Source organism: Photobacterium sp. AWH4_225, from assembly GCF_056158405.1.
Genome location: NZ_JBSWTF010000001.1, coordinates 117,329 through 174,243, shown reverse-complemented (window position 1 = coordinate 174,243; position 56,915 = coordinate 117,329). Strand labels below are relative to the sequence as shown.

Here is a 56,915-nt window from a genome sequence, read left to right as displayed (position 1 = left end):
AAGGCCATTGCCGACCAGCCTCGTGAAGCCTTGGGTGCCTATGTAATTTCAATGGCTCGTACCGCTTCGGATGTGCTGGCCGTTCACTTGCTGCTACAAGAAGCCGGCTGCAAATTCCGTATGGATGTGTGCCCGCTATTCGAAACCCTGGAAGACCTCAACAATGCTGAGAGCGTGATCAAGCAGTTGATGAACATCGACTGGTACCGTGGTTATATCCAGAATCACCAGATGGTAATGATCGGCTACTCTGACTCCGCCAAAGATGCCGGTGTTATGGCAGCTGGCTGGGCCCAGTACCATGCCATGGAATCACTGGTTGAAGTGTGTGAAGAAGCAGGCGTCGAGCTGACCCTGTTCCACGGCCGTGGCGGCTCGATTGGCCGAGGCGGTGCCCCTGCACACGCAGCCCTATTGTCTCAGCCACCTCGTAGCCTGAAAGGCGGCCTGCGTGTAACAGAGCAAGGCGAGATGATCCGCTTTAAGCTGGGCCTACCAGAGGTGGCGGTAAACAGCCTGAGCCTGTACGCCAGCGCCATTTTGGAAGCTAACCTGATGCCACCACCGCAGCCAAAGCAAGAGTGGCGCGAGCTGATGGATGTGCTGTCAGAAGTGTCCTGCGATGCTTACCGTGATGTAGTACGCGGCAATGAGGAATTTGTTCCTTATTTCCGTGCGGCAACCCCAGAGCTTGAACTGGGCAAACTGCCGCTGGGCTCTCGTCCGGCCAAGCGTAACCCGAAAGGTGGCGTAGAGAGTTTGCGCGCGATCCCTTGGATTTTCGCCTGGAGCCAGAACCGCTTGATCCTGCCTGCTTGGTTGGGTGCCGGTGAAGCCATCCAGTTCTCGATTGACAAGGGCCATGCCGCCCAGCTTGAAGAAATGTGCCGCGAGTGGCCGTTCTTCTCAACCCGCCTGGGTATGCTGGAGATGGTCTTCACCAAGACCAATATTGGCATTGCGGAATACTACGACCAGCGTCTGACTGATAAATCGCTGTGGCCAATGGGCCAGAAACTGCGTGATCAGCTGCAAAAAGATATCAAAGCAGTACTTAACGTGGAAAACAGCGCTCACCTAATGGAGCAGAACCCATGGGGTGCCGAGTCAATCCGCCTGCGTAACATCTATGTCGAGCCGTTGAACATGCTTCAGGCCGAATTGCTTTACCGTACCCGCCGTCAGGAAACCCCATCTCCGATGATGGAAGAAGCCTTGATGGTCACCATTGCCGGTATTGCCACCGGTATGCGTAACACCGGCTAATAAATACGTAAAATAACCACAAAGGGCTAGCGTCTATCTGCTAGCCCTTTCTTTTTTCCGCAAATTTTCCGCTTGCCTCATTTTTGAGACAGCCTCGCCAGTACTCGGTTAGCTAAACTAAACCGCATGCAGTGAAATCATTTGATGAAAAACATTTTGCATCAAAGAATGAATAGGAAATAACAGGCAATATATAGACCAGCATCACAAGACGGGCAATTGGTTGCACCAGTTTTCGTCGATATCGCGCTCTGATGTCGAAAATTAGCCCATTGATGTGTATGCTACGTGATCTCGATCAGGCACTGCAACAGCACGATTATAAAAACGCCAATGAGCGATGGGTACGTTGCGGCCGTCTCTGGCCATGCCGATTGAGTTATTTTTTTGTAGTATTTTAACGGATAGAAGAGATGTCACTACCACACGTTATTTTAACTGTGTTGAGTAACCGCGATGCCACCGGTTACGATATCACCAAAGAGTTCTCCCACAGCATCGGTTATTTCTGGAAAGCCAGCCACCAGCAAGTGTATCGCGAGCTGAACAAGATGGCCGGCAACAACCAGGTAACCTGTAAACTTGAACCGCAAGAGGGTAAACCAGATCGTAAAGTATACTCTATTACCGATCTTGGCCGTCAGGCGCTGTTTGAGTGGTTCCAAGAGCCTGCACGCAACCCAACCATCCGCGATGAGTTTTCTGCCAAGCTGGTAGTTTGCGGTGTGCACAACTCCGAGCCAATGCAGCAGCAACTAGAAGGCCTGATTGAAGAGTCACATACGCTGATCAACCACTATAACGAAATGGAAAAAATCCATTTTGCTGATCATAAAAACCTAGATCGCCAATCCCGTCTTGACCGTCTAACCCTTCGCCGCGCGATCCATAACCGCCAGGCATGGATTGACTGGGCAGAGGAAGTTTTGGCCGAGCTGAAGGACATGGACTCAGCAGGCAGCCCGGTTGCCCTGTAAGCCATATCCAAAGAACATAAAAAAAGCCGCTTAATGCGGCTTTTCTTTTATCTGTGGCCCGTACTTGTAACCGTGCTTACCCTTTAGCACGAACCCCTAGCGTGTGGCAGATAGCATAGGTCAGCTCGGCACGGTTAAGGGTATAGAAATGGAAGTCTTTCACCCCTTCACGGCTCAGTACACGTACCATGTCGATGGCGTTGCTCGCCCCCACCATCTGGCGACTCAGCAGATCATCATCCAACCCTTCATACTGCTTTTCCAGCCAGCCTGGAATTTTAACATTGTTGGCATCAGCAAATCGCTTGGCCTGCTTCATATTGGAGACCGGCAGGATTCCCGGTACGATTTCCACATCAATACCCGCCGCAACACAGCGGTCACGGAAACGCAGGTAGCTTTCCACATCGAAGAAGAACTGGGTTATGGCACGGCTGGCACCGGCATCGACCTTGCGCTTGAGGTTGATCAGATCCGCCTGGGCACTCTTGGCTTCCGGGTGAACTTCAGGGTAAGCCGCTACCGAGATATCGAAGTCGGCTTCAGAGCGCAGCAACTCAACCAAATCGGCTGCGTACATATCCGGCTTCACGCCTTGTTCAGGGAGATCGCCACGCAGGGCAACGATATCGCGGATCCCGTTGTTCCAGTAGTCGCGGGCAATGGTACGCAGCTCATCACGGGTCGCATCGATACAGGTCAGGTGCGGCGCGGCAACGAGACCTGTTTGATCTTTGATGTCCTTGATGATCGAGTGGGTACGGTCACGCTCACCCGAGTTGGCACCATAAGTCACCGAGACAAATTTTGGCTGCAGCGTCTTCAGGCGGTGAATGGAGTTCCACAGCGTCTGCTCCATCTGCTCGCTGCTTGGCGGAAAGAACTCAAAAGACACATTGATGTTGCCGTCAATGTCTGCAATATTCTGGTTCAGTGAATCCAAGTGGCTTGCGTATGAATACCCCATAATCCATTCCTTACTCTTGTTGGCTCTCGGCCGCTCCCTAAAACTGACGTCATCCAAATAACCGTTTAGACGTCTATATGTCTACAGAATGTCTTGTAACCAATTTAATGTCAACATGATGATCATGAATATTTTTCAACTTCAAATTGCAAGAACTTCAACATTGGCAGATAACAAAAAAGCCCGCTAATAGCGAGCTTTTAGGGTATAGAGCATTCTCACAGAGACTAAAACTGGCGATTTAATTACCACCCAGTTTAAGTCACCACTCATCACAAGAAAGGCAATAATTTACACTACATAAAGTCCGTAAGATCTCACTCCGAACATGCGACTTATAGCATTGCCGCCAAGCGGTTGATATCAGATAACAGCGCCCCTGCCGTCACATCGCGGCCAGCACCCGGCCCACGGATCACCAACGGGTTATCACGGTACCAACGACTCTCGATAGCAAAGATGTTGTCGCACGGCAGCAAATTGGCCAAAGCATGCTCACGAGATAGCGCTTCAATGCCAACCACTGCCTTGCCGTGGCGATCAAGCCTTGCGACATAGCGCAATACCTTCTCTTCTTTCTGCGCTTTGCGCAGGCGCTCGTGGAGCAGCTCATCCAGCTCGACAGATTGCTCGAAGAAGTCATCCACCCCTAGCGATGCCAATGAGTCAGGCACCAAGGTTTCCACCTTGACCTGCTCTGGCTCAAGCGACAAGCCTGACTCTCGGGCGAGGATCACCAGTTTGCGCATCACATCACTGCCATCCAGATCATGGCGCGGATCCGGCTCGGTCAGCCCCTGCTGCCAGGCCAGCTCAACCAGCTGGGAGAATGGTACCGAACCATCATATTGCTGGAACAGCCATGATAGCGTGCCGGAGAAAATACCCGACAAGGCAATGATCTCATCACCGCTTTCGCGCAAGTCACGCACCGTATGGTTAACCGGCAAGCCCGCTCCCACCGTTGCATTGTAGAGCCAGAAACGGCTGCTCTTGGCAAACGCATCAAGCACCTGATGATAGCTTTCACCCGAAGCCGAGCCTGCTACCTTGTTGGCCGAGATCAGGTGCAAACCCGACTCTGCAACCTGCGGGTAACGCGCAGCCAGCTCACTGCTGGCGGTAACATCCAGCACAATAACATCGTCGTAGGTATTGTGGGCCAGCACCGACAACCACTCATCTCCGCTGTATTCAATCGACTCATCATCAAAACTATGCTGGGCACGGCTGGCATCAATTCCGTCAAAATCAATCCAGTGACGGCGGCTATCAACCACACCAATCAGGGTAAAGCTCATACCATGACGCTTTTCCAAAGTGGCTTTTTCGGTCTCGAACAATTCCAGCCAACGGCTGCCGATATTCCCCTTGCCACAAAGCACCAAACCAATTCGCTTCTGGGCCTGGAACAAGCTTTGGTGAATACCTTGGATCAAACTATCGGTATCGGCCTTACGCAGTACCGCCACCAAACTCAACCCTGATTCAGACTCAGCAATAAACTCCAACGCCTGCCCTTTAAGCTGCTGATAGAACCCATAGCAATGCACCGCGTTGTTCACCACGCCGGCCCCTACCGCTGCAACCAGCGAGAAACCTTCGCGCAAGCGCAACTCGGCGGCAATACCACTATCCTGAAGTTGGGCTAGAACACTGTTAACGACCTCGGCGGTATAAGCCAGCTGTACCCGGCCCTTATCCGGCTCGAAACTGCTGGCAAGCGGCTGCAATTGAGTTCGCTGCAAAAAGCGTTCGATATCGGTAGCAATCGGCGCAAAATCATGGGCGCGGGTCACCGACAGCTCGATCAGGCATACCTCATCAAGCGAAGTGATGATCTTGGCACCGCGTCCCGACGCCAGAACCCGCTCCACCCGTGTCGAACCCTGCTCTGGCTGATGGCTGCAACGCAACGTCAGATCAATCGCACTTTGCGCGACCGGCTGCAAGGTACGGCTATGCAAAACTGGCGCCGCCAAACGGGCCAGCTCGCTGGCTTCATCTAGGCGAAGTAATGGCAGCAAACAGGCATCGGCGACCTTACGCGGGTCGGCACTGTAAACACCGGCCACATCACTCCAAATCGTTACCCTGTCGACATCAGCCAAAGCCCCGATAACAGTTGCAGAATAGTCTGAGCCGTTGCGGCCAAGCAGCACCGTCTCACCCACGCTGTTTTGCGCCATGAAACCGGTGATCACAACACGTTGCTGGCTGTACTGAGCCAACTGCTCCTTGAGCAACGGCCAGGACTGGGCACGGTCAACTTCCGGCTGGGCTGAGCGCTCAGCCCGCAGGAAGCAGCGCGAGTCAAGATTGACAGCTGGTAGCTGCAGCTTGGTCAGCAAAGCTGCCAACAAACGGGCCGACCATTGTTCACCATGGCCCAAGACCTTGGCCTGCTCTGCCTCTGACAGTGGCTTTTCCGCCATACCTGAAAGCACACCCAGTTCAAGATGCAGCTGGGTCAGTAGCTCATCCGCCGCTTCGCCGTCGAGCAATGATTCAATCAATGACTGTTGAAAGCTACGCAGAGACTGTAGGGCCTCATGAGCCTGGCGGCCGTCTTTGTCGAGCAATTCAAGCCATTCAATCAGGCGGTTGGTGGTTTTGCCTGCTGCCGATACAACAACCAGATCGTTTTCACTGGAATACTCGCGCAAGATCTCGGCCACTCTTAGGTAGCACTCAGGATCCGCTAGGCTACTACCGCCAAACTTATGCAATTGACGCGTAACAGGATGACTCATTTATGCTACCTCCGCCGCTTTGTTGAAAGCTTGCTCCAGATCGGCAATCAAATCCTCAGGATCTTCAAGGCCAACCGACAATCTCAGCAGGGAAGGCTTAAGCCCTGCCTCGGCCTGGGCCTCATCAGACATCGCACGGTGGGTCATGCTCGCAGGGTGACAGATCAAGCTTTCCGTACCGCCTAGCGATTCCGCCAATGAGAAACATTTTAGTGTTTTAACAAACACTTCAAGCTGTGCCATGCCGCCGGCAATCTCGAAGCTGAGCATGGCTCCGAAGCCCTTCTGCTGCTTGAGTGCTATCGCATGGCCCGGATGCTCTGGTTGGCTCGGGTGGTAGATGGTACCTACCAGCGGCTGCTGTTGCAGGTAAGTCAGGATCTGGCGGCTGTTTTCTTCATGCATACGCATTCTCGGCGCCAGTGTACGCAGGCCGCGTAACGTCATGTAGGCATCAAACGGCGCGCCGGTGGCACCGATACAGTTTGCCCACCAGGCAATCTCCTCGGCATGCTCTGCCTGCTTGGAGATCAATACCCCACCGACAACATCTGAGTGACCATTGATGTATTTAGTGGTGGAGTGGACAACAAAATCGGCACCAAGGGCAATCGGCTGCTGGAGGATCGGAGACAGGAAAGTATTATCTACCGCCACCAGCGCGCCAACTTGCTTAGCTGAAGCACAAATTTCTTCAATATCAACAATGCGCAACAATGGATTCGACGGAGTTTCGACCCAAATCAGCTTGGGCTTGAGGGCCAGAGCTTCGGCAATTGCAGCCGGATCGGTCTGATCAATAAAGCGAACTTTGAAATCACCCTTGGCTGCGCGGGTATTAAACAAACGATAAGTACCGCCATAGCAGTCATGCGGGGCAATAATCAAATCATCCGGGCCAATCAGCGCAGAAGCCAACAGGTTGATTGCCGCAGTCCCACAGCTGGTCACCACTGCGCCAGCGCCTCCTTCTAGCTCTGCCAGGGCATCGGCCAATGTGTTACGGGTCGGGTTGCCCGAGCGAGAATAATCAAATTCTGGCACCTCGCCCAATTGCGAAAAGCTGTAGGTCGAGGTTAAATAGAGAGGAGGTACCACAGCATTGTACTGGGTATCAGATTCGATGCCGGTGCGAACAGCGACGGTAGCTAGCTTCTTGTCACTCATTTTTACTTTCCTTGTCAGGGTGGCCCTGCCGAATAACTTTTATGCAACAACATAGCGACAAACACCGAAGACGTCAACACTTCTAGACGTCTATATGTCTTTGCTTATGGCGGTAAATCCCGCTAAAATTCAGGCATACTATATTTCATCACTTTTATATCGCTGAGAAGGTAAAAAATGGCAGAGTGGAATGGCGAATACATCAGCCCTTACGCGGAACACGGTAAGAAAAACGAACAAGTAAAAAAAATTACAGTTTCGATTCCATTGAAGGTTCTAAAAATCCTGACCGATGAGCGTACCCGCCGTCAGGTCAATAACTTGCGCCATGCAACCAACAGTGAGTTGCTGTGCGAAGCCTTCCTGCACGCTTACACCGGACAGCCGCTTCCTACCGATGACGACATCCGTAAAGATCGCCCGGACGATCTGCCAGCCGAAGCCAAAGCGCTGATGGAAGAAATGGGGATCACCTACGAAGACATCAACGAGTAAGTGAAACCATCACTTTCTCCTCATAATGCCAGCGTATTATGACCATAAAAAAACCAGCCCTTCGGCTGGTTTTTTATTTGCTTGGCTCAATACGGAAATTATTTCGCTTCCATGTAGCCAACCGGCATGTCAATTTGGGCAACACCCGAATCGACTGCAGCCTGGGCAACCGCTTTGGCCACACGTGGTAGCAAACGAGGGTCCATTGGCTTAGGAATGATGTATTCAGGGCCAAACTCAAGCTTGTCAGCACCAGCGGCGACGACCACTTCTGCCGGTACTGGCTCTTTGGCCAATGCGCGGATGGCATCAACGGCTGCCAGTTTCATCTCATCATTGATTTCGCTGGCACGGACATCAAGTGCGCCACGGAAGATGAATGGGAAACAGATAACATTGTTCACCTGGTTCGGGTAATCCGAACGGCCCGTACCCATGATCAAATCATCGCGTACCGCATGGGCCAGCTCAGGCTTGATTTCAGGATCTGGGTTAGAACACGCAAACACCACAGGCTTGTCAGCCATCAGCTTCAGCGCTTCAGGGGCAAGCAGATCCGGACCTGATACACCAACAAAGATATCCGCGCCTTCAATCACATCTTCCAGCGTACGCTTATCCGTGTTGTTGGCAAACAGCTGCTTATACTCGTTGATATCGTCACGACGGGTGTGGATAACACCCTTGCGATCCAGCATGTAGATTTTCTCGCGCTGGGCACCACATTTGATCAGCAGTTCCATACACGCTACGGCCGCAGCACCGGCACCCAGACAAACAATCACCGCTTCGTTGATGTTCTTACCCTGAAGTTCCAGAGCATTGAGCATACCCGCAGCAGTCACAATCGCCGTACCGTGCTGATCATCATGGAATACAGGAACATGGCAACGCTCAATCAGGCGTTTTTCGATTTCGAAGCAGTCAGGGGCCTTGATATCTTCCAGGTTGATACCACCGAACGTATCAGCAATGTTCGCCACCGTATCAACAAACTCGTCGATGGTGCGGTGCTTCACTTCGATATCAATCGAGTCCAGGCCAGCAAAGCGTTTGAACAGCAGCGCCTTACCTTCCATCACAGGTTTCGAAGCCAGCGGGCCAAGGTTACCCAGGCCAAGGATAGCAGTACCGTTGGTGATAACGGCAACCATGTTGCCTTTACCTGTGTACTTGTAGACATTTTCTGAGTTTTGCGCGATTTCACGTACCGGCTCAGCCACGCCCGGGCTATAAGCAAGAGCGAGATCTTCTACGGTATTGGCTGGCTTGGTGAGCTCGACAGCAATTTTTCCTGGTACTGGGTATGCGTGGTAGTGAAGGGCCTGTTGGCGAAAATCTTCAGACATAGTGTTCGAAATCCTGACTGGAGGTGACTTTATTTTGGAATTTGGACATAGATCATATTCTATGGCAGCACAAAATCCTAGCACCGAACATCTGGTCGATCCAATGATTCCCGGACCGAATGTTCAACATCGATGGGGAATAGCACGGCTGAAGCGGAAGCAGCAAGACGGATTCGCCACTCTGGCAGGTTCTGGTATACAGATCGGGAATAAAACAAGCGGAATACTGGAATAAAAGAGGGGTTATCGCGGGCATAAAAAAGGGGATGCTTGCGCATCCCCTTTTTCGAAATTCATCTGGCAAATTACTTGCTAGAAAGCGCACCGAAACGCTTGTTGAATTTGTCGATACGACCACCAGAGCTAACCTGACGCTGCTTACCAGTGTAGAAAGGGTGACACTTGTCGCATACATCAAGGTTGATGTCTTTACCCATAGTAGAGTTAAATACGAAAGTGTTGCCGCAAGAACAACGAGCGTTTACTGCAGTGTACTCTGGGTGAATACCTTGTTTCATGGGATAACCTCAAAAGTAAGGCCGTGTCGCTCTCCCGATCCTAAGCCGGGCACCACACGTCGTTAATAACAGAGCGTAACGGTTACATTACCAATACGCCAAATTCAGGCGGCGTATAGTAATCAATCGTGCTGCCCAGATCAACCAATATGCGCCTTTTTTCGCCGCTTTGCCGCCTGACTCTGGGCAAGGTACACTTCTCTATCTTAGTACATGCGGATTTAGCGGTTAGATATGACGCCCAACATAGCCCGAGTGGCCCTTCCTGTTCCCCTGGACAAGCAATTTGATTACTTGGTCAAACATGACCAGCAGCCAGTGATCGGCGGCAGGGTCAAAGTGCCTTTTGGACGCCAGCAACTGGTTGGGATCGTCATGGCACTGACCGATAGCTCCGATTTTCCCCTCAACCAGCTCAAGCCTATCCAAAGCGTATTAGATCAAGAGCCTCTATGGGGTCCTGGCCTGTTCAAACTCTTGACCTGGGCCAGCCAGTATTACCAGTATCCGCTGGGTGACAGCCTTGCCAATGCCATGCCTGCCCTATTGAGAAAAGGACGGGAGGCGGCACCGTCGGCGCTGAAGATGTGGCAGCTGACCGAAAGTGGCCACAATCAGCCTTTAACCGCCCTCAAGCGCGCTCCGCGCCAGGTACAGGTGTTGACCATGCTGCGCCAAGATACGCTGAGCCATGAAGCCCTACTGGCAGAAGAAGTTAGCAGCGCGACGTTGAAAACGCTGGCTGACAAAGGCTGGATTGAAACCATCGAAAAGACTCCGGCTAGCCGCAGCTGGCAGGCAGAGTTTGCCATTAATGAAGAAAAGCCCCGGCTCAATGAGGAGCAGGCGCTGGCGATTGCCAGTGTCAACGCCAACCCAGAATTTGGCAGCTACTTGCTCGAAGGCGTGACCGGCTCGGGCAAAACCGAGGTTTACCTCAACTTACTGGAACCGGTATTGGCAGCCGGTAAGCAAGCGTTGATCCTGGTCCCGGAAATCGGCCTGACGCCACAGACCATCAACCGCTTCCGCCGCCGCTTCAATGTTCCATTGGAGACTATCCATTCCGGGCTCAATGACACCGAACGGCTGTCTGCCTGGCTGGCCGGACGCGATAACCAAGCCGGGATCATCATCGGCACCCGCTCGGCGCTGTTCACCCCGTTTGCCAACCTCGGCATCATTATTGTCGACGAAGAGCATGACGCCTCTTACAAGCAGCAAGACAGTCTGCGTTATCATGCCCGGGACCTGGCGGTGATGCGTGCCAGCCAGGAGAATATTCCGATCATTCTCGGCTCGGCCACACCGGCCCTGGAGACCTTGCACAATGCCAAAAGCGGCAAATACCATCACCTTACCCTGTCTCGCCGTGCAGGTAATGCCCAGGCCGCCAGCCATGGTGTGCTTGATCTCAAAGGACAATACCTCGAAGCTGGGCTATCTGCACCGCTTATTGCCAACATGCGCCAGCATTTGGACGCGGGTAACCAAGTCATGTTGTTTCTCAACCGACGCGGCTTTTCGCCTGCGGTGATTTGCCATGACTGTGGCTGGCTGGCCGAGTGCAAGCGCTGTGATGCCTACTATACCTTCCACCAGCAAAGCGGCGAGCTGCGCTGCCACCACTGCGGGACGCAGCGCCCGATGATGCACCAGTGCGGCCAATGCGGTTCGACCCAGCTCAACGCAGTGGGGGTCGGCACCGAGCAGCTCGAGCAGCAGCTCGAAGCCTTGTTCCCAACCTACAAAACGGTTCGCATCGATCGCGATAGTACCCGACGCAAGGGGAGCCTTGAGAATTACCTCGAGGCGATCCGCAATAACGAATACCAAATACTGATCGGCACCCAGATGCTGGCCAAGGGGCACCATTTCCCCGATGTCACCCTGGTCGCCTTGCTCGACGTCGACAGCGCATTGTTTAGCAATGATTTCCGGGCCAGCGAACGCCTCGCCCAGTTATTTATCCAAGTTGCCGGCCGGGCTGGCCGCGCCAGTAAACCCGGTGAAGTGGTCCTGCAAACCCACCACCCCGAACATCCCCTGCTGCAAGCGCTGCTATATAAAGGGTATGACAACTTCGCCAGCGGGGCGCTGAACGAACGCAGACAGGCATGGCTACCGCCATTTACCTACCTCGCCCTGCTACGTGCAGAAGCCAACCAGAGCGAGCTGGTCGAGCAGTTTTTTCAACAGGTACGCGGAATTTTCGAATCCAGTCCTATCGCCAACCAGGACACCATGGTAATGGGTCCTAACCCTGCCCCGCTGTCGCGCCGGGCAGGACGATACCGTTGGCAATTGCTGCTGCAAGCACCAAGCCGCAAGGCATTGCAGCAATGGCTATCTGTTGCCAAGCCGGCGATTGCTTTGCTCCCCCTGGCCAAGAAGATCCGCTGGTCAATTGATGTCGAGCCGCAGGATTTAACTTAAAATGAACAATGCGACGTACGTCACATATCGGATGTAATTTATGCTGTTTAAAGCATGTTTAATCCCCGGCAGACAGCCTACAATAACAAGCTCGCTGGCTCAGGTATCGACCGTTTTGGCCATGATCCCCCAGCGGCAAAAGAGAGAAAAATAATAGAGAGGAACCTTAACTATGGCGACAATGAAGGATGTTGCCCAGCTCGCCGGTGTCTCGACGGCCACGGTTTCCCGTGCCCTGATGAACCCGGAAAAAGTGTCAGCCTCAACCCGTAAAAAGGTCGAACAGGCTGTCATGGATGCTGGCTATTCACCCAATTCACTGGCTAGGAATCTACGTCGCAACGAATCTAAAACCATCGTCACTATCGTACCCGATATCTGTGATCCCTATTTCACCGAGATCATCCGCGGTATCGAAGAAGCGGCAATGGAACATGGCTACCTTGTCCTGCTTGGCGACAGCGGACAGCAAAAAACCCGCGAAAATTCGTTTGTAAACCTAGTATTCACCAAGCAAGCCGACGGTATGCTGTTACTCGGCACCGACCTGCCCTTTGATGTCAGCAAACCCGAGCAGAAAAACCTCCCACCGATGGTCATGGCCTGTGAGTTCGCCCCAGAACTCGAACTGCCTACCGTCCATATCGATAACCTGACTGCCGCTTTCGAAGCTGTCAATTACCTCACCCAGATGGGCCATAAGCGTATTGCCCAAATAGCAGGACCTGACAGTGCTGCGTTATGTCAATTCCGCTCGCAAGGCTACCAACAAGCACTTCGCCGTGCCGGTGCAGAGCTGAATCCGGCTTATACCGTCAAGAGTGACTTCAGCTTTGCCGGAGGCGCCCGTGCCGTTACAGCCTTGCTGTCACTGCCAGAGCCACCAACGGCCCTGCTGTGCCACAACGACGTGATGGCCATTGGTGCCATGCAGCAGGCCAAGCGCCTGGGCTTCCGCGTACCACAGGATCTGTCGATTGTCGGCTTCGATGATATCCAGTTTGCCGAATACTGCGATCCACCACTGACCACGGTCTCCCAGCCTCGCTATGAGATCGGCCGCCAGTCAATGCTGATGCTGCTCGATATTCTCAAGGGTAAAGACATTGCTTCCGGCTCACGCCTGCTTGATGCCAAGCTGGTGATCCGTGAGAGTGCTGCGCCGCCGGCAAGTTAACTCAAAGTCAGAAAACCACCTGATTTTGAGGGCAAGCTCACAAAACCCATGCCTTACGGTGCAACCTGAAAGTCAGGATGCATCGCAAGGTCTGGTCAGCGCTGACGCAAATTTGTACCATAGGTTAATCCTACTCACCTGATACTGATCGACACCGTGGCTACCAAAGATTACGTCAAACGCGGCCGAGCCGCCGCCAAGAAACCCCGTGGCAACCGCAAGCAAGCCCCAAGCAATGGGTTCCCGTTCAAGTGGGCTGCTATTGCCGTGTGTTTGGTTGGAGCGCTCGGCTATGGGCTTTATTTCCTGTCCTCGAATCCGGCCCCGCAATCACAGCCGCAAACAAGTGCCCCGGCCACCAAACCGGAACCTGTGAAACCAGCTAAACCGACACCGGTGACGCCACCGAAGGCCACCAAGCCACTCCCGCCAAAGCCGGAAGAGAAATGGCGCTACATCGAAGAGCTGGAAAACAAAGAAGTACAGGTTGAGGCGAAAAAAGAACAAGCCCCTACCCGGCCATACCTGATGCAGTGTGGTGCCTACCGTAGCCAGAACCAGGCCGAAGAGCGCAAGGCTATGATTGCCTTCCAGGGACTGACAAGCCAAATCAAGGTCAGCCAAGGCGAAAAAGGCAACTGGTACCGGGTGGTCCTTGGCCCTTATCCGCAAAAGCGTAAGGCCGAGAGCGATCGCAACCAGCTTCGCCGTGCCGGTATTGAACCGTGTGCGATCTGGTTCTGGGAATAAAAGCGTCACCCAATCCCGCTAGTAGCTGGATTAAAATTTTAATCACTCATTAATACATCCGTGTAGCTTCAACCTGCCATCCCTGGCAGGTAGAGCTTAAAATTTTATCCCGCTACAAGCCGCCGCAAAATTCCACCACAGCATCCTTTTCTTTTCCCCCTTGAAACTTCTTCACCCCGTCCCCAGATCTGCATTATATCGAGACCGGCATATTGGCCGGAGCAGACCAAAAGAGGTAAGACCGTGACAACTATCGTATCTGTTCGTCGAAACGGTAAAGTCGTTATCGCTGGTGATGGCCAGGTTTCCCTTGGCAACACCGTTATGAAAGGTAACGCCCGCAAAGTGCGCCGTTTATACAACAACAAAGTTCTGGCTGGCTTTGCCGGCGGCACAGCGGACGCCTTCACCCTATTCGAACGTTTTGAGCGTAAGCTGGAAATGCACCAAGGCCACCTGCTAAAAGCAGCAGTGGAACTGGCTAAAGACTGGCGTACCGACCGTATGCTGCGCAAACTGGAAGCCCTGTTGGCCGTTGCCGATGAAACGGGCTCGCTGATCATCACAGGTAACGGTGATGTGGTTCAGCCTGAGAACGATCTGATCGCTATCGGCTCTGGTGGCAACTTTGCCCAGGCAGCAGCAACCGCCCTACTTGAGAATACCGACCTGAGCGCCCGTGAAATCGCCGAGAAATCACTGACCATTGCCGGTGACATCTGCGTATTCACCAACCAGTTCCACACCATTGAAGAGCTTGAAGAATAATAAGGAATGGCTATGTCTGAAATGACTCCTCGCGAAATCGTCCACGAGCTTGACCGCCATATCATCGGTCAGGACAAAGCCAAGCGTGCGGTGTCCATTGCCCTGCGTAACCGTTGGCGCCGCATGCAGCTACCAGAAGAGCTGCGTGTAGAAGTAACCCCGAAAAACATTCTGATGATCGGTCCAACCGGTGTCGGTAAAACCGAAATCGCTCGCCGTCTGGCAAAACTGGCAAACGCGCCTTTCATCAAGGTTGAAGCGACCAAGTTCACCGAAGTTGGCTATGTGGGTAAAGAAGTGGAAACCATCATCCGCGACCTAACCGATGTGGCGATGAAAATGACCCACCAGCAGGCAACCGAGAAGGTACGCTTCCGTGCCGAAGAGCTTGCTGAAGACCGCATCCTAGACATCCTTCTGCCACCGGCACGTGATGCTTGGGGACAAAATGAAGAAGCCGACAACAACTCGTCAGCTCGCCAGTCATTCCGCAAAAAGCTGCGTGAAGGTAAACTGGACGACAAAGAGATCGAGATTGATGTGGCTGCGCCGCAGATGGGCGTAGAGATCATGGCGCCTCCTGGCATGGAAGAGATGACCAACCAGCTTCAAGGTATGTTCCAGAACCTTTCAGGCAATACAACCAAGAAGCGCAAGATGAAAATCAAGGACGCGATGAAAGCCGCGACCGAAGAAGAAGCAGCGAAACTGGTTAACCAGGAAGAGCTCAAAGAGCAAGCTATCTTCGCGGTTGAGAACAACGGTATCGTATTCCTAGACGAAATCGACAAGATCTGTAAGCGTGGCGATACGTCAGGCCCTGATGTGTCTCGCGAAGGTGTCCAGCGCGACCTACTGCCACTGGTTGAGGGCAGCACTGTCTCGACTAAACACGGCATGGTTCGTACTGACCACATCCTATTTGTTGCATCTGGTGCTTTCCAGGTTGCCAAACCATCGGATCTGATCCCTGAGCTACAAGGCCGCCTGCCAATCCGTGTTGAGCTAGAAGCCCTGACCAGTCATGACTTCAAGCGTATCCTTACCGAGCCAAATGCGTCTCTAACCGAGCAGTACAAGGCCCTGATGGCAACCGAATCTGTCGATATCGAGTTCGACGAAAGCGGTATCAACAAGCTGGCTGACGCTGCTTGGCAGGTCAACGAGCGTACCGAAAACATCGGTGCCCGCCGTCTGCACACTGTGATGGAGCGCTTGATGGAAGAGCTGTCTTACGACGCTTCCGAAAAGTCTGGCGACAAGATTGTGATTGATGATGCCTACGTGACTTCCCGCCTGGGCGAGTTGGTCGAAGACGAAGATCTAAGCCGCTTTATCCTGTAATACGGCCTCAAATCTTTTCGCAAACGGCACCCAAATGGGTGCCGTTTTTTTGTTCTCAAACAAACAAAGTGGCGATAAAGTTGCCCCCTGCTACAGTTACGCCATAATAGGCACCTACTCGTTTATCGGTTTAAGATCACATTATGAAATCATCTTCTCTCGCAATTTGGCTCGATGCAGCAAGACCGAAAACCCTGCCTCTAGCCATCGCCTCAATTGTTTGTGGCAGTGCAGTAGCAGGATGGCAAGGAAGTTTCTCCGCAGTTATTGCAGGCTTGGCCCTGCTGACCGCACTGTTATTGCAAATTCTCTCCAACCTCGCCAATGACTACGGTGATGCGGTGAAAGGAACGGACAACGATCAACGTCTGGGGCCCCAGCGTGCGATCCAGTCAGGCCTCGTCACCCCGACCGCGATGCGCAAGGCGATGATCCTCAATATCATCATGACCGCTATCAGTGGCCTGAGCCTGATTTTCATCGCCACCAACAACCTGCAGGATATGGTGGGTTTCATGCTGCTTGGCCTGATGGCGATTGCAGCATCCATTGCCTACACCGTGGGTAACAAGCCATATGGCTACCGTGGTTTGGGTGATCTGTCAGTCTTGATGTTCTTTGGCTGGTTGGGCGTAGCAGGGACCTACTACCTACAAGCCGGCCAGATTGATTCGATCATTATGCTGCCGGCGACCGCCTGTGGCCTGTTGGCGGTAGGCGTACTGAACATCAACAATCTGCGCGATATCGACAATGACCGAGAATGCGGCAAGCTGACCCTCGCGGTACGCATGGGGCCGGAATGGGGCCGCAAATATCACCTGTTCCTATTGGTTGGCAGCGTACTTTGCCTGGCACTGTTTGCCATGCTAGAGCTGCACTCGCCGTTTGGCTGGTTGTTTATTCTCAGCGCACCATTGCTGTTCAAGCACGGTAAGCAGGTACTGCAATCGACAGACGGCGCAGCCCTACGCCCGATGATGGCAACCATGGTCAAATGCGCACTGCTGACCAACGTGTTGTTCGCTGCCGGTGTGGTGCTGGCAGCAGCCTAATTAACCCTAGCTCTTACAGGGATATATCCTTGTACGAAGGCTAAATAACTGGTTATACTTTCAACAAGTTAAGTTTGGCCGCCCTTGGTGGCGGCCAAGACAACCCTTTTCAATTGCCACAGAAGAAGCGCGCTTATGGAATACAATACGTCCGAGTTATGCGATATCTATCTCGACAAAGTTGACGTCGTCGAACCCATGTTCAGCTCCTATGGCGGTCGTAGCTCCTTCGGCGGCCAAATTACTACCGTTAAATGCTTCGAAGACAGCAGCCTGATCCGCACCGCACTGCAAGAAGGCGGGGCTGGCCGGGTATTGCTGGTTGATGGCGGCGGTTCGCTGCGCCGGGCTCTGGTTGACGCAGAGCTGGCACAGCTGGCGGCTGACAACGAGTGGGAAGGGTTGATCATTTATGGCTGTGTCCGCCACGTCGATGATCTCGACGAGCTGGATATCGGCATCCAGGCAATGGCCTCAATTCCGGTCGGTGCCGATGAAAACGGTATTGGCGAGATGGATGTCGCGGTTAATTTTGGCGGAGTGACTTTCCTGCCTGAAGACCATATCTATGCCGATAACACCGGGGTGATCCTCTCACCAGAGCCGCTGGATATCGACTAGTCATTGCCGCAATAGCAGCTATTTTGCAGACATAAAAAAACAGAGCCAATCGGCTCTGTTTTTGTTTCTGAGAACTGGCACCACATTGGCTGCCAGCGGAAACATGATTATTCCACGTGTTCCATTTTGCCCAGTAGCGCGCGAACACGCTCCTGCCACGCCTGGTGGTCATGACGCAGTTTGTTGTTCTCTTGCTCCAGCTCTTCACGACCTGAACGCAGTGCCTGTGCTTCACCAGCCAGGCTATCATTTTTTTCTTTTAGTTCTTCAATTTCCATCTGTAGCAGAGAAATTGTATCAACAGCCATTTGTACTTTGGCTTCCAGCTTTTCCAACATTTCTAATGACATATTGTCCACCTGTATTCAGCCTATCAGTTTGCCCTAACCGTTTAAGGCAACGTCCCACAGGCACGTTTACGATTAATTACCACCTATTCTAACGAGGCTACCGCCTTCTGACATCTACAAATACCATGCTTTGTCGTAAATGGGGAAATTTTGCACGAATTTAATCAAATCCTTGCTTTCCCTGCCATTGCAAGCGCTTATCTGGGCAAAAAGGAAATGTGTGGCAAAAGAAATGTGCAAGCCGTGCAAAATTCATCCGGCCTCTCCGTCAAATGCGTAGAATTGCGATCAAACTCTATTTTAATGCACCAACAGCGTGCTAATTTTTATCTTGATCGTATCTCTCTTGGAATTTTCCAAGAATTTGCCCCTCTGGCACATCCGACCTTTTTAGGTCGGATTTTTTATTCTAGAAACAAACACATACCATCAAAGCACATTTTTGCCCCACCCCACCAATTACGCAACAAGTAGCAATGGGAAAATTTCCCGCAAAATGGCAACCGTTTGCGCGAACGCGCAAAAATTAAAATCATTTTATGCTCGAACGCACACTTTTCGCGCAGTCCAATTTTATTCTTTGTAGATTCGAGTACATTAGCCCCACATAAATACAAAAAAAGCTATACCCCTACGACATTGACAAAAGGACTGAACATGACTACCCAAAAACAACATACCCTGCTCGGCGAATGCCTGGCCGAGTTCATTGGTACTGGGCTCCTGATCTTCTTCGGCGTCGGCTGTGTCGCCGCCTTGGTACTGACCGGCGCCGAGTTCGGCCAGTGGGAGATCAGCATAATGTGGGGCCTTGGCGTTGCCATCGCTATCTACTGCACCGCTGGCGTGTCCGGCGCCCATATCAACCCTGCCGTTACCATTGCTCTTGCCCTTTTCCACGGCTTCGACAAACGCAAAGTACTACCGTACATTGTTGCCCAGCTGCTGGGGGCATTCTGTACCGCGGCGCTGATCTACAGCCTATACAGCAACCTGTTTGTTGAGTTCGAGGCTGCCAACGGTATCGTTCGAGGTAGCGAAGCCAGCCTGGCGACTGCCGGTATTTTCTCTACCTACCCACATGCGGCATTGTCATTTGCCGGTGCTTTCGCGGTGGAGTTTGTGATCACCGCAGTACTGATGTTTGCCATTCTGGCGATTGGCGACGAGAAAAACGGTGCGCCACGCGGCGCGATGGGACCTTTGCTGATCGGTATCTTGATTGCGGTTATCGGTGGTTCGCTAGGCCCACTAACCGGCTTTGCGATGAACCCGGCCCGTGACTTTGGCCCTAAGTTCTTCGCCTTCCTAGCTGGCTGGGGTGATATGGCCCTGACTGGCGGTAAAGATATCCCGTACATGATTGTACCTATCCTTGCTCCAATCATGGGTGCCGCCTTCGGTGGTTGGCTATACCCGAAAGCAATCGGCGCCTACTTGCCAGGCAACCGCTGCACCCTACCTAACCAGTGCGAAGACACGGCAGAAGAAGCAGCAAACGCCTAGTAACAAATTCATAAAAAGAGAACATTATCGGCCTGCCCCCGCACAGGCCGATCCGAACACCACACTCTACTACCCTTATATAATGACAATGAGAGGAAACCGTTATGACTACTGAGCAAAAGTACATTGTTGCACTCGATCAGGGTACGACCAGCTCCCGTGCCGTGGTGCTTGATCACAACGCCAACATTGTGTGCTCGTCACAGCGTGAATTCACCCAAATTTATCCAAAGGCTGGATGGGTCGAGCATGATCCTCTAGAAATCTATGCAACCCAGAGCTCAACACTGGTTGAAGCACTGGCCAAAGCAGGGATCCGCTCGGACCAAGTCGCTGGTATCGGTATTACCAACCAGCGTGAAACCACCATTGTCTGGAACAAGAACACCGGTAAACCCGTTTACAACGCCATTGTATGGCAGTGCCGTCGTACCGCCGATACTTGTGAAGAGCTGAAAAAAGCCGGCCTTGAAGAGTATATCCGCGACAACACCGGTCTGGTTGTCGACCCTTATTTCTCAGGCACTAAAATCAAGTGGATCCTCGACAATGTCGAAGGTGCTCGTGAAGAAGCCGAAGCTGGAAACTTGCTGTTCGGTACCGTTGATACCTGGTTGATCTGGAAGATGACCCAGGGACGTGTACACGTTACTGACTTCACTAACGCCTCGCGCACTATGGTATTCAACATCAATACCCTTGAGTGGGACGAAAAACTTCTGAAAGCGCTGGATATTCCGCTCTCTATGATGCCGGAAGTGAAATCGTCATCTGAAGTCTACGGCGAAACCAACATCGGTGGTAAAGGCGGTACCCGTATCCCAATCGCCGGTATTGCCGGTGATCAGCAAGCAGCCCTATTCGGCCAGATGTGTGTGGAACCAGGCCAGGCTAAAAACACCTACGGGACAGGCTGTTTCTTGCTGATGAACACCGGTAAGGAAAAAGTGACCTCGCACAACGGCCTGCTGACCACCTTGGCTTGTGGCCCGACCGGTGAAGTTGCCTATGCCCTGGAAGGTGCGGTCTTTATGGGTGGCGCCTCTATCCAGTGGCTACGCGACGAAGTGAAATTGCTTGATGATGCCAAAGACTCCGAGTACTTCGCCGAAAAAGTCGGTAGTGCCAATGGTGTCTATGTCGTTCCTGCATTTACCGGCCTTGGCGCGCCATACTGGGACCCGTATGCCCGTGGTGCTATCGTCGGCCTGACTCGCGGCGTCAACAGTAACCACATCATCCGTGCAACCCTGGAAAGTGTCGCCTATCAAACCCGTGATGTACTGGATGCGATGCAGGCTGACTCCGGCATCAAGCTGGGTACCCTGCGTGTCGATGGTGGTGCCGTTGCCAACAACTTCCTGATGCAGTTCCAATCAGACATTCTTGATACCGAAGTACACCGCCCGGTGGTGACCGAAGTGACCGCACTGGGTTCTGCCTACCTTGCCGGTCTGGCGGTTGGCTTCTGGGGCAGCATTGATGAGCTGAAAGACAAAGCAGTATTGGATCGCAAGTTCATCGCCTGCAACGACGATGGTAAGCGTAATCGCCGTTACAACGGCTGGAAGCGCGCGGTCGAGTGTGCCAAGGGTTGGGCGGTCGAAGACGACATCTAACTCACGCGCCTAAAGCACGTTTCAAGCGTTACCCAAGTTCCCCCTACCAAAGCCTGCGCAAGCAGGCTTTTTTCGTCGACTGGCGGCGAACCGTCAAGAAATAAACATTTTTGCGCTAACGCAAACGTTTCCTTGCAACCTGTGTTAGAATCGCCGCCAGATTTATTCGGGCCTGTAGCCTACAGGCCCTAGCCCACTGATTTCTATTTCTGGAGTAATCATGAAACGCGATTTGGCGATGGCATTTTCTCGTGTCACTGAAGGCGCTGCACTGGCTGGCTACAAATGGCTAGGCCGTGGCGACAAAAATGCAGCAGACGGTGCTGCGGTTGAGGTTATGCGCTCTCTGCTTAACCAAACCGAGATTGAAGGTGAAATCGTAATCGGTGAAGGCGAAATTGATGAAGCGCCTATGCTTTACATCGGTGAGAAAGTCGGTACCGGCGGCGACGCGGTAGATATCGCGGTAGACCCAATCGAAGGCACCCGCATGACGGCTATGGGCCAAAACAACGCCCTAGCAGTACTGGCCGCTGGCGAGAAAGGCTCGTTCCTCAAAGCACCTGACATGTACATGGAAAAGCTAGTTGTCGGCCCGGGTGCCAAAGGCGCGATTGACCTGAGTAAACCGCTTGCTGAAAACCTGGAAGCAACAGCAGCAGCCTTGGGCAAGACGCTAGACAGCCTGGTTGTGATCACCCTGGCAAAACCACGCCATGACGCTGTTATTGCCGAGATGCAGGCGATGGGTATCCGTGTCTACGCCGTGCCAGACGGCGACGTAGCAGCGTCTATCCTGACCTGTATGCCTGACAGCGAAGTTGACATCATGTACTGCATCGGTGGTGCCCCAGAAGGCGTTGTTTCAGCTGCTGCTATCCGTGCTCTGGGCGGTGACATGCACGGCCGCCTGCTGCCTCGCCACGAAGTCAAAGGCGACACGCCGGAAAACCGCGAGCACGGCCAGATGGAAATCGACCGCTGCCGCGAGATGGGCATCGAGCCAAACAAAGTACTGCGCATGGAAGATATGGCGCAGAGCGACAACGTGATCTTCGCCGGCACCGGTATCACCAAGGGTGATCTGCTAGAAGGCATCAGCCGCCAGGGCAACATCGCGACCACAGAAACCCTGTTGATCCGCGGTAAGTGCCGTACTATCCGTCGCATCAAGTCGACCCACTATCTGGATCGCAAAGACGACGCTATCAAGGGCCATATCCTTTAAGGCTGCGAAAAGACTCTCTAGCGCGCCACTTGGCGCGCTTTTTTTCATCTCTACATTTTGCGCTTTCCTATCACCCTATGCCTTTCTCAACTCGATTGATTTTGCTTAAGCACATTTTGACTTTGTAAAGTTGTTGCTTTATTTAGCAAGCTGGCTACATAATTAACTAAGCCAATTTGTGACCATAGGTAACTATGAAAACCATCGACAAAATACTCTACCGGATGAAGCGCGAAGGCCCGGTCACCGCCAAGATACTGGCCGAGGAATTCCAGCTCACTACCATGGGGGTACGCCAACACCTGCAGGGGCTGGAAGAAGATGGTCTGGTCGACTTCGAAGATATCAAGGCCAAAGTCGGCCGGCCAACCCGCCATTGGCACCTGACCCAGAAAGGCCACCGTCGCTTCGCCGACCGCCACGGCGATCTTATTATTCAAATGCTTGATTCTGTCGAGGAGCTGTTTGGCCAGGAAGGGCTGGGCAAGGTTGTCGATCGACGGGAGGATCAAACCTTTGAACAATACCAAGCCCAGCTGGCCGGGGTAGAAAATATCGCAGAAAAACTGCAGATCCTGACTACACTCAGGGAGCGGGAAGGTTATATGGCCGAGCTTCACCAGGATGGCGAAGATTTCGTGCTGATCGAAAACCACTGCCCTATTTGCCACGCGGCCCAACGCTGCCCATCCCTTTGCCAGTCTGAGCTGGCGGTTTTCCAACGTTTACTGGGCAACGAATACCAAGTTAATAGGCAAGAGCACATCATTGCCGGAGAGAGGCGCTGCGCGTATCGAATAATAAAATCATAACGAGGAGACTATTATGGCTGACTGGATCCCTGCGAAAGTTATCAATAACCGACATTGGAACAATGACTTGTTCAGTCTCGTGCTGCAAGCCAACATTGAGCCGTTCAAAGCTGGCCAGTTCACCAAGCTGGGGCTGGAGATTGACGGCAAGATGATCCAGCGCGCCTACTCCTTCGTTAACCCTCCCTCGAGCGACCAAATCGAAGTCTATGCCACCCGTGTTGCCGATGGCCTGCTGTCACCCCGGCTGCATGCCCTTGAGCCGGGCCAGGAAGTGTATATCTCTGCCCGTGCCAATGGGTACTTTACCCTTGAAGAGGTCCCCGATGCCGAACAGCTCTGGCTGCTGGCAACAGGCACCGCTATCGGGCCCTATCTCTCTATTTTACGCGAGGCCGATGCCTGGAAGCGCTTTCGCAAGATAGTGCTGGTCCATGCGGTGCGCTATTCGGCCGATTTAAGTTACCAGGGCGAAATCAACGCGCTCAAAGAGCAATATCCTGAGCAGCTGATTGTCCAGCCCTTTGTCAGCCGTGAACCAGCGCCGCCTGCACTGCCGGGCCGGATCCCGCACGCTATCGAGGATGGCATGCTGGAGCGCCATGTCGGCTTAACCCTGACGCCTGAGCAAAGCCAAATCATGCTGTGTGGTAACCCAGAGATGGTGAGGGAAACCAAAGCGGTTTTAGAAGGGAAAGGCTTCACCAAAAACCTACGCCGCAAACCGGGGCAAATCACCATGGAGCATTACTGGTAATCAGGTTCTCGGATCACTTTTTGCAGGCCCACTCCCGGGCTTGCACCCGTTCTACTTTTATCGCAAGCAATCCCCTACGACTTAACTTCTTTTTGTCTCACTCCTGAGTCAGCTTTCCGAGCTTATTGACAACTAACTTTATTGCATGGCGTTTGTACCAAATGCCGTCATTACGAGAGATGTTGGAACAAGGGGAAGCACGATGCAGACACTGCCACCGTTCGATGAATTGAAAGCCATGGCCGAGAATGAGCCGGAGAAGCTCGAAGCATTGCGGCTGGCAATGAGCGAGGAAATCATCGGCAATGCCAGCGCCGACATGCAGCCGCGGTTACGGGCGCAGATGAGCCACATCAATCAGGTGATCGCCAAAGGCAAGAACCCGAATCATACCAACATCATGCTGATGGCCGAGCTGCAGCAGCAACTAAAGCGCTTTGCCCAGGCCCTCAACGCGCCGGAGACCCTGACCGAGCACCAGGCCGAGATAAAGCCCTTTGCCCGGCCGGACTCACATGACAAATCAGCCTAGCAGCTGACCTTGAGGAAACAATCGCTGTCCATATCTCGGATATCAATGGTCAGGCTATTGATCGTGCTGGCATGCTGTTCCAGTACCGTCATCAAGGCACGGGAAAGCACACGCTTGGTCTCGGCACTGCGGCCCGACAGCATACTCAGCTCAATGTGGATAAAGGTCTCGAGATCGCGGTTTTCACCCACCTGCCAGTTATGGCAGCGGTAGCTGCGTGATTTCACCGAATCCGGCTCGAAAATCCCACACTCGAGCAACACCGTATGTAAATCATCCAACAAACCCGGGATATTGACCCGCTCAACAACGGGTTCGGCGTATTCCATCACTAAGTTAGGCATCCGCTCCTCCTTGCGCCTTACACTTCACTTATTTTTGTTGGGAAAAGTCATGCTTGGCATGGCTTTATCCTGAAATGGGCCTCAACATTAGCGGATCTTGTCCCACAGAGCCAAAGATACAGGCTATATTTCAATCACGGATCACTGTCTTTTTTCCAACCTGCCTGATGCGAATAGCATCAAGATGAAAAAAATTCCCGCGTAGCGGTTCACTTTTGCCGGGGAAAAGGGTACAACCGAGCACAGATATGATTTCGGACAGGAAATTGATTTCCTAAGCTGTGGTAATGTTGGCGCTGCTGAGGTGTGAACAGATAAGGCCGCAAGCCAAACGGTCCAGTGATACTTTATAGCCTAGTGTTCAGCACTGAATAACGGGTTACGCCCAAGAGCTGTATACTAAGCTATTGAGTATTTTTTAAGTCAATTTGATATGGAGAAAAGCTATGCGCCATCCTGTGGTTATGGGTAACTGGAAGCTTAACGGTAGCAAAGAAATGGTATCTAACCTTCTTAAAGGCCTTGATGCTGAACTTAAAGGCGTTGAAGGTGTAGACGTTGCCGTTGCGCCACCAGCTATGTACCTTGACCTGGCTGAGCAACTGATCGGCAAAGGTGAGAGCAAAATCATCCTAGGTGCACAGAACGTTGACGTTAACGCGAGCGGTGCATTCACTGGTGACATCTCTCCAGAAATGCTGAAAGACTTTGGTGCAAGCCACATCATCATCGGTCACTCTGAGCGTCGTGAATACCACAACGAGTCAGACGAGTTCGTTGCTAAGAAGTTCGCGTTCCTAAAAGAGCACGGCCTAACACCTGTACTATGTATCGGTGAGTCTGAAGCACAGAACGAAGCTGGCGAAACTGTGGCTGTTTGTGCTCGTCAAATCGACGCTGTGATCAACACCCAGGGTGTTGAAGCGCTTGAAGGTGCGATCATCGCTTACGAACCAATCTGGGCTATCGGTACTGGTAAAGCAGCAACAGCTGATGACGCACAGCGCATCCACGCCGCTATCCGTACTCACATCGCTGAGAAGAGCGAAGAAGTGGCTAAGAAAGTTGTGATCCAGTACGGCGGTTCTGTTAAGCCAGAAAACGCTGCAGCTTACTTCGCACAGCCAGATATCGACGGCGCGCTAGTAGGCGGTGCTGCTCTGAACGCTGAAAGCTTTGCGGCTATCGCAAAAGCAGCTGCTGAAGCGAAGAAGTAATTCACTTCTTTGACTGATACAGTTTGATGAAAAAAAGCTACCTCCGGGTAGCTTTTTTATTGCCTTTGCCCGTTAGTTTACGGAAAACAAATAGGCACAAAAAAACCGGCCGCGGCCGGTTTTTTTACTTCAAGGGAAATCCCTTAGAACAGCTTGTCAGCCAGGTCGTAAAGATCTTTACGTACTGGGCGCTTCATGTTCTCGATAGCGTCGATGATATCGTGGTGAACCATCTTCTCGTTCTGGATACCGACACAACGACCGCCCTGGCCTTCCATAAGAAGATCAACCGCGTATGCACCCATGCGAGATGCCAAGATACGGTCGAAGGCTGTTGGCTGGCCGCCACGCTGGATGTGACCAAGAACCGTTGCACGGGTTTCACGGCCTGTTTCGTCTTCGATGTACTTCGCCAGTTCGTTGGCATCGGTCATCAATTCAGTCAGTGCAATGATAGCGTGCTTCTTGCCTTTGTAGATCCCTTCTTTGATCTTCGCCAGCAGCTCTTCTTTGTTCAGACCAGTTTCCGGTGTGATGATGTACTCACAGCCACCAGCAATCGCCGACATCAGCGTCAAGTCGCCACAGTGGCGGCCCATCACCTCAACAATTGAGATACGCTGGTGTGAAGAAGACGTGTCACGTAGACGGTCAATCGCGTCGATAACCGTGTTCAATGCCGTTAGGTAACCGATTGTGTAGTCAGTACCTGCAACGTCGTTATCGATCGTACCCGGCAGACCGATACATGGGTAGCCCATTTCAGTCAGCTTCTTCGCACCCATGTACGAGCCGTCACCACCGATCACAACCAGCGCGTCGATGCCGTGGATCTTCAGGTTTTCGATAGCCTGCTGGCGCACTTTCTCTTCTTTGAACTCAGGAAAACGCGCAGAGCCTAGGAATGTACCACCTTTGTTGATGACGTCTGATACGCTTGAGCGAGTCAGCTTTTCAATACGGTTCTGGTGCAGGCCCTGATAGCCGTCGTAAACACCATATACTTCTAGGCCTTCAGACAATGCTGCACGAACAACACCGCGAACTGCCGCGTTCATACCAGGTGCGTCACCACCACTGGTCAATACACCAATCTTCTTAATCATGGTTACCCTCTGACTTTGGGAAATGAAAATTCAAATCCGACATGAGCGGCCGGGGTTCCCCTCCCGACACACGGGCCATCACGGCCCTGACTCACGAAACTGTAACTTTCCTACTAATGTAGGAGTATTACAATTTTGATAAAAAATTTTGTTGATTCATATCACGATAGCCTGCAACTTCATCATGACGCGGGAATGATCGCCGCCTCATAGCGCTACCGGGATCTGCAAAACAGTTAGCCTATGGGCTGGTGCCGCAAGCAGTGTTGCGCTTAGCCGAATACCATACCTATTCAGTATAACGGCTGGCACCGGAGCCTCCAGTTGTGCCAAATGAGGAGGAAGACCGCGGGTGATTGTGAACTCATCCATGATAATCACACCTGACATAATGCACAGGGCTGGGCAATACCCCGCAGTATAGCTGTTTTATGACGAAAATTAATAACAAAATCATTCAAATCGATGTTTTACAAACCCACTTAGCCCAACAGCAGGCAACAAAAAAGCCGCCAAGTGCTTTGGCGGCTTTCGTAAATCATCTAGCAGCAATTAGTTAGATTGCTTGCGCTCCATGCGCTGTTCCATTTTGGCTTGGCATTTCTCAGCACGCTCGGCTTGTAGCTCCTGCAGTTTGGTTTTCTGATCGGCAGTCAAGACCTGCATCATTTCATGACGTTGCTTGAGCATGGTGACGCGACGCTCTACCTGCTGCTGGGACATCTCTTCGGCCAGGGCGCGAACCTCAGCTTCGTTGAAGTCTTCGCTCAAGACCAGCTGCTGCATTTTCTGGTGCTGGGCCTGCATTTCAGCATGGCGCTCGCCCATCTTGCCGCGCATGTTTTCTTTGTTGGCTTGGCGTAGCTCTTTCAGCTCGGTTTTCTGCGCATCAGTCAGGTCAAGTTGACGGAACATACGGCTGTCATCCATACCGCAACCTTTACCACCATGGCCATTGTGGTGTTTACCGCCACCGTAGGCTAGTGCAGAAGCAGAGCCCAGAGCTAGAGGAAGGGCAATTGCTAGCGCCATTGTTTTCTTGAAAGTCATCATTATGTTCTTCTCCAATAGAGGCTGCTGATGCAGCGCCGTAATCTCAGGTACGGATATAGCTTACCCCCTGCAAGGTAAAGGGCTGTCTGGCAAACGTAAAACTGCGTAAAGCTAAACCTGTTTTACTTGGCGACCCTGCAACGATTAGGGATACTTACCTTATCGCTGTTGCTTATTAAAGGTAGACACTATGGCCAAAATCCTTCTTGTTGATGATGATACCGAACTGACTTCCCTGCTTTCCGATATTCTCGATATGGAAGGTTTCGAGGTAGTCGAAGCCAACAATGGCGAGCAAGGGTTGGCCAAGGTCGACGACAGTATCGATCTGATCTTACTGGATGTAATGATGCCGGTAATGAACGGTACCGAGATGCTGCGCCGCCTACGTGAAAAGCATGAGACCCCGGTATTGATGCTGACCGCCAAGGGCGAGGAAATTGACCGCGTGCTCGGGCTGGAGCTTGGCGCCGATGACTATATGCCCAAACCCTTTAGCGACCGTGAACTGCTGGCCCGTATCCGTGCAATCCTGCGCCGAACCCAAAGCAAGAGCAGCACTACCAAAGCCGGCCCTGAGTGCCTGACCTATCAAGACATCGAAATTTATCCGGGCCGCCAGGAAGTTATTTGCCACGGCAACCCGATTGAGATGACAGGGACTGAATTGGCTCTGCTAAGCTACTTTGTCCAGCACCCGGGAAAAATCATCGCCAAGAACGAACTCAGCCTGGAAGTACTTGGTAAACGGCTGGCACCGTTCGACCGCGCCATCGATATGCACGTCTCTAACCTGCGCAAGAAACTGCCCGAGCGTGACGACGGCAAGCCATGGATCAAGACCCTGCGCGGCAAGGGTTACCTGCTGGTCGAGGACGTATAATGAAGCTGCCACGCTTTTCCAGCCTGTATGGCCGCATCTTCGCGGTTTTCTGGCTCACCTTGCTACTGGTGGTACTGGTACTGCTGTTGCTGCCCAATCTAGACCCGCGTACCCAGCACACGATCCCCCAACCGCAACAGGATCGGTTCCAGGAGTCCGCTGCCAGCATTTCCAGCCAGATCTCCCGCGATGGCGGCTCGTTGGAAAAGAAGCTCAGCCGCTTCACCGACCACAACCGCCACAAGGGTTTCCAGCTCTACTTCACTACTCCCGATGGCGATGTGATCTCGCCGCGGCGCAAGAGTAAGGCATTGCGCAACTTCATCACCATGGCCGACAGCCCAAGTGAGCCCAAACAGAAACTCTACGGTCGCTGGATGATGGCTGGACCATTCGAGGTCAAGCACAAGGGCGATACCCTACTGATGTATATCGGCCGGATTGTCAGGGAGCCACCGCCGTTCTTCATTCAAATTCTAGACAAGCCCTTCCAGCTCCTGTTGCTGACCATGCTGATCAGTACCCCATTACTGCTGTGGCTGGCGTGGGCGATATCGCTACCTGCCCGCCGGTTGCAGAATGCAGCCGAGCGCGTTGCCAAGGGGGAATTCGAGGCCGATCCCAAACTCGAATCCGGCTCCAAGGAGTTCAAACAGGCTGGTGCCAGCTTTAACCAAATGGTCCAGGCTATCAACCACATGATTGGCGGCCAGCAACGCCTGCTATCTGATATCAGCCACGAACTGCGCTCGCCATTGACCCGCCTGCGCATGGCGACCGCTCTGGCCAAGCGCAAACAGGGCGAGAGCAATGAGCTGACCCGTATCGATACCGAGGCCGAACGGTTGGAAACCATGATCGGCGAACTGCTGGAGTTGTCGCGGATGCAGGTCAACAGTCATGAGCAACGGGAGCAAACCGATGCGGCCTCGCTATGGTATGACATGCTGGAAGATGCCCGCTTCGAGGCCGAGCAATGCGGCAAGCAGCTCAGCTATACCTCGCTGGAAGAGTGGCCATTGCATGGTAATCCCAACTTGCTGATCAGCGCGCTGGAAAATGTGGTGCGCAATGCCATCAAATATGGCGATGACAAGATCACTATCCGCTTTACTACCCAGGCAATGCGCCTGTGTATCACAGTTGAGGATAACGGCGAAGGCGTTCCTGACAATGAACTGGGGGATATCTTCCGCCCGTTCTATCGCGTCTCGACCGCCCGGGATCGCAGCAGCGGCGGTACCGGCCTCGGCCTTGCCATCACCGAAAGCGCCATCCGCCAGCACAGTGGTACCATCAAGGCATCGCGCAGCAAACTGGGCGGCCTAAAAGTAACCATCACCCTACCGCTTTCGAAATAGAACCAATGTACGGTCCTTCACCAATCTCGATAGGGCCATATTTTCATTCCGAACTGACCATTGTGCTCTTGCGCTTGCTTTCCGTTACAATAGCGCGATTGTCACCACGGATTGTCTACTATGTTTGATATCGCCCTTTACGAACCGGAGATCGCCCCGAACACCGGTAACATCATCCGCCTCTGCGCTAACTGTGGGGCCAACCTGCACTTGATTGAACCGCTGGGCTTCGATCTGGAAGAGAAGAAACTGCGTCGTGCCGGCCTCGACTACCACGACCTGGCCCATGTTCACCGCCACGCCAATTTCGAAGCTTTCCTTGCCTACATCGGCGAGCGCCGGATCTTTGCCTGCACCACCAAAACCACCAACTTCCACACCAACGCCAAGTTCGAAGAAGGCGATGTGCTGCTATTCGGCCCGGAAACCCGCGGCCTGCCTGCCGAGCTTATCGAAAGCCTGCCGCTCGAGCAGCGCCTGCGCATCCCAATGCACCCGGACAGCCGCAGCCTGAACCTGTCCAATGCCGCAGCAATTATCGGCTACGAGGCATGGCGCCAATTTGGTTTCAAAGGGGCGATATAGATGTGGCTAGTGGCTAGTGGCTAGTGGCTAGTGGCTAGTGGCTAGTCAAGATTGTTGCCATAAAAAAGCGAGAGGGACTCCTCTCGCTTTTTTAGTTTAAAGAACGTGTTTAAATTGGCTCAGGGGCACCATCACACCATTGAGCATTGCTCTTCCTCGTACCTCAAGCCTATGGCCTCTGGCCTGATCTTAAATCCCATCCCCGGCGGTAAACGTCTGGCTGGTGCCGTTGAACTGCTGATCCATGTCCATCGATGGCTTGTCGCTGCTCGGGCGGCCGACGATCTTGGCGGGTACGCCAGCAACAGTGGTATGCGGCGGTACCGGATTGAGTACCACCGAGCAAGAGCCAATCTTGGCGCCCTCACCCACTTCGATATTACCCAGGATCTTGGCACCGGCACCGATCATCACGCCCTCGCGGATTTTCGGGTGACGATCGCCCCCTTCCTTACCGGTACCACCCAGGGTGACGTCCTGGAGAATGGAAACGTCATTGTCGATAACCGCCGTTTCGCCTATTACAATCCCGGTCGCGTGGTCGAACATGATCCCCTGACCAATACGTGCCGCCGGGTGGACATCCACCTGACACGCTACCGATATTTGATTCTGCAAATACACCGCCAGTGCCACGCGGTTCTGCTTCCACAGCCAATTGGCTACCCGGTAGCCCTGCAAGGCATGGAAACCTTTAAGATAGAGCAAAGGGATAGAAAACATCTCTACCGCCGGATCGCGCTCGACAACAGCGCGAATATCACACGCTGCTGCTTCGGTGATCAGACAGTCGGCGGCAAAAGCCTCTTCTATCACTTCTCGTACTGCCATAGCCGGCATCGATGGCGTCGCCAGTTTGTTGGCCAAAATATAGCTCAGCGCCGCGGCCAGGTTATCGTGCTTGATAATGGTGGCATGATAAAAGCTCGCAAGCATTGGCTCCTGCTCTGACTGCTCCCTTGCTTCCTGCTTGATTGCCTGCCAAACGGCATATTGTTGACATTCCCTCACATTACCCTCGGTATCGTTACTGTTAGTATCGGCTTGCTTTAACTTTAACGCGCCCTGAAAAAAAAACAACGCAGGCCAAGCAGCCTACGTTGCATCGTTAAGTCACAATTTGGATACCCGTGGCGTCCAAGCTGCTATTCGTCTTTTTTCTCGCGAGCCAACAGATCTTTGGCTGCCTCACGGGCATCTTTACCCTGGTACAGCACCTGGTAGATCTGCTCGGTGATCGGCATTTCGACCCCCATCCGCTGAGAAAGAACCCAGACTTCCTTGGTATTGCGGTATCCCTCGACCACCTGGCCGATCTCTTCCTGGGCTTGGTCAACGTCTTTACCCTGACCCAGCGCCAAACCGAAACGGCGGTTGCGAGATTGGTTATCGGTACAGGTCAGTACCAAATCACCAAGGCCGGCCATCCCCATGAAGGTTTCCGGCTGTGCGCCCAATGCGGCACCCAAGCGTGACATTTCAGCCAAGCCACGGGTGATCAATGCAGTACGGGCGTTGGCGCCAAAACCAATACCGTCCGACATCCCCGCACCAATAGCAATCACGTTCTTGACCGCGCCGCCCAGCTGCATACCGGTAAAATCACTGTTGCTGTAAACCCGGAAGGTTTTGCTACAGTGAATTTTATCCTGCAGATCGCGAACAAACTCATCGTCAGGCGACGCAACGGAAATGGCTGTCGGCATACCCGCAGCAAGCTCTTTGGCAAACGTCGGCCCTGACAATACTGCCAGCGGCACATGCTCGCCAAGCGCTTCAACGGCAACATCCTTAAGTAGGCGGCCCGTTTCCGGCTCCAGCCCTTTGGTTGCCCAGCAAATACGTGAATCTTCACGCAAATGCGGTTTGACATTGCCCAAGACCTCGCCAAACACATGGCTTGGTACCACGACCAACAAGTCGCGGCTGGCTTTAACCGCCTGCTCCAAATCAGTCGTCACGATCAGAGAGTCGGGAAAAGCGACCCCCGGCAGGAATGCCTCGTTGGCACGGTCCATTTCCAACTGTGCCATATGCTCCGGCTCGTGGCCCCATAGGATCACATTGGCACCATTACGGGCCAAGGAAATAGCCAATGAGGTACCGTATGAGCCGGCACCCAGCACCGCCATGGAAATTGCTTGTTCTGAGCCTGGATTCATTGTGTCCACCCTAAAGCTTAAGCTTCAGTGTTTTCTGGGTTAGCTTGCGCCTGGTTCTGAAGGTAGTTCATGAACAGTGCATCGAAGTTAACCGGTGCTAGGTTCAGCTGAGGGAAAGTACCCTTAACCACTAGGCTTGAAATTGTTTCGCGAGCGTACGGGAACAGGATGTTCGGGCAGAATGCGCCTAGGCAATGTGCAAGCTGAGGAGCTTCCATACCAGCAACAGAGAAGATACCGCCCTGCTGAACTTCACATAGGAACGCAGTTTCCTCTTCGTTCTTCACTGTTACAGTCAGACGAAGAATAACTTCGAATACACCTTCACCTAGCTCGCGGCTCTGGGTATCTAGATCCAGTTTCACATCTGGGTTCCACTCTTTCTGGAACATCTGAGGTGAATTAGGTGCTTCGAAAGATACGTCTTTCAGGAAAATACGCTGGATTTGGAAGTTCTGCTGCGCTTCGTTGTTTGCTGCTTCAGCCATGTTAGAGTCCTTTTTCTCTCGAGCCCACGGGTGGGCCAATCAATATCGCAACCATGATAACTATCACAACTGCACAAAATTCAGGGGTTCCCGCTGCACGGTATCGACATCAGCGGGATAGCGAGATTATTTCTTCGCCTTGCCTGACTTGCTGCGGATCAACGGCAGATTTGCCTCGTTCCATGAAATCAGGCCATCCTTAAGCAGGTTTACATTCTCGAAACCCGCTTTGCTCAGCAGGTTGGCACTCTCTTGCGCCGTTTGACCTGTCTTGCATACTACGATGATTGGGGCTTGCTTGTATTTTTCAAGATCTGCCAGGTTCTGTTCTTTAATTTGGCTAGGCAAAATGTGAAGTGCGCCAGCAATATGACCACCACGGTATTCATCGCGGCTGCGGATATCGACAAACACACCGTCTTCACGGTTGACCATCACGGTCGCTTCATTCGGGGTGACAATCTTATAGCCTGCCGTCTTTTGCTTGACGTAAGACGAAATGATAGCCACAACCAAGCCAACCCATACCAATGACATAATTGGGTTACTTGTTACAAAATCAATGTATTGCTGCATGACCTTCGCTCTATATTCCTAATACCAGCCTGCGGTAACCCAGGCCCGTGTCGACAAAATTCAAAGACCCCGAGTATACCCGCGACAGTCTAGTTGTACAGCAAGATGCAATAAATCCGCGCGGCGGCTCACTGGCCCTTGGCGCTCTCAGTATAAGTCTTAACTGGGTTGAACATTATTGCAGCACAAGAAAAAGTAAAAAAACTGTGCTTCAGGGCTTACACTGAAAGGCAGAAATGCATATATTTCCGTAGAAAGATAACAATCTATTTACAGCATAGTTTGATCTTGACCTACAGTTTTCACCATAAACTGTAGTAAAATTACGGCCGCTGCGATCAATTACCTCAGCCCCCCCCCGCTTGTGGAGGTTGAGGTAATTGATCGAAATTACATTTCAGGTTTTAACATACGAGGGACAGCATATGTCTGCTAAGAAGCCATTGGCTTTGGTTATCCTAGATGGCTGGGGTTACCGCCAAGACAACGCCAACAACGCTATTGCTAACGCCAACACGCCAGTTATCGACGGCCTGATGGCAAACGAAGCAAATACCCTGATCTCAGCATCAGGTATGGATGTTGGCCTGCCTGACGGCCAGATGGGTAACTCTGAAGTAGGTCACACCAATATTGGTGCCGGCCGCATCGTTTACCAGGATCTAACCCGCATCACCAAGTCAATTGCCGACGGCGATTTCTTCGAAAACCCAGCGCTAACTGGTGCTGTAGACAAAGCGGTTAACGCAGGCAAAGCTGTTCACATCATGGGCCTGATGTCTCCGGGCGGCGTTCACAGCCACGAAGACCACATCGCCGCAGCAGTTGAAATGGCAGCCAAGCGTGGCGCTGATAAAATCTACCTACACTGCTTCCTTGACGGCCGTGACACACCACCTCGTAGCGCACAGGCATCTCTGGAGCGTTTCGACGCTCTGTTTGCTGAGCTAGGCAAAGGCCGCGTTGCTTCTCTAGTGGGTCGTTACTACGCAATGGACCGTGACAACAACTGGGATCGCGTTGAAGTTGCCTACAACCTACTGACAGCTGCTAAAGCAGAGTTCAGCGCAGCGTCTGCCGTAGAAGGTCTTGAAGCGGCTTACGCCCGTGACGAGAACGACGAGTTCGTTAAAGCGACTGAAATCCGTGCCGAAGGCCAGGACGTTGCAGCAATGGAAGATGGCGATGCTGTTATCTTCATGAACTACCGTGCTGACCGTGCGCGCCAGATCACCCGTGCCTTCGAGGTTGACTTCGCTGGCTTCGAACGTGCCCAGTTCCCAGCCCTTGCTGATGTTGTGATGCTGACCCAGTACGCAGCTGACATCAACCTGCCTATCGCTTTCCCGCCAGCAGACCTAGTTAACACCTTGGGTGAGTGGCTATCGAAGAAAGGCAAGAAGCAGCTACGTATCTCTGAAACAGAGAAGTACGCACACGTTACCTTCTTCTTCAACGGCGGCGTTGAGAACGAGTTCGACGGCGAAGAGCGCCAGCTAGTGGCTTCACCAAAAGTAGCTACTTACGATCTTCAGCCTGAAATGAGCGCACCAGAGCTAACTGACAAGCTAGTTGCAGCCATCAAGAGCGGTGAGTTCGACACTATCATCTGTAACTACCCTAACCTTGATATGGTTGGCCACACTGGCGTTTACGATGCAGCAGTGCAAGCGACCGAAGCGGTTGACGGCTGTCTTGGCCGCGTAGTGGAAGCTATCCGTGAAATGGACGGCCAGCTACTGATCACTGCCGACCACGGTAACGCAGAGATGATGGTTAACCCTGAAACCGGTGGTATCCACACCGCGCACACCAACCTACCCGTACCGCTAGTGTACTTGGGCGACAAAGCGCTAACTCTGAAAGAAGGCGGTAAACTGTCTGATCTGGCGCCAACTATGCTGGCCCTAACAGATATGGAAATCCCTGCAGAGATGACTGGTCAGGTGCTGTTTGATCTGAAATAATCTCCCCTATGCGGGAAGTTATCAAACACCTACACCATAGTCTTCGCGCCAGTGCATTTTGCACTGGCGCTTTTCTATGCCTGCTATTTGGCACTAGCGCCTTGGCCGATGAAGGCCAGCTCAAAGGGGTCAAGCAGGAAATATCACGCCAGCAAAGTCAGGTCGCCAGCAACCGCAAGAAGGTCGACCAATTGCAGAAAAGCCTGCGCCAGCAGGAAGTCGGTATTGCCGAAACCGCCAAAGCTATCCACCAAGCCGAGCAGCGCTCCGGCGAACTAGAAACGTCTATCCGCTCGCTGAGACAACAACTCGAACAACTGCGCCAGCAACAGCTCGGCCAGCAGGAGCTGCTCAAAGAGCTGCTTAATGCCCACTACAAGCAAGGCAAGCAGAGCCAGTTGGCCCTTATGCTCAGCGGTGAAGACAGCAGCCAGCTCGACCGCTTTACCGTTTATGCCGAGCGCCTTAGCCAAGCCCGCAGCCATGCGCTTGACGAGCTGGCGGCCACCACCACCGAATTACAGCTCAAACAACACCAGTTGGGTGAGCAACAAAAAGAGCAGCAGGCTTTGCTGACCAAGCTCAATGAGCAAAAGCGCAAGCTGGAATCAGAGCGTAGCCAACGGCAGAAAACCGTAAAGGGTTTGCGTAACCAGCTGACCACCGACAACCAATACCTAGCCGAACTGAAAGAAAACGAACAGCGCCTAGTCAAAGAAATAGAAAAAGCCCGTGCTGCAGCAGAAGCGGCCCGCCGGGTACCGATGGATGGCCTGGCAAAACAAAAAGGCAAGCTGCCATGGCCGGTCAAAGGCAAGATCCTGCATAGCTATGGCACCAGCCAGCAAGGCGAGCTGCACTGGAAGGGTATGGTTATTGCCCAGTCTGCCGGTAGCCCGGTCAAAGCGATTTATCCGGGGAAAGTGGTATTTGCCGACTGGTTACGTGGCTATGGCTTGGTACTTGCTGTCGATCACGGCAAGGGCGACATGAGCTTCTACGGCTATAACCAAACCTTGCTGAAGAAGGTTGGCGATACGGTACAAGCCAATGAAAGTATCGCTCTGATCGGTGACAGTGGCGGTCAGGAGCAATCGTCCCTGTATTTTGAGATCCGACGCAAAGGCTCGCCGACCAATCCGCGCGCTTGGCTAACTAGATAACAAATCAATATATTTTTACCATACACTTAAGCAATACGCTTTCATTGCAACGGATTAGCAAGGGATCGCTTTGGCAAAAAGTCGTAGATTAAAGAAATGGGTTTATAACCTCACCTTCATTGCAAGCCTTGCGGCCCCAAGCCTGGCCCTTGCGGCCAAATTGGCGATTGTCATCGACGATCTGGGCTACCAACGTATGCCTGCAGCCCTCTCGGCCCTTCCGCCACAGATAAGCATCTCTATCCTGCCTGACACTCCCTATGACCGAGCCACCAGTAAGCTGGCCCATCAGCAACACCGAGATGTCCTGCTCCATATGCCGATGGAGCCCCTGCACCGCGCACCGCTGGAAATGGCGACCCTGACCCGGGATATGGACCAACAGACGATGCAACATGTGCTACGCTGGGGATTACAACGGGTACCTGACGCTATTGCCGTCAACAATCACATGGGCAGTGCCCTGACTCAAAACTCACAGGCGATGGACTGGGTGATGGAAGTCCTCTCCGAACAAGGACTGTTTTTCCTCGATAGCCGCACTACCGCCAAATCCGTTGCCCTTGAGCGGGCTAAACATCAAAACGTTGCAGCCCTGCGTCGCCATGTCTTTCTCGATCACCTCAGCACCGAGAAATTCGTCAACCAGCAGCTCTCAAGGGCAATTTACCAAGCCAAGAAAAACGGCTATGCCATAGCTATCGGCCACCCTTACCCGATCACCCTAGATGCAATCAGCCGAGCAATTCCGACTCTAGAAGAGCAAGGTATTCAGTTGGTAAGGCTCTCCGAGCTTGCTCCGCCCTCTTAACCAGGGCTATTTAGTCAGTTAGATATCTTTTTCGATCTGCTCGCGGTAGTGCGCCTTGAGCTGTAGCACTTGTGCTTTGCCTTCGGCCGTTGTTAGCGGTCTGACAATACCCAGAATATGCAGCACGCCCTGGTAGAGCACCGCTTTGGTGATCTTGGCCCCCGGCGCCTGGGTGGTCTGGTAGAAAATCCAGCTCGAGGCAACCAGCTTGAGGGTCGTGGCCAGATTCTCCAGCTCGTCTTCCTCGATATCCAGCAGGCCTCCGGTGCGGAAGCTGGCCATCATCGCCATAATGTCCTTGTGCAAGCCTTCCTGAGCCGCAAGGTACTTCTGCTGCAGTTCAGGATCGCGCTGCAGGATATCCGGCAAGTTGGCGTAGAAGAATCGGTAGCGCCACATCAGCATGAACACAGAATCAAGATATACCAGCAAGTTGTCGGCAGTTATTTGAGCATGTTCAAGGGGTTGGAAGTGAATACTGAGATCATGCGCGTATTGATCAAAAATACTGTGTATAATCTCTTCCTTATTGCGGAAATGGTAGTACAGATTACCGGGGCTAATCCCTAAATGGGCAGCAATATGGTTAGTGGTAATGTTCGGCTCACCGCTTTCGTTGAAAAGCTCCAGTGCAGCTAGGATAATTTTGTCACGGGTTTTCATTTGCTTCTCACTTCTCTGCCCAGATAATTTGGCAATCTGCTAATACTATCATAAACCTATTCTATAACAGCGGGTCTAACCCTTGTTATCCACCCAACAGACTGGAAGAGCCATGATTATAGTAACTGGTGGTGCCGGGATGATCGGCAGCAACCTCGTAAAAGCACTCAACGAGCAGGGCCGCAACGATATTTTAGTGGTCGACAACCTCAAAGACGGCACCAAGTTTGCCAACCTCGTCGACTTGGATATTGCCGATTACATGGACAAGGAAGACTTCATTACCCAGATCATGGCAGGGGATGAGTTCGGGCCGATTGACGCCGTCTTCCATCAGGGGGCCTGCTCATCCACCACCGAGTGGGACGGCAAGTACATGATGCTCAATAACTACGAGTACTCTAAAGAGCTGCTGCATTACTGCCTCGAACGCCACATCCCATTCCTGTATGCCTCTTCTGCCGCAACCTACGGTGGCCGTGACCACGACTTTATCGAAGCCCGTGAGTACGAAGGTGCCCTCAATGTCTACGGCTATTCCAAGCAGCTGTTCGACAACTATGTTCGCCGCCTATGGCAGGATGCCGAAGAGCACGGCGAGACCCTATCGCAAATCACCGGCTTCCGTTACTTCAATGTCTACGGCCCGCGTGAGCAGCACAAAGGCAGCATGGCCTCGGTGGCCTTCCATCTCAACAACCAGATCAATCAGGGCGACAACCCGAAGCTATTCGAAGGCTCGGATAACCTTAAGCGTGACTTCGTGTTTGTCGGGGATGTGTGCAAGGTCAACCTATGGTTCTGGCAGAATAGCGTCTCCGGGATCTTTAATTGCGGTACCGGCAAAGCCGAGCCGTTCAGTGAAGTCGCCAAGGCGGTGATCAAACACCACGGCAAAGGCGAAATCGAAGAGATCCCATTCCCAGAACATCTTAAAGGCCGCTACCAAGCCTTTACCGAAGCCGATCTAACCCAATTACGAGCCGCAGGTTATACAGACTCATTCAAGTCTGTCGCCGATGGTGTGGCCGAATACATGGCAAGTATCAACCAGACAAAATAATAGATGAAAGACCATTACGATAAACAAGCTTACAACCCGGAATTCAGCAAGGCCTTTCTGCACCCGAAATATTGGGGAACCTGGCTGGCTGTCGCCTTTGCTGCTCTGCTGTGTTTGCTGCCGCACCGCCCCCGCCGTGCTATGGCAAGCCTGTTTGCTAAACGGGCGGTAAAGTTCAACAGCAAGGCCAACCGTCGTGCCAGGGTTAACCTCCAGATGTGCTTCCCCGACAAAACAGAGGAAGAGCGCGAGGCGATGTTGCTTGAGAGCTACATTACGGCAGGCAGTTTTCTGATGGGCTTTGCTGCCCTAAGCGTACGCAATCGACAATGGTTGGAAGACAATACCATTGTCCGGGGTGAAGAACACCTGACAGCACTGAAAGAAAATGGCGACAGTGCCATCTTACTGGTACCGCACACCTGGGCTATTGATATTCCTGCAGTTTTGCTTGCATCTCGCGGATTGCCGGTTTCGGCGATGGCGAAAAAACAGAAAAATATCGTGTCAGACTGGTTAATGCATAAACAGCGTGTACAATACGGCGGCCGCGTTTATGAGCGCAGTGGTGGGATCAAGCCCTTTATCAAGTCTATCCGCGAGGGCTATCTGGGCTACTATTTGCCGGATGAAGATTTGGGGGCCGAACACAGTGTGTTCGTCGATTTCTTTGCCACTACCAAGGCGACTATTGCTGGGTTGGGCCGCCTGGCAAAACTGAGCCGCGCCAAAATTGTGCCGTTGTACTCGATTTACAACAGCGAAACCGGCAAATACGAGATAGATATCTATCCACCGCTCTCTCCGTTCCCGCTGGAAACCGAGGAGCAAGATGCCCGTTTGATGAACCAGTGTATCGAGCAGTACGTCACCGAACGCCCTGAGCAGTACATGTGGATTTTACGTTTATTGAAGACCCGGCCGAATGGCGGGGCCAATCCATACCGTAGTTAGTGTTGGAACAATGCAAAAAACGATGAAATTTGATAAAGGCCTGATTATACATTCAATTATACTGTTTCCGCTGATTTGGGTTTTCAGTGGCGTCTTTGCTTTTGCAAATGGCGACAAAATTTTGAATGTTCTCGTGCCGTTAGTTGTCATTGCCCGTGTTTACTTTCTTGGGTACAAAGACATCATAACCAACTTCAAGCAAAACAAGCTCCTGTGGCTACTATTGCTTAACTTACTTTTTGCGATAGTCGCTTTTTGTACCTATGGCGTATCTTCCAGCCGCTTTAGGATTCTTGGTATCAGTTTTCTATACCTCTCTATTCTTCCTCCAAGTTACCTGAAGCATATTAGCTTCCGAAACTTAGTCTGGATCTTATCAGGCAGTCTCTTTGTATTTGTGCTTATCCATTACTTTGATGGGCATTTATTCAACAGAAATGATTGGTCAATCAACCCTATACGCATTGGTATTATCAGTGCCTTCTTGGTCAATGCAAATTTATACTTCGCAATGACTGAGCGAACAAGAAAGCATCAGTCTATTGCTCTATTCTTTGCAATTATCGTACTCTTTCCGCTAATTCTATCTGCCTCTCGGGGCCCATGGTTAGCATTTGGGGCAGGATCTCTTGTACTCCTTGCCCGTACTGTTAAATTAAAAGTACTAAATTATAAAGTCGTCTTGGGCTCCATTCTTGTCCTGTTGTCTGTCACTGTAATGTTAAAGCAACCAATAGCGAAAAGGATTGATGCCACTTTATATGAAGTGCAACAAATTCAGTCTGATAACATGGAAACCTCTATTGGTTTAAGACTGCAAATGTGGAAAGCCGGTGTCGAGATCATCAAATCTCACTGGTTACTAGGTGTTGGCAATACTGGTCAGCAAGAAGTGAAAGAACAAATGGCTAATGAAAACTTTATCTCACATGAAGCCGCTAGATATTCGCATTTACATAACCAGTGGATGGATGATCTGGCTAGTTATGGTGTCTTCGGCCTTTTTGCTATATTACTTTTTGTCATATACCCTCTTTACTCATCGAAGGGGGCAAACAACAAAACATTAATCTGGGTATTGATCAGTGTTTATCTAACGGTCAGCTTGACCGATGTGCCGCTTGAAAGATCTCATCCTTTCGTTTTTTATCTATTCTGCATGTACATGCTACTTAGAAAACATGACACCATGGACGTGACAACAACTAGGAAAGAGTGTAAGTAACTATGAAGTTTATAGTAATTAGTGCTGTCTATAATATGTCAGAGCACCTTAAAAAGAATATAGACATATTAAAAGCGCAGACTTACGCAAACTTCGAGGTGTATTTTGGTGATGATCAATCTACCGACAACAGCTGTGATGTCATAGAAGAAAACATTCAAGGTGATGACCGTTTTCACTTAATACGCCATCAACAAAAGCTGTATTCAATGGGCAATATTGCTGAGACAATCAAACTCGCTCAGCCAGCAGACGATGATGTGATTGTGCTAATTGATGGCGATGATGCGCTTGCTGACTCGACTTCGCTTGAATACTTAAAAAATACTTACTCTAATGAACAATGTTTGATGACATTTGGTTCCTACTCAGTAAATGGCAAACAAGGGGCGAAATGCTCTGCATACCCAAGTATCGTTCAAAAGTTAAACATTTTTCGATATGTAAAGTGGCGAGCAAACCATCTGAAAACTTTCAAGTATTCGTTGTGGAAACAGGTAAATCCCGCCTCCCTAACACTATCAAGGGAAGAAGTAAAAAGTACGCTTAACTTCTATTTGTATACAGGAAGAATCAGAACTTGGCTTAAGTGCAAAAAAATCAAATATGAAGATTTAGTCACGGATGATAGCAAATACGTGAGACGATGTAGCGATAAATATATCACTTCGCCACTGTTAGAGATGGCTGGTGAGAGAGCGCACTATATCGATAAAGTCCTCTACCATTATTTAGGTCCTCAAGGGCCGCATAATTTTGGCAATAGCAGCAAAAAGTGGTCTCAACGGCTTCTGCGACAGGCTATAAGCCTAAAACCCAGATACAAGAAAAATGCCAATTAAAAAAGTGGTGTCTGAGTGACAGGGACAAGAAAACAGCTAGATTCAGGAAGAGTGATTCTTAACCAGTCATTGGTAGAATACGCTTTCTTTGACTTCGGCAAACCTGTAGTGGTGTGCTTTAACCCTGCAGGAATGCTGCTCAGCAGAGAGCAGGTCAATGCTGGCGAACATGCCTGGTGCTATAACTTTTTGGTCAAACAGGGCATTAATGTTTTAGCAGTCAACACTATCGATGATAACCACTGGTTTTTATGCTCGGAGTTAGAGGAATACCTTAACGGTGTTGCTCCTCAACTACAAAAATTTCCAGAAAGATTAGGATATGGTGCAAGTATGGGCGCATATGGCGTCTCTTGCTTCTCATCTACCCTCAATCTAGACCGGGCTTTAATCTTTTCACCATTGCTCCCACCAGATTCTGATTTTACGCAGCATTTCCGTGATATTGACTGTGGCCAGTTCACCATTGTTTATGATTCTTTTGATGCCCAAGATAAAGAGATTGCTTCACGGTACCCTTTAGGAACTCAATACCTTCACTTTCATGGCGTTGGTCACCAAGTTATTGAGTCAATTGCAAAAATAGGTTACTTGAAAACTTTTTTCCTAGCTTTTTACAACAATACAATAAATCGGAAAGAGTTTTATCAACAACAAAAAAGCAAACGGACTCTTGTGCGCTACTATAGCTATCTGGATAGAAATCCAACAAGAAAAAATACCAAGAGGCGTAAATTGATCATCAAAAAGCATAAGTTTTTATATATGATGAAAAATACAGATCAGGTTTTAAATAAAGTGACCAATAAGCTTTCTAAAAGCCTCAAAAAACGCATTAGAATGCTCAAGAATTAACAATAAGAAGGGAGCGAATGCTCCCTTCTTATTGAATTATCATCTACTCTAGCTAAGTAACTCTCTATAGCATTTCAGCGTCGCCTCAACACCCTGCTCGACATTAAATTTGTCAATAACACGCTGCTTAGCAGCTACGCCATACTGTTTGCACAACTGACGGTCGTTATAGAGCTTAAGTATCGCGTCGGCCAAGGCTTTTTCATCGCTTGGTGGTACCACAATGCCAGTTTCGCCATCAGCCACCAGCTCCGCATTACCGCCGGTATCAGACACGATAGAAGGTACACCGTAAGAGTTAGCTTCCAACACAGCGCGGCAAAGCCCTTCTCGTTTGGTGGTTGGAAGAATCGTTAAGTCGGATGCTGCTGCGACTTCAGGTGCATCTTCACGATAGCCCAGAGCATGAACCCTTGTAGGCTTCCCGCTGCGAGCTATCATCTGCTGAATTTTCTCAGACTGAGGATCTGCCCCAACAAGCAATACGTCAATATTGATGTCATCTGGTAGTAACTTCATGGCATCCATCAATACATGCAGACCTTTTCTCGGCCTTAAATTCGCCACTAAAGATAACTTGAAACTGTCTTCTGGCAGGTTGAGCGATCCCAAATTGGCCGGCGGATTTTGGTACCAAGATTGATCATGGCCTTTATAGACAGTGACAGCCTTTGTCTTATCTCCCCAGATATAGTTTTGCAGATCAACCTCAATAGCCTTGGCAACACAAATGATTTTATCCAAGCGAGGGTTTAGCATGGTTAGATAACTCGTCGGATCAATTCGGCTAATATTGCCAGTCTGTCCACGGTAGGCAATGACCTTTGCTTTTGTGCCAATCGCAGCAAAGCATCCATTTGAGCAAGCGATATTATTATAAAGGTGCAAAATTTGAATATCGTTTTCAGTGATAAACTTGCGAATCGCCTTAATGGTATCAATGCTTACTTTCTTGTCTAAAGGATCTGTCACCACCTTGACGCCTTCGGCTTCAAGAAATGGGATCAATGTCGACCCAGGATTACACATCACAGTGACATCAACCTGTCCTGATTTGTGCATACCTATTATCTGAGACGCTTCAGGGCGAATAGGGTTGATGTTTTTTCTTCCATGGTGTGTCACCGCGAGGACTTTAATTTTCTGACTCATCTCAAATTACCATATCTATACAATACTGAATGCACTCACACAAAAACGTTACCAAACGATTAATCAACTATGAGCCCTATAACTTCCAGTAGCCCAATTTTTTCCGCATTTTAAATTGACGCAGAAAGTTAAGTGGCTTGGGTTTAAGCCCCGCCCTATCATCAGCTAACATCTGATTTGCGGCTTCTAATACACGCAAACTTGATTGACCATCCTGATAAGGGTGTAATTCCTGACAGTATTGTTCAATTTCTGCCATCAGGGCATTTGGTCGTTGCAAGGCCTGCTCCAAAGCAGATTCCACCTGCTCAACTTCCGTCACGTTCAATAAATGACCGCTCGGGATCTGATTACGAAACGTTACCACGGGTTTGCGCTGCAATAAGAACATCAGCAATATCGAAGAAGTGTCACAGAGCATGACATCAGCCGCTTGCAGCAAAGGCAGCACATTATCGGTCTCTACAAACTGCAAATGCTCACTCTGCAGTTGCTTGTACAGCTCAACAATAGCGGGATCCATTTTCGGGTGGAATTGGATCAACCAACGCCATTTTCCTGTTGCCGCCAACGCCTTTATCTTATCGTAAAGGATAGGCGCACAAGTCAAGTTACGGGAAAACGTCGAGCACATGAGTACTGTCGGCCTGTTATCTTGAGGAGCTAGATAAGGGTTATCCTCAGCGGCAGAAAATAGCGGATCCAAAGCAGGCCATCCCGTTTGGGCTATACGGAAGTAACCATGCTCGGCAGCCAACTGCTCGAACCGCTCGGTGGTGTTAGGCCCTTGTGTACAGTAGAGGTCAAAGCAGCCGCGGATCTGAAAATGGCCATTACGGGCCCTTTTTCCGGAATTGAAGCCATGGAAGACGCCAACTTTGATCCCGGGAATGAAACTTGGCACCACATTGCCTGGCACAAAAACGATATCTGGTCGCCAGGCTTTTACCTCATCGACTGATGTCAGTAGCGTTTCGTTATCTTTTATATAGCTAGGATCGGCCTCGTGCCCTTCGATGAACCAGCATACTTCGTCCCCCTGCTTTAAAATGGCTTCTTGCAGCGGGCGCAACATTGCATAGGCATAATTTTGGGCAATATACATTAAATAGCGCTTGCTCTGTTGGCTCACGACGTCACCCTCGGCATCAAATTACAAAATAACGTGTATTCTATCGCAATCATGCCCAAGATTGGGAAATATCCCAACCTGTAATCAAGCATATATCCCGTTATAATAGGCTGATAACCCAAGACCCTAATCTATCGTATGTTTATCCGAGCACTCTACACCTTGCTGCTGGCGACGGCTTCTCCTTTGCTGTTGTTTGGTCTCTACCGCCGCCGGCCCAATAAGCCTGCATTCGGCCCGCGCTGGAAAGAACATTTTGGTTTAACACCTCCATTGACAGTGACAAGCAAGCAGCAACCTATTTGGATCCATGCCGTTTCTGTCGGAGAGTCAATTGCCGCCATTCCGGTGATCAAAGCTATCAAGAATAACAACCCCGAGCAGACAATTATTATCACTACCACCACCAGCACTGGAGCAGAGCAAATCAGCAAGCTGGGCGAGTTGGTCGAACACCGCTACATGCCGATAGACTTTGCCTGGTGCGTACGGGGCTTCCTTAGAGCTATCAAGCCTTCGGCCATGCTGATCATGGAAACCGAGCTCTGGCCCAACACCCTGGCTACTGTCCACCGAGCCGGCGTACCGGTCATTGTGATGAATGCGCGCCTGTCGGAGCGATCTGCCCAGCGATATGCCAAGTTCCAGCCCGTATTCAATACCATCGCCGCCAATCTCAACCACCTCTTGTGCCTGCACCAAGACGATGCCGATCGCTTTGCCCGACTGGGGATACCAGCGGACCGCCTCAGCGTCACCGGCTCGGTCAAATTCGATATTCAGATAGCGCCAACACTCTTAGCGCAGTCCCAGCAACTGCGACAGCAACTTGGCGAGACTCGCCCGGTATGGATTGCCGCCAGTACCCACAAGGGTGAGGACGAGCAGATCCTCGAGGCTTTCAAGACCGTCAAAAAGCAGCATCCTGAGTGCTTGCTAATACTGGTACCGCGCCATCCGGAGCGCTTCGACAGTGTGGCTGAGTTGTGCCAGTCGCAGCAACTGAGCTGCGTACGCCGCACAACAAAGCAAACAGTCGATAGCAACACTGATGTCTACTTAGCCGATACCATGGGGGAGATGTTGCTGCTGATGGGGGCGGCAGATATTACCGTCATGTGTGGCAGCCTGATTGGCGATAAAGTCGGGGGGCACAACATGCTTGAGCCTGCCGCCCTTGCCAAACCTATTTTGACCGGACCAAGCTATTACAATTTTGCCAACATTACCCAACAGCTAAAAGCTGCCGGGGCGCTGGATGTCTGTCGCGATGCTGGTGAGATAGGCGAGCGACTCAGTACTCTGCTTTCCGACCCAGCGCAATGTAAGCGCATGGGTGAAGCGGGCTGCGAGGTGGTAAAGAATAACCAAGGGGCTGTTGCCAAAACGCTGGCCGTCATCGACCAGCAACTTGCCAAAAGCTAGCAAGCGGAGCGCCTGACAACGTTAAAAAGAAGCGTTAAATCAACTAGCTTGATAGCCATTCAACAGCCACTGCCAGCATTGCGGTTCAAACTGTATTCCCCGCTTGCCCTGCTCTTTGACAAATGAGCGGTGCAGGCGGGACAAATTGTCCTGCTTCCAGCCTTCGCCTTCTTTCTCGTAGCACTTGTCAAAATCAATCAGCCAGACCTGCTGCTGGCTATCCAGCAAGATGTTGTGACTGTTGAGATCGGTATGGCAGACTTGAAGGTCGTGCATCTTTCTGACCATCGCCCCGATTGAGCGCCAGTTTCGCTCCGGCAAGGCGTTATGTTCAAGTAGGGCCACTAAATCTTTTGCCCCAGAGATTTTTTCCACCAAGATATCAGCCCGGTAAGTCAAACCCATTTTAACTGCACGTGCGGCAACCGGACGCGGCACCCTCACCCCGCCACGGGCCAGTTTATCCAGCAGTCTAAATTCCTCAGCCGAGCGGGTCTTGTCCCATCCCGTAAACCAATAGGCATCTTCAACCAGCTTGCCGAACAGTCCACCCCGGCGGTAGTGGCGCAGTGCCATCTCGATATGGGCTCCTTTGACAAACCAAGTCGTCCCCCGCCCTTGGGCCGAACCAATCACCAAATCCTGCTGTTGCCAGAAGACGGGGTCGAAGCACTGCTGCGGATCTTCCGCCAGCAAATCCGGGGCAAACCAGATCCGCTGGTTACGGCTTGCTATTTCTTGCACGCTTTATCTCCAAACTTAAGGGACAGAGTATTTTACAATCACTTACCTGAACTGCATAATTTCATCTCTGATTGATTAACAGGACTTTGTCATGGCGTTATTTACCGCCCCGCCACGCTCAATTTGTATTCTCAGGCTATCTGCCATCGGCGATGTCTGCCACGCCATTTCAGTCGTGCAGGCTATCCAGGCCCACTGGCCGTCTACCGAAATCACGTGGGTAAGCGGGAAAATCGAAGCCCAGCTGATCGGCGATCTACCCGGGATCAAAGTTGTGGTATTTGACAAGAAAGCGGGATGGGCCGGGATGAAGTCCGTGTGGCAAGCACTTAAAGGCCAGAAATTCGATGCCCTACTCCATATGCAGGCAGCCCTCCGTGCCAGTGCCCTGTCTGTTGGGATCAAAGCAAGATACCGTATCGGTTTTAGCAAAAACCGAACCAAAGAAGGACAGTGGCTGTTCACTAACCGCCACCTGCCTAATACTGAAAGTTTCCACGTATTGGATAACTTTGCCGACTTCGCCCGCTATCTTGGCGTTCCTTTCGATGCCCCGCGCTGGAAGATTCCACTGAGCGGCGATGACAAAACCTTTGCCCAGCAGCAGATCAATGGCAAACCCACTCTGATCATTTCGCCAGCGGCAAGTAAGGACGAGCGCAACTGGCTAACCGAGCGCTACAGCCAACTTGCCGACTATGCTACAGAAAAAGGGATGCAGATCATCCTGTGTGGCTCGCCGGCACCACGCGAGGTCGCTTTGGGCGAGGCTATCAGCCAACATTGCCAGCATGCCCCGGTGAACCTGATCGGCAAGACCAGCCTCAAACAGCTGACCGCCCTGCTTGGCGCAGCCGACGTCGTTGTTGCCCCCGATACCGGCCCGGCCCATCTGGCCACCACCCAAGGCACACCGGTTATTGGCCTGTATGCCCATAGTAATCCAAAGCGTACCGGCCCTTACAACAGCCTAGCCTATGTCGCCAGTGTCTATGAAAAGCATGCCGAGCAGCAACACGGCAAGCCGGTGGCAGAGCTGCCATGGGGCACCCGGGTCAAGGGTGACACGTTAATGCAAGACATCCAGCTAGATGATGTCACGGCCATTCTGGACCAACTGATTTCCTAATTTGATATTTACTGACTGGTATTTAATATGACAACCCGCGTTATTTACCCTGGCACGTTTGATCCGATCACCAATGGCCATCTCGACTTGATCGAGCGAGCGGCAGCCATGTTTGACCATGTGGTGGTCGGCATTGCCTATAGCCCGAGCAAGAAACCATTATTTGATCTCAAGGAGCGTGTTGATTTGGCGCAGCAAATCACCCAGCACTTACCCAACGTCGATATTGTCGGCTTCTCAGGACTGTTGGTCGATTTTGCCAAAGAGTACCAGGCCAATGTGCTGGTACGCGGCCTGCGTGCGGTCTCGGATTTCGAATATGAATTCCAGCTGGCCAACATGAACCGCCGTCTGATGCCTGAGCTTGAGACTGTCTTCCTGACCCCAGCCGAGGAGAATTCCTTTATCTCTTCCACCATCGTCAAGGAAGTCGCCCTGCACAAAGGCGATGTCAGCCAGTTTGTCGATCCGGTTATTTGCGATGCGCTGCTAGAAAAACTCAGCAAAAAATAAGACCCGCAAAGACAAAGAAGGAGGCATTCGCCTCCTTCTTTCATTCTGACTTCCCAAAGAGCAATTAGCTTCAGCGCTGGTAATACTCACGGTACCAGTCAACAAAGGCTTTCACGCCTTCTTTCACCTTCACTTCCGGCTGATAACCCGTCGCTTCAAACAGATCTTTGGTATCCGCGTAAGTGGCATAGACATCGCCCGGCTGCATCGGCATGAAGTTCTTCTTCGCTTCGATACCCAGCGCTTCTTCCAGCGCCTCGATGAACTCCATCAACTTCACCGGACTACCATGGCCAATGTTGTATACATTGTAAGGGGCCGAGCTGGTGGCTGGAGTACCGGCTTCGACGGTCCAATCCGGCGTCTTGGCAGGAATCACATCCTGGATACGGATGATCCCTTCAACAATGTCATCGATGTACGTAAAGTCACGGCGCATATCACCGTTGTTGTAGACATCGATTTCACGCCCTTCAATGATCGCATTGGTAAACTTGAACAGCGCCATATCAGGGCGCCCCCATGGGCCGTACACGGTAAAGAAACGCAGGCCGGTAGTGGGTACACCGTACAAATGCGAGTAGGTGTGCGCCATCAGCTCATTCGACTTCTTGGTCGCAGCATATAGAGAGATCGGGTGATCAACGCTATCAGCAGTATCGAACGGCATCTTCTGATTTAGGCCATAAACCGAGCTGGAAGAGGCATATACCAAGTGCTCGATGTTATGGTGGCGGCAGCCCTCAAGGATAGTCAGGTGACCGACCAGGTTGCTATCAGCATAGGCCAGCGGATTATCAATCGAGTAACGCACACCGGCCTGTGCGGCAAGATGAATTACACGATCAAACTTTTGCTCAGCAAACAAGTTGGCGATACCGTCACGGTCAGCCAGATCCAACGCAGTAAAAGTGAAATTTGGATGAGCAATTCGCGCCAAGCGAGCTTCTTTCAGAGACACCTCGTAATAGTCATTGAGGTTATCAATCCCGACCACCTCATGTCCCATGGCACATAACCGCTCTACCACGGCACTTCCGATAAAGCCGGCAGCGCCGGTAACCAAATATTTCTTCATCTGCTTAGACCTTAAAAAGTGTACTCGTTATCCATACTTAGTATAACGTTTCGTAGCGGGATCATAGCACCCGTTAGCTAGTGACGGTAGCGCCACAAAGCAAAAGCCTGGTCAATATATCTGACACCAAGGTTCAGTAAGCTTGAAACAATCAACTTTGAACAAGCTTATTTCTGGCAATCACTGCAATACACAGTGGCCCGTTGGCCAATTTTCACTTCGCTGAGCGGCTTATCGCAGCGCGGGCAAGGCTCTCCGCCTTTGCCGTAAACCTGGAGTTCCTGGGCAAAATAACCCGGCTTGCCGTCAGCATTTTTGAAGTCTTTCAGGGTCGTGCCGCCCTGCTTGATGGCAAAAGCCAAAACCGACTTGATTTCGTCAACCAGTAACGCCAAACGCTGGGCAGAGATTTTTCCAGCCTCCCGCTTGGGGTGGATCCCCGCGGCAAACAAGGACTCATTGGCGTAGATATTCCCGACCCCGACCACCACATGGTTATCCATAATAAACTGCTTTACCGCAGTGCGCTTACCTTTGGCTTTTTCTTGCAGATATTCAGCCGTGAACGCCTCGCTAAGCGGCTCAGGGCCAAGCTTGGCCAATACCGGATGCTCCCCCTCATCAGCCTGCCATAACCAGGCACCGAAGCGACGGGGATCGTTGTAACGCAATACTTCACCACTCGACAGGCATAAATCGACATGGTCGTGTTTTTCCGGAGGGATCCCCGCTGTTAGCACCCGCAGGCTACCTGACATCCCTAGGTGCACAATGGCATATCCAGCGTCTGTCTCGAGCATCAGGTACTTCGCCCGTCGGGTGACCCGGCGGATCACCTGCCCTTCGATCTGGCTGATCTCCTCCGGTACAGGCCAACGCAGCTTGGAGTTGCGGACAATAATCTGGGTAACTGTCTGATTGGTGACATGGGGAGCGATCCCCATCCGACTGACTTCAACTTCAGGTAATTCAGGCATGACTTTCTCAATAATTGTTCGAATTATTGGTTCACTATAACACTGGCGGGAATAAATAGGCTTCTTCTACCGATACTGCCAACCACTCCCCCTGCCAGTTGTTCATCAGCCAAAACTGCGGTTGCTGATAGACGGTTACCCTGATTGGCTCTTCTTCATTCGCCAACCATATTTCGACGCTGCTCGGTGGCGGCAAGGTCGGCTTGAGCTTACCGACCATCTCATCACTGACAGCAGTCCCAGCCAGGAACTGCCAGTGGTCGACAAGCTGATCAGCCGGCAATGTCACCCTTGGCTGGGCCCGCCAACTGTTATCTTCGAGATTGAGGCTGGTGAGTGGAAGATGCAGTTGCTTGATAGCCGATTGAGCTGGCAACAATGCGGTCATCCCTGCTTGTGCTTGGACTTGGACCTCTTCCTCACCGCTAAAGCGCTGTTTGACCAACTCCGGTAACTGGACCACGGCAATAAAGCAGATCACAGCAATGATAATTACATTGTTCCAGCCACGGCGAGACAGCCTCATCGCAACACTCCTTGAAAGTCCGGCAAAGTATGGATTAACAAACTATACCGCCAAGGTCGAAATAATGCAGGGTTATTGAAGCAGGAAAAGAACGGAAAAGTGGCAATAGGGGTCGGGAGGTGAATTTCAGATATAAAAAAACCCAGTTAGAAAACTGGGTTTTTATCAAAAAAGCGAATAACCAATTACTTGATTTTAGCTTCTTTGTACATAACGTGCTTGCGAACTACAGGATCAAATTTTTTGATCTCGAATTTGCCTGGCATGTTACGCTTGTTTTTGTCGGTAGTGTAGAAGTGGCCTGTACCAGCAGATGATACTAGACGGATCTTCTCACGAATGCCTTTAGCCATTGTTCAAATCCTCTTAAACGTTCTCGCCGCGAGCACGCATATCAGTAAGAACGGCGTCGATACCTTTCTTATCAATGATACGCATACCTTTCGCAGAAAGGCGTAGTTTAACGAAGCGTTTTTCGCTTTCTACCCAGAAACGATGAGTTTGCAGGTTCGGCAGAAAACGACGCTTGGTGGCATTACGTGCGTGTGAACGGTTGTTACCCGTTACAGGACGCTTACCAGTTACTTGGCATACTCGGGACATTACTGTCTTCTCCAAATCGTTTCAGCTCGATATCTACCGTGGCTATTTCAATGCGGAAAATTAATTCTCACATACAACCACAGCTATCAAAGGTCGCGCATTATACTAAGTCAAAACCAGTTGCTCAAGTCCCGAGCAGTCCTTTCTCAACTTTTTAAGCAAAAAATGACTATTTTATAGCCATCCTCGCTCTGCAAAAGAAGTGATGTCTCCGTCACCGACAACAAAGTGATCCAGAACCCGAATATCCACCAACGCCAGTGCATCACTAATTCGGCGGGTAATTCGGCGATCTGCCTGACTCGGCTCTGCCACGCCTGACGGGTGATTATGCGCTAAAATGAGCGCGGCTGCATTAAGTTCTAGTGATCTTTTTACAACTTCCCGTGGATAAACGCTCGCAGCATCGATGGTTCCCTCGAAAAGTACCTCGCCGCTGAGCACCCTGTGCTGGTTATCGAGAAACAAAATATAAAACGCTTCACGATGACGATCGCGCAGTACATGAGTGAGATAACGCCTTGTATGATCAGGGCTTGTCAGAGCGTCCTCCTTCTTAAGCGTTTCCTCAAGGTGGCGCTGATTCATCTCCAGCACCGCCTGCAATTGGGCATACTTGGCCGGACCCAGCCCTTTATACTGGCAAAACGTGGTCCTGTCCGCCGCCAGCAACGCCCGCAACGAACCGAACTGTTGCAAAAGCTCTGTCGCCAGCTCTATCGCATTCATCCCGGCTATGCCGGTACGCAGAAAAATAGCCAATAGCTCGGCATCCGAGAGCGCGCCGGGGCCACGATCCAACAACTTTTCTCTCGGCCGAGACTGTGCCGGTAATAACTTGAGTGTCATATCTCCCTCCTGCAGCCAAACTAGACGGGACAAAATCAACTTGGCAAGATGGGCTTTTCGTTCTCCTACTACTTGCACAAAAAAGCCCCTACCTAGCCGTTACATCCAACACCAAAATGCCAACTGTCTCGCACCCAAGTCCTTGTCTGCTTCCGGTAAAACCCCAAACCAAATTTGATCCCGAGCAAGGAAGCCGGCTTTTTTTGGTGGCTAGCAATTTTTGGTGGTAAGGTGTGGCGCATTGACATTCCGGATATCAAGAGCAGGCAATAAGATGCAAACTTTGGCAGGAAAAAAAATTCTTCTTGGGATCAGCGGCGGTATCGCAGCATACAAATGTGCAGAGCTAACGCGCCGTCTGATTGAGCGTGGCGCACAAGTACAAGTCGTTATGACCAAGGCCGCCAAGGAATTCATTACTCCGCTTACGATGCAGGCGGTATCCGGTAGGCCTGTATCCGACAGCTTGCTCGACCCAGCAGCAGAAGCCTCAATGGGCCACATCGAGCTTGCCAAATGGGCTGACTTGGTGCTTTTGGCACCGGCAACCGCCGACTTGATTGCCCGTATGGCCTCAGGCATGGGCAATGATCTTCTGACCACCCTTTGCCTGGCGACAGACGCACCGGTTGCTGTTGCGCCAGCAATGAACCAGCAGATGTACCGCCATGTGGCGACCCAAGAAAATATTGCCACCCTTGCCCGCCGTGGTTGCCATATCTGGGGCCCGGCCAGCGGCGAGCAGGCTTGTGGCGACGTTGGCCCAGGCCGGATGCTCGAGCCAATGCAGCTAGTGCACATGGCAGAAGATTTCTTCAAGCCCACTGATCTCGACGGCCTCAAGCTGACCATTACTGCCGGACCAACCCGCGAGGCGATTGATCCGGTGCGCTACCTAACTAACCACAGCTCCGGCAAGATGGGCTACGCCATTGCCGAGGCGGCAGCCAAACGCGGCGCAACAGTCACATTGATCAGCGGCCCGACTAACCTAGCCACCCCGGCAGGTGTTGAACGCATCGACATCAGCAGCGCCGAGCAGATGCACCAGGCTGCGATGGACCATGCCACGGCCAGTGATATTTTCATCGGCTGTGCCGCTGTCGCCGACTTCCGTCCGGCAGATATTAGCGATCAGAAGATGAAGAAGAAAGACGGCGAAGATGACATGGTGATCCGCTTGGTGAAAAACCCAGACATTATCGCCAGTGTCGCTGCGCTTGATGCCCAGCGCCCATTCACCGTTGGTTTTGCCGCTGAGACCCAGGATGTCGAGCAATACGCCCGCGGCAAACTAGCTCGCAAGCATCTCGACCTAATTTGTGCTAATGATGTCTCAAACGAAGGACAAGGCTTCAACAGCGACCAAAACGCCCTGCACCTGTTCTGGCCGCAAGGCGACAAAGCCCTGCCTTTGACCAGCAAGGCCGAGCTGGGCGCACAGCTGGTCAGCGAAATCGTCTCGCTATACAAAGCCGGGAAATAGGTTTTCTCCCCCGCAGCTGCTGATGAATTAACCGAATAAGATCAAATATAAAGCCCAATACTTCAGGTTGGGCTTTTTTTGTCGATAAAGAGATCAGTATCGGCGGGCAGTGCTTTTCACGGCAGGTTTACGCCGCTAAGATAGGCGGGTTTCATCCTGTCCATTGACAGTCTTATTTTGAAAAGGAACGGTTATTCATGGCTGGCAACAAGAAAAACAACCGCCGCGAAGAAATTTTGCAAGCGCTGGCGCAAATGCTGGAATCTGCCCAAGGCAGCCAACGTATTACTACCGCAAAGCTGGCCGCCCAGGTTGGTGTCTCGGAAGCCGCCCTCTACCGCCACTTCCCAAGCAAGGCGAGAATGTTCGAGGGGCTGATAGAGTTTATCGAAGACGCCATCACCACCCGGATCAACCGCATCCTCGATGACGAGAAGGACACCCTGCAACGCCTGCGCATGGTGCTGCAGCTGATCCTCGGCTTTGCCGAGCGCAATCCTGGCCTGACCCGCATCATGACCGGCCACGCGCTGATGTTTGAACAAGACCGCCTTCAGGCCCGTATCAACCAGCTGTTCGAGCGTATCGAAACCCAACTGCGCCAGATCCTGCGCGAGCGCAAGCTACGCGAAGGTAAGGGCTTCCCGGTTGACGAGTCTATCCTTGCCGCCCAATTGCTGGGCCAGGTAGAAGGCAGCCTGAACCGCTTTGTCCGCTCGAACTTCAAGTACAAGCCAACCGCCAACTTCGACGATTACTGGCACCTGCTAAGTGCAGAGCTAGGGTAAATAACAGGTTCGAGGAACGAGTTCCTGGATCCTAGAAATAGCGAACATAAAAAAGCGAGAGGCTTACGCCTCTCGCTTTTTTGTGATTCTGGGTTCTGGGTGCTGTAAAAGCGCTTTCTAATAGCTATACAACGTAAAACACTTCGCTCTTGTTTTTTGCTCTTCCAAGGGCCCCGTTCCCGTTTTTCCTAGGCCCTGCTCCTCCGAGGAACTAGGATCTAGGTTCTCGAACCTTATACCCCGTATTCTGCACGGTAAGCTTTCACCGCTTCCAGGTGCTGCTCCATACCGTCCTGCTCTGCTAGATAATTAACCACATCACCCAGTGACACGATAGAAATCACCGCACAGCCGAAGTCACGCTCGACTTCCTGGATAGCAGACAGCTCACCCTTGCCTTTCTCCTGGCGGTCGATGGCAACCAACACGCCAGCCAAGTCAGCACCGTTAGCCTTGATGATTTCCATCGACTCACGAATCGCCGTACCGGCAGTGATCACGTCATCAACCAGCATAATACGGCCTTCCAGCGCACTACCAACCAAGTTGCCGCCCTCACCGTGAGCTTTAGCTTCCTTACGGTTAAAACAGTATGGGGTATCTACATCATGGTGATCTGCCAATGCCACCGCTGTTGTCGTCGCAATTGGGATCCCCTTGTACGCAGGGCCGAACAACACATCGTACTCGATACCGGCATCTACTAAAGCCTCAGCGTAAAAACGGCCTAGGCGTGCAAGATCACGAC

Annotated in this window: 59 protein-coding genes (2 of these 59 running past the window's edge); 34 read left to right on the top strand and 25 right to left on the bottom strand. The window is 51.7% G+C overall.

Annotated elements, in window-relative coordinates:
* Positions 1-1,266, top strand: the final stretch of a protein-coding gene (ppc, locus tag ACXAD4_RS00875) for a phosphoenolpyruvate carboxylase (protein WP_475237967.1). It extends 1,365 nt beyond the left edge of the window; the window shows 1,266 of its 2,631 coding nt (coding positions 1,366-2,631); its start codon lies off the left edge, out of view; the stop codon is at positions 1,264-1,266.
* A 413-nt stretch (positions 1,267-1,679) separates the two neighbouring features.
* Positions 1,680-2,243, top strand: a complete 564-nt coding sequence (locus ACXAD4_RS00870) for a PadR family transcriptional regulator (protein ID WP_039469043.1) — start codon at positions 1,680-1,682, stop codon at positions 2,241-2,243.
* Positions 2,244-2,319: 76 nt separating this feature from the next.
* On the opposite strand, the gene metF is transcribed toward ACXAD4_RS00870, so the two are convergent.
* From metF to ACXAD4_RS00855, 3 genes are all read right to left on the bottom strand, one after another.
* Positions 2,320-3,210, bottom strand: a complete 891-nt coding sequence (gene metF, locus ACXAD4_RS00865) for a methylenetetrahydrofolate reductase (protein ID WP_475237965.1) — start codon at positions 3,208-3,210, stop codon at positions 2,320-2,322.
* 335 nt (positions 3,211-3,545) lie between these two features.
* Positions 3,546-5,963, bottom strand: coding sequence for a bifunctional aspartate kinase/homoserine dehydrogenase II (locus tag ACXAD4_RS00860; RefSeq protein ID WP_475237963.1), 2,418 nt, complete (start codon positions 5,961-5,963; stop codon positions 3,546-3,548).
* Positions 5,964-7,130: an O-succinylhomoserine (thiol)-lyase gene (locus tag ACXAD4_RS00855; protein ID WP_475237960.1), complete on the bottom strand. Its 1,167-nt coding sequence runs from the start codon at positions 7,128-7,130 to the stop codon at positions 5,964-5,966.
* A 177-nt stretch (positions 7,131-7,307) separates the two neighbouring features.
* On the opposite strand from ACXAD4_RS00855, the gene metJ reads away from it, so the two are divergent.
* Positions 7,308-7,625: a met regulon transcriptional regulator MetJ gene (gene metJ, locus ACXAD4_RS00850; protein WP_068330548.1), complete on the top strand. Its 318-nt coding sequence runs from the start codon at positions 7,308-7,310 to the stop codon at positions 7,623-7,625.
* Between the two features lie 98 nt (positions 7,626-7,723).
* On the opposite strand, the gene ACXAD4_RS00845 is transcribed toward metJ, so the two are convergent.
* Positions 7,724-8,974, bottom strand: coding sequence for a malic enzyme-like NAD(P)-binding protein (locus ACXAD4_RS00845; RefSeq protein WP_475237957.1), 1,251 nt, complete (start codon positions 8,972-8,974; stop codon positions 7,724-7,726).
* A gap of 305 nt (positions 8,975-9,279) precedes the next feature.
* Positions 9,280-9,492, bottom strand: a complete 213-nt coding sequence (gene rpmE / locus ACXAD4_RS00840; RefSeq protein WP_008988141.1) for a 50S ribosomal protein L31 — start codon at positions 9,490-9,492, stop codon at positions 9,280-9,282.
* A 234-nt stretch (positions 9,493-9,726) separates the two neighbouring features.
* Between rpmE and priA the strand changes: the two genes are divergently transcribed.
* From priA to rraA, 7 genes are all read left to right on the top strand, one after another.
* A complete protein-coding gene (gene priA / locus ACXAD4_RS00835) occupies positions 9,727-11,928 on the top strand; it encodes a primosomal protein N' (protein WP_475237954.1) in 2,202 nt (733 codons plus the stop codon).
* A gap of 172 nt (positions 11,929-12,100) precedes the next feature.
* On the top strand, positions 12,101-13,105 hold the full coding sequence (cytR, locus tag ACXAD4_RS00830) for a DNA-binding transcriptional regulator CytR (protein WP_475237952.1): 1,005 nt from the start codon (positions 12,101-12,103) through the stop codon (positions 13,103-13,105).
* A 156-nt stretch (positions 13,106-13,261) separates the two neighbouring features.
* Positions 13,262-13,855 (top strand): SPOR domain-containing protein, encoded by a 594-nt coding sequence (locus ACXAD4_RS00825; RefSeq protein ID WP_475237950.1) that lies wholly within the window; start codon positions 13,262-13,264, stop codon positions 13,853-13,855.
* A gap of 243 nt (positions 13,856-14,098) precedes the next feature.
* Positions 14,099-14,623 carry an ATP-dependent protease subunit HslV gene (gene hslV, locus ACXAD4_RS00820; protein ID WP_107299002.1) on the top strand — a complete coding sequence of 175 codons (525 nt, stop codon included), beginning with the start codon at positions 14,099-14,101 and terminating at the stop codon, positions 14,621-14,623.
* A 12-nt stretch (positions 14,624-14,635) separates the two neighbouring features.
* Positions 14,636-15,967 (top strand): HslU--HslV peptidase ATPase subunit, encoded by a 1,332-nt coding sequence (hslU, locus tag ACXAD4_RS00815; RefSeq protein WP_475237948.1) that lies wholly within the window; start codon positions 14,636-14,638, stop codon positions 15,965-15,967.
* A 143-nt stretch (positions 15,968-16,110) separates the two neighbouring features.
* Entirely contained in the window at positions 16,111-17,022 is a 912-nt protein-coding gene (locus ACXAD4_RS00810; RefSeq protein WP_317524078.1) for a 1,4-dihydroxy-2-naphthoate polyprenyltransferase, read from the top strand.
* Positions 17,023-17,157: 135 nt separating this feature from the next.
* Positions 17,158-17,643, top strand: coding sequence for a ribonuclease E activity regulator RraA (gene rraA / locus ACXAD4_RS00805; RefSeq protein ID WP_317524079.1), 486 nt, complete (start codon positions 17,158-17,160; stop codon positions 17,641-17,643).
* 107 nt (positions 17,644-17,750) lie between these two features.
* On the opposite strand, the gene zapB is transcribed toward rraA, so the two are convergent.
* Positions 17,751-17,993 carry a cell division protein ZapB gene (zapB, locus tag ACXAD4_RS00800; RefSeq protein WP_039458641.1) on the bottom strand — a complete coding sequence of 81 codons (243 nt, stop codon included), beginning with the start codon at positions 17,991-17,993 and terminating at the stop codon, positions 17,751-17,753.
* 150 nt (positions 17,994-18,143) lie between these two features.
* Here zapB and ACXAD4_RS00795 point away from each other — a divergent pair, with 150 nt between their 5' ends.
* From ACXAD4_RS00795 to ACXAD4_RS00765, 7 genes are all read left to right on the top strand, one after another.
* Positions 18,144-18,467, top strand: coding sequence for a hypothetical protein (locus ACXAD4_RS00795; RefSeq protein ID WP_475237945.1), 324 nt, complete (start codon positions 18,144-18,146; stop codon positions 18,465-18,467).
* A 183-nt stretch (positions 18,468-18,650) separates the two neighbouring features.
* A complete protein-coding gene (locus ACXAD4_RS00790) occupies positions 18,651-19,499 on the top strand; it encodes an MIP/aquaporin family protein (protein WP_317524081.1) in 849 nt (282 codons plus the stop codon).
* A 104-nt stretch (positions 19,500-19,603) separates the two neighbouring features.
* On the top strand, positions 19,604-21,118 hold the full coding sequence (gene glpK, locus ACXAD4_RS00785) for a glycerol kinase GlpK (RefSeq protein WP_475237943.1): 1,515 nt from the start codon (positions 19,604-19,606) through the stop codon (positions 21,116-21,118).
* Between the two features lie 220 nt (positions 21,119-21,338).
* Positions 21,339-22,346 (top strand): class II fructose-bisphosphatase, encoded by a 1,008-nt coding sequence (glpX, locus tag ACXAD4_RS00780; RefSeq protein WP_475237941.1) that lies wholly within the window; start codon positions 21,339-21,341, stop codon positions 22,344-22,346.
* Between the two features lie 194 nt (positions 22,347-22,540).
* Positions 22,541-23,158 carry a helix-turn-helix transcriptional regulator gene (locus ACXAD4_RS00775; protein WP_107298995.1) on the top strand — a complete coding sequence of 206 codons (618 nt, stop codon included), beginning with the start codon at positions 22,541-22,543 and terminating at the stop codon, positions 23,156-23,158.
* A gap of 13 nt (positions 23,159-23,171) precedes the next feature.
* Positions 23,172-23,915: a ferredoxin--NADP reductase gene (locus tag ACXAD4_RS00770; RefSeq protein ID WP_475237939.1), complete on the top strand. Its 744-nt coding sequence runs from the start codon at positions 23,172-23,174 to the stop codon at positions 23,913-23,915.
* A gap of 202 nt (positions 23,916-24,117) precedes the next feature.
* Positions 24,118-24,447, top strand: coding sequence for a DUF3135 domain-containing protein (locus ACXAD4_RS00765; RefSeq protein WP_475237936.1), 330 nt, complete (start codon positions 24,118-24,120; stop codon positions 24,445-24,447).
* Here ACXAD4_RS00765 and ACXAD4_RS00760 read toward each other — a convergent pair.
* Positions 24,444-24,791 (bottom strand): 5-carboxymethyl-2-hydroxymuconate Delta-isomerase, encoded by a 348-nt coding sequence (locus ACXAD4_RS00760; protein WP_475237934.1) that lies wholly within the window; start codon positions 24,789-24,791, stop codon positions 24,444-24,446. The genes ACXAD4_RS00765 and ACXAD4_RS00760 overlap by 4 nt on opposite strands.
* Before the next feature lie 446 nt (positions 24,792-25,237).
* Between ACXAD4_RS00760 and tpiA the strand changes: the two genes are divergently transcribed.
* Complete coding sequence (tpiA, locus tag ACXAD4_RS00755; protein ID WP_475237932.1) at positions 25,238-26,008, top strand: triose-phosphate isomerase; 771 nt, start codon at positions 25,238-25,240, stop codon at positions 26,006-26,008.
* Between the two features lie 143 nt (positions 26,009-26,151).
* On the opposite strand, the gene pfkA is transcribed toward tpiA, so the two are convergent.
* The 3 genes from pfkA to ACXAD4_RS00740 form a co-directional block, all read right to left on the bottom strand.
* Positions 26,152-27,114: a 6-phosphofructokinase gene (gene pfkA / locus ACXAD4_RS00750; protein WP_317524089.1), complete on the bottom strand. Its 963-nt coding sequence runs from the start codon at positions 27,112-27,114 to the stop codon at positions 26,152-26,154.
* A gap of 207 nt (positions 27,115-27,321) precedes the next feature.
* Positions 27,322-27,486 (bottom strand): hypothetical protein, encoded by a 165-nt coding sequence (locus ACXAD4_RS00745; RefSeq protein WP_475237930.1) that lies wholly within the window; start codon positions 27,484-27,486, stop codon positions 27,322-27,324.
* Between the two features lie 180 nt (positions 27,487-27,666).
* Positions 27,667-28,167 (bottom strand): CpxP family protein, encoded by a 501-nt coding sequence (locus ACXAD4_RS00740; RefSeq protein ID WP_475237927.1) that lies wholly within the window; start codon positions 28,165-28,167, stop codon positions 27,667-27,669.
* Between the two features lie 190 nt (positions 28,168-28,357).
* Here ACXAD4_RS00740 and ACXAD4_RS00735 point away from each other — a divergent pair, with 190 nt between their 5' ends.
* From ACXAD4_RS00735 to trmL, 3 genes are all read left to right on the top strand, one after another.
* Complete coding sequence (locus tag ACXAD4_RS00735; protein ID WP_475237925.1) at positions 28,358-29,050, top strand: response regulator; 693 nt, start codon at positions 28,358-28,360, stop codon at positions 29,048-29,050.
* Positions 29,050-30,411 carry an envelope stress sensor histidine kinase CpxA gene (gene cpxA / locus ACXAD4_RS00730; RefSeq protein ID WP_475237924.1) on the top strand — a complete coding sequence of 454 codons (1,362 nt, stop codon included), beginning with the start codon at positions 29,050-29,052 and terminating at the stop codon, positions 30,409-30,411. The genes ACXAD4_RS00735 and cpxA overlap by 1 nt, the downstream gene beginning before the upstream one ends.
* A gap of 120 nt (positions 30,412-30,531) precedes the next feature.
* Positions 30,532-30,996, top strand: a complete 465-nt coding sequence (gene trmL, locus ACXAD4_RS00725) for a tRNA (uridine(34)/cytosine(34)/5-carboxymethylaminomethyluridine(34)-2'-O)-methyltransferase TrmL (RefSeq protein ID WP_475237921.1) — start codon at positions 30,532-30,534, stop codon at positions 30,994-30,996.
* 189 nt (positions 30,997-31,185) lie between these two features.
* On the opposite strand, the gene cysE is transcribed toward trmL, so the two are convergent.
* The 4 genes from cysE to ACXAD4_RS00705 form a co-directional block, all read right to left on the bottom strand.
* Entirely contained in the window at positions 31,186-32,007 is an 822-nt protein-coding gene (gene cysE / locus ACXAD4_RS00720) for a serine O-acetyltransferase (protein ID WP_475237919.1), read from the bottom strand.
* 134 nt (positions 32,008-32,141) lie between these two features.
* A complete protein-coding gene (gene gpsA, locus ACXAD4_RS00715; protein WP_475237916.1) occupies positions 32,142-33,158 on the bottom strand; it encodes an NAD(P)H-dependent glycerol-3-phosphate dehydrogenase in 1,017 nt (338 codons plus the stop codon).
* Between the two features lie 17 nt (positions 33,159-33,175).
* Positions 33,176-33,646 (bottom strand): protein-export chaperone SecB, encoded by a 471-nt coding sequence (secB, locus tag ACXAD4_RS00710; protein ID WP_317524097.1) that lies wholly within the window; start codon positions 33,644-33,646, stop codon positions 33,176-33,178.
* A gap of 126 nt (positions 33,647-33,772) precedes the next feature.
* On the bottom strand, positions 33,773-34,222 hold the full coding sequence (locus tag ACXAD4_RS00705; protein ID WP_475237914.1) for a rhodanese-like domain-containing protein: 450 nt from the start codon (positions 34,220-34,222) through the stop codon (positions 33,773-33,775).
* Positions 34,223-34,647: 425 nt separating this feature from the next.
* On the opposite strand from ACXAD4_RS00705, the gene gpmM reads away from it, so the two are divergent.
* The 3 genes from gpmM to ACXAD4_RS00690 all read left to right on the top strand — a co-directional run bounded on the left by gpmM (position 34,648) and on the right by ACXAD4_RS00690 (position 38,163).
* Complete coding sequence (gpmM, locus tag ACXAD4_RS00700) at positions 34,648-36,189, top strand: 2,3-bisphosphoglycerate-independent phosphoglycerate mutase (RefSeq protein WP_475237911.1); 1,542 nt, start codon at positions 34,648-34,650, stop codon at positions 36,187-36,189.
* Positions 36,190-36,197: 8 nt separating this feature from the next.
* Entirely contained in the window at positions 36,198-37,352 is a 1,155-nt protein-coding gene (locus tag ACXAD4_RS00695; RefSeq protein ID WP_475237909.1) for a peptidoglycan DD-metalloendopeptidase family protein, read from the top strand.
* A gap of 70 nt (positions 37,353-37,422) precedes the next feature.
* Positions 37,423-38,163, top strand: coding sequence for a divergent polysaccharide deacetylase family protein (locus ACXAD4_RS00690; RefSeq protein WP_475237907.1), 741 nt, complete (start codon positions 37,423-37,425; stop codon positions 38,161-38,163).
* An 18-nt stretch (positions 38,164-38,181) separates the two neighbouring features.
* Here ACXAD4_RS00690 and ACXAD4_RS00685 read toward each other — a convergent pair whose 3' ends face one another.
* Complete coding sequence (locus ACXAD4_RS00685) at positions 38,182-38,826, bottom strand: TetR/AcrR family transcriptional regulator (protein WP_475237904.1); 645 nt, start codon at positions 38,824-38,826, stop codon at positions 38,182-38,184.
* A gap of 112 nt (positions 38,827-38,938) precedes the next feature.
* Between ACXAD4_RS00685 and rfaD the strand changes: the two genes are divergently transcribed.
* The 5 genes from rfaD to ACXAD4_RS00660 are packed head-to-tail and all read left to right on the top strand — an operon-like array spanning position 38,939 to position 43,765.
* Positions 38,939-39,889 carry an ADP-glyceromanno-heptose 6-epimerase gene (gene rfaD, locus ACXAD4_RS00680; protein WP_475237902.1) on the top strand — a complete coding sequence of 317 codons (951 nt, stop codon included), beginning with the start codon at positions 38,939-38,941 and terminating at the stop codon, positions 39,887-39,889.
* Between the two features lie 3 nt (positions 39,890-39,892).
* Entirely contained in the window at positions 39,893-40,843 is a 951-nt protein-coding gene (lpxM, locus tag ACXAD4_RS00675; protein WP_475237900.1) for a lauroyl-Kdo(2)-lipid IV(A) myristoyltransferase, read from the top strand.
* Positions 40,815-42,068: an O-antigen ligase family protein gene (locus tag ACXAD4_RS00670; protein ID WP_475237899.1), complete on the top strand. Its 1,254-nt coding sequence runs from the start codon at positions 40,815-40,817 to the stop codon at positions 42,066-42,068. The genes lpxM and ACXAD4_RS00670 overlap by 29 nt, the downstream gene beginning before the upstream one ends.
* Positions 42,069-42,070: 2 nt before the next feature.
* Positions 42,071-42,910: a glycosyltransferase family 2 protein gene (locus ACXAD4_RS00665; RefSeq protein ID WP_475237896.1), complete on the top strand. Its 840-nt coding sequence runs from the start codon at positions 42,071-42,073 to the stop codon at positions 42,908-42,910.
* A 15-nt stretch (positions 42,911-42,925) separates the two neighbouring features.
* Entirely contained in the window at positions 42,926-43,765 is an 840-nt protein-coding gene (locus ACXAD4_RS00660; RefSeq protein WP_475237895.1) for a hypothetical protein, read from the top strand.
* 48 nt (positions 43,766-43,813) lie between these two features.
* Here ACXAD4_RS00660 and ACXAD4_RS00655 read toward each other — a convergent pair whose 3' ends face one another.
* Positions 43,814-44,917, bottom strand: coding sequence for a glycosyltransferase (locus ACXAD4_RS00655; protein WP_475237894.1), 1,104 nt, complete (start codon positions 44,915-44,917; stop codon positions 43,814-43,816).
* 76 nt (positions 44,918-44,993) lie between these two features.
* A complete protein-coding gene (locus tag ACXAD4_RS00650) occupies positions 44,994-46,049 on the bottom strand; it encodes a CDP-glycerol glycerophosphotransferase family protein (RefSeq protein ID WP_475237891.1) in 1,056 nt (351 codons plus the stop codon).
* 138 nt (positions 46,050-46,187) lie between these two features.
* Here ACXAD4_RS00650 and waaA point away from each other — a divergent pair, with 138 nt between their 5' ends.
* Positions 46,188-47,474 (top strand): lipid IV(A) 3-deoxy-D-manno-octulosonic acid transferase, encoded by a 1,287-nt coding sequence (gene waaA / locus ACXAD4_RS00645; protein WP_475237890.1) that lies wholly within the window; start codon positions 46,188-46,190, stop codon positions 47,472-47,474.
* A gap of 39 nt (positions 47,475-47,513) precedes the next feature.
* On the opposite strand, the gene ACXAD4_RS00640 is transcribed toward waaA, so the two are convergent.
* Entirely contained in the window at positions 47,514-48,218 is a 705-nt protein-coding gene (locus ACXAD4_RS00640; protein ID WP_475237888.1) for a 3-deoxy-D-manno-octulosonic acid kinase, read from the bottom strand.
* Between the two features lie 91 nt (positions 48,219-48,309).
* Between ACXAD4_RS00640 and ACXAD4_RS00635 the strand changes: the two genes are divergently transcribed.
* Both ACXAD4_RS00635 and coaD read left to right on the top strand, forming a co-directional pair.
* The gene (locus ACXAD4_RS00635) at positions 48,310-49,347 is read left to right on the top strand and encodes a glycosyltransferase family 9 protein (protein WP_475237885.1); all 1,038 of its coding nucleotides are present in this window, start codon (positions 48,310-48,312) and stop codon (positions 49,345-49,347) included.
* Positions 49,348-49,374: 27 nt separating this feature from the next.
* Positions 49,375-49,860: a pantetheine-phosphate adenylyltransferase gene (gene coaD, locus ACXAD4_RS00630; RefSeq protein ID WP_187460539.1), complete on the top strand. Its 486-nt coding sequence runs from the start codon at positions 49,375-49,377 to the stop codon at positions 49,858-49,860.
* Between the two features lie 70 nt (positions 49,861-49,930).
* Here the strand turns inward: coaD and ACXAD4_RS00625 are convergent, their stop codons facing one another.
* The 6 genes from ACXAD4_RS00625 to radC all read right to left on the bottom strand — a co-directional run bounded on the left by ACXAD4_RS00625 (position 49,931) and on the right by radC (position 53,893).
* Positions 49,931-50,938: an NAD-dependent epimerase gene (locus ACXAD4_RS00625; protein WP_475237883.1), complete on the bottom strand. Its 1,008-nt coding sequence runs from the start codon at positions 50,936-50,938 to the stop codon at positions 49,931-49,933.
* A gap of 167 nt (positions 50,939-51,105) precedes the next feature.
* Positions 51,106-51,915, bottom strand: a complete 810-nt coding sequence (mutM, locus tag ACXAD4_RS00620) for a bifunctional DNA-formamidopyrimidine glycosylase/DNA-(apurinic or apyrimidinic site) lyase (RefSeq protein WP_475237881.1) — start codon at positions 51,913-51,915, stop codon at positions 51,106-51,108.
* A 34-nt stretch (positions 51,916-51,949) separates the two neighbouring features.
* A complete protein-coding gene (locus ACXAD4_RS00615) occupies positions 51,950-52,441 on the bottom strand; it encodes a hypothetical protein (protein WP_475237879.1) in 492 nt (163 codons plus the stop codon).
* Positions 52,442-52,626: 185 nt separating this feature from the next.
* Positions 52,627-52,794 carry a 50S ribosomal protein L33 gene (rpmG, locus tag ACXAD4_RS00610; protein WP_004405486.1) on the bottom strand — a complete coding sequence of 56 codons (168 nt, stop codon included), beginning with the start codon at positions 52,792-52,794 and terminating at the stop codon, positions 52,627-52,629.
* A gap of 13 nt (positions 52,795-52,807) precedes the next feature.
* Positions 52,808-53,044, bottom strand: a complete 237-nt coding sequence (gene rpmB / locus ACXAD4_RS00605) for a 50S ribosomal protein L28 (RefSeq protein WP_036818767.1) — start codon at positions 53,042-53,044, stop codon at positions 52,808-52,810.
* Between the two features lie 174 nt (positions 53,045-53,218).
* The gene (gene radC, locus ACXAD4_RS00600) at positions 53,219-53,893 is read right to left on the bottom strand and encodes a RadC family protein (protein WP_475237876.1); all 675 of its coding nucleotides are present in this window, start codon (positions 53,891-53,893) and stop codon (positions 53,219-53,221) included.
* A gap of 274 nt (positions 53,894-54,167) precedes the next feature.
* On the opposite strand from radC, the gene coaBC reads away from it, so the two are divergent.
* Both coaBC and slmA read left to right on the top strand, forming a co-directional pair.
* Complete coding sequence (coaBC, locus tag ACXAD4_RS00595; RefSeq protein ID WP_475237875.1) at positions 54,168-55,379, top strand: bifunctional phosphopantothenoylcysteine decarboxylase/phosphopantothenate--cysteine ligase CoaBC; 1,212 nt, start codon at positions 54,168-54,170, stop codon at positions 55,377-55,379.
* A gap of 197 nt (positions 55,380-55,576) precedes the next feature.
* On the top strand, positions 55,577-56,167 hold the full coding sequence (slmA, locus tag ACXAD4_RS00590; protein WP_044622315.1) for a nucleoid occlusion factor SlmA: 591 nt from the start codon (positions 55,577-55,579) through the stop codon (positions 56,165-56,167).
* 233 nt (positions 56,168-56,400) lie between these two features.
* On the opposite strand, the gene pyrE is transcribed toward slmA, so the two are convergent.
* On the bottom strand, positions 56,401-56,915 hold the 3' portion of the coding sequence (gene pyrE / locus ACXAD4_RS00585; RefSeq protein ID WP_475237874.1) for an orotate phosphoribosyltransferase. The gene runs 127 nt beyond the window's last position; only the last 515 of its 642 coding nucleotides appear in the window; its start codon lies beyond the right edge, outside the window — the gene reads right to left on this strand; it ends in the stop codon at positions 56,401-56,403.

Excerpts from the sequence above, each read along its gene's own strand:
- ACXAD4_RS00870 (WP_039469043.1), top strand. The coding sequence starts at position 1,680 with ATGTCACTACCACACGTTATTTTAACTGTGTTGAGTAACCGCGATGCC.
- metF (WP_475237965.1), bottom strand. The coding sequence starts at position 3,210 with ATGGGGTATTCATACGCAAGCCACTTGGATTCACTGAACCAGAATATT.
- ACXAD4_RS00860 (WP_475237963.1), bottom strand. The coding sequence starts at position 5,963 with ATGAGTCATCCTGTTACGCGTCAATTGCATAAGTTTGGCGGTAGTAGC.
- ACXAD4_RS00855 (WP_475237960.1), bottom strand. The coding sequence starts at position 7,130 with ATGAGTGACAAGAAGCTAGCTACCGTCGCTGTTCGCACCGGCATCGAA.
- metJ (WP_068330548.1), top strand. The coding sequence starts at position 7,308 with ATGGCAGAGTGGAATGGCGAATACATCAGCCCTTACGCGGAACACGGT.
- ACXAD4_RS00845 (WP_475237957.1), bottom strand. The coding sequence starts at position 8,974 with ATGTCTGAAGATTTTCGCCAACAGGCCCTTCACTACCACGCATACCCA.
- rpmE (WP_008988141.1), bottom strand. The coding sequence starts at position 9,492 with ATGAAACAAGGTATTCACCCAGAGTACACTGCAGTAAACGCTCGTTGT.
- priA (WP_475237954.1), top strand. The coding sequence starts at position 9,727 with ATGACGCCCAACATAGCCCGAGTGGCCCTTCCTGTTCCCCTGGACAAG.
- cytR (WP_475237952.1), top strand. The coding sequence starts at position 12,101 with ATGGCGACAATGAAGGATGTTGCCCAGCTCGCCGGTGTCTCGACGGCC.
- hslU (WP_475237948.1), top strand. The coding sequence starts at position 14,636 with ATGTCTGAAATGACTCCTCGCGAAATCGTCCACGAGCTTGACCGCCAT.
- ACXAD4_RS00810 (WP_317524078.1), top strand. The coding sequence starts at position 16,111 with ATGAAATCATCTTCTCTCGCAATTTGGCTCGATGCAGCAAGACCGAAA.
- rraA (WP_317524079.1), top strand. The coding sequence starts at position 17,158 with ATGGAATACAATACGTCCGAGTTATGCGATATCTATCTCGACAAAGTT.
- zapB (WP_039458641.1), bottom strand. The coding sequence starts at position 17,993 with ATGTCATTAGAAATGTTGGAAAAGCTGGAAGCCAAAGTACAAATGGCT.
- ACXAD4_RS00790 (WP_317524081.1), top strand. The coding sequence starts at position 18,651 with ATGACTACCCAAAAACAACATACCCTGCTCGGCGAATGCCTGGCCGAG.
- glpK (WP_475237943.1), top strand. The coding sequence starts at position 19,604 with ATGACTACTGAGCAAAAGTACATTGTTGCACTCGATCAGGGTACGACC.
- glpX (WP_475237941.1), top strand. The coding sequence starts at position 21,339 with ATGAAACGCGATTTGGCGATGGCATTTTCTCGTGTCACTGAAGGCGCT.
- ACXAD4_RS00775 (WP_107298995.1), top strand. The coding sequence starts at position 22,541 with ATGAAAACCATCGACAAAATACTCTACCGGATGAAGCGCGAAGGCCCG.
- ACXAD4_RS00770 (WP_475237939.1), top strand. The coding sequence starts at position 23,172 with ATGGCTGACTGGATCCCTGCGAAAGTTATCAATAACCGACATTGGAAC.
- ACXAD4_RS00765 (WP_475237936.1), top strand. The coding sequence starts at position 24,118 with ATGCAGACACTGCCACCGTTCGATGAATTGAAAGCCATGGCCGAGAAT.
- ACXAD4_RS00760 (WP_475237934.1), bottom strand. The coding sequence starts at position 24,791 with ATGCCTAACTTAGTGATGGAATACGCCGAACCCGTTGTTGAGCGGGTC.
- tpiA (WP_475237932.1), top strand. The coding sequence starts at position 25,238 with ATGCGCCATCCTGTGGTTATGGGTAACTGGAAGCTTAACGGTAGCAAA.
- pfkA (WP_317524089.1), bottom strand. The coding sequence starts at position 27,114 with ATGATTAAGAAGATTGGTGTATTGACCAGTGGTGGTGACGCACCTGGT.
- ACXAD4_RS00745 (WP_475237930.1), bottom strand. The coding sequence starts at position 27,486 with ATGGATGAGTTCACAATCACCCGCGGTCTTCCTCCTCATTTGGCACAA.
- ACXAD4_RS00740 (WP_475237927.1), bottom strand. The coding sequence starts at position 28,167 with ATGATGACTTTCAAGAAAACAATGGCGCTAGCAATTGCCCTTCCTCTA.
- ACXAD4_RS00735 (WP_475237925.1), top strand. The coding sequence starts at position 28,358 with ATGGCCAAAATCCTTCTTGTTGATGATGATACCGAACTGACTTCCCTG.
- cpxA (WP_475237924.1), top strand. The coding sequence starts at position 29,050 with ATGAAGCTGCCACGCTTTTCCAGCCTGTATGGCCGCATCTTCGCGGTT.
- trmL (WP_475237921.1), top strand. The coding sequence starts at position 30,532 with ATGTTTGATATCGCCCTTTACGAACCGGAGATCGCCCCGAACACCGGT.
- gpsA (WP_475237916.1), bottom strand. The coding sequence starts at position 33,158 with ATGAATCCAGGCTCAGAACAAGCAATTTCCATGGCGGTGCTGGGTGCC.
- secB (WP_317524097.1), bottom strand. The coding sequence starts at position 33,646 with ATGGCTGAAGCAGCAAACAACGAAGCGCAGCAGAACTTCCAAATCCAG.
- ACXAD4_RS00705 (WP_475237914.1), bottom strand. The coding sequence starts at position 34,222 with ATGCAGCAATACATTGATTTTGTAACAAGTAACCCAATTATGTCATTG.
- gpmM (WP_475237911.1), top strand. The coding sequence starts at position 34,648 with ATGTCTGCTAAGAAGCCATTGGCTTTGGTTATCCTAGATGGCTGGGGT.
- ACXAD4_RS00695 (WP_475237909.1), top strand. The coding sequence starts at position 36,198 with ATGCGGGAAGTTATCAAACACCTACACCATAGTCTTCGCGCCAGTGCA.
- ACXAD4_RS00685 (WP_475237904.1), bottom strand. The coding sequence starts at position 38,826 with ATGAAAACCCGTGACAAAATTATCCTAGCTGCACTGGAGCTTTTCAAC.
- rfaD (WP_475237902.1), top strand. The coding sequence starts at position 38,939 with ATGATTATAGTAACTGGTGGTGCCGGGATGATCGGCAGCAACCTCGTA.
- lpxM (WP_475237900.1), top strand. The coding sequence starts at position 39,893 with ATGAAAGACCATTACGATAAACAAGCTTACAACCCGGAATTCAGCAAG.
- ACXAD4_RS00670 (WP_475237899.1), top strand. The coding sequence starts at position 40,815 with ATGGCGGGGCCAATCCATACCGTAGTTAGTGTTGGAACAATGCAAAAA.
- ACXAD4_RS00665 (WP_475237896.1), top strand. The coding sequence starts at position 42,071 with ATGAAGTTTATAGTAATTAGTGCTGTCTATAATATGTCAGAGCACCTT.
- ACXAD4_RS00655 (WP_475237894.1), bottom strand. The coding sequence starts at position 44,917 with ATGAGTCAGAAAATTAAAGTCCTCGCGGTGACACACCATGGAAGAAAA.
- waaA (WP_475237890.1), top strand. The coding sequence starts at position 46,188 with ATGTTTATCCGAGCACTCTACACCTTGCTGCTGGCGACGGCTTCTCCT.
- ACXAD4_RS00635 (WP_475237885.1), top strand. The coding sequence starts at position 48,310 with ATGGCGTTATTTACCGCCCCGCCACGCTCAATTTGTATTCTCAGGCTA.
- coaD (WP_187460539.1), top strand. The coding sequence starts at position 49,375 with ATGACAACCCGCGTTATTTACCCTGGCACGTTTGATCCGATCACCAAT.
- ACXAD4_RS00625 (WP_475237883.1), bottom strand. The coding sequence starts at position 50,938 with ATGAAGAAATATTTGGTTACCGGCGCTGCCGGCTTTATCGGAAGTGCC.
- mutM (WP_475237881.1), bottom strand. The coding sequence starts at position 51,915 with ATGCCTGAATTACCTGAAGTTGAAGTCAGTCGGATGGGGATCGCTCCC.
- ACXAD4_RS00615 (WP_475237879.1), bottom strand. The coding sequence starts at position 52,441 with ATGAGGCTGTCTCGCCGTGGCTGGAACAATGTAATTATCATTGCTGTG.
- rpmG (WP_004405486.1), bottom strand. The coding sequence starts at position 52,794 with ATGGCTAAAGGCATTCGTGAGAAGATCCGTCTAGTATCATCTGCTGGT.
- rpmB (WP_036818767.1), bottom strand. The coding sequence starts at position 53,044 with ATGTCCCGAGTATGCCAAGTAACTGGTAAGCGTCCTGTAACGGGTAAC.
- radC (WP_475237876.1), bottom strand. The coding sequence starts at position 53,893 with ATGACACTCAAGTTATTACCGGCACAGTCTCGGCCGAGAGAAAAGTTG.
- coaBC (WP_475237875.1), top strand. The coding sequence starts at position 54,168 with ATGCAAACTTTGGCAGGAAAAAAAATTCTTCTTGGGATCAGCGGCGGT.
- slmA (WP_044622315.1), top strand. The coding sequence starts at position 55,577 with ATGGCTGGCAACAAGAAAAACAACCGCCGCGAAGAAATTTTGCAAGCG.